The organism is Microcoleus sp. MON1_C1, from assembly GCF_036701945.1.
Classification (GTDB): domain Bacteria; phylum Cyanobacteriota; class Cyanobacteriia; order Cyanobacteriales; family Microcoleaceae; genus Microcoleus.
Genome location: NZ_JAUBRO010000019.1, coordinates 8257 through 65927, shown reverse-complemented (window position 1 = coordinate 65927; position 57671 = coordinate 8257). Strand labels below are relative to the sequence as shown.

The window sequence follows — 57671 nt, the reverse complement described above, 5'->3', positions numbered from 1 at the left end:
TGTTAATTTTTTTAGCGGTCTATATGTCGTTACAAGCTTGGGCTCTGTAAGTTTCAACATACAGCACTTTTTAGGTATAGCAACCGCGAAGATATTCGGGACGTTCTTAATCGCTGGAACGATTGCTATTATAGCTTTTTTTAGGTAAATGATGTGCGTCGCTATCTAAAATTGGCAAGTTCAATCTAACAGGTCGCAGCGACGCACCTACCAATTAAATGTTTTTAACCCCAGTCAAAAATGGCGCTTAGTGAGTCAGTTAGATCGACATTATCAACTCCTGATACTAATTTTTGGCTAATTCAGGTGGCCGCCCCATCAAGCCTGTCATCAAACGCAAGGCTAAAAACCTCACTGGCGGAATTGTCCGCAAACACCACAATCCAAAGCGGCGAAATGCTACAATTGGCAGCCAAGTATTGGAAAATAATCTGTCTAGAAAATCGGTAAATCCTAACACGATTAAATTCTCTTTTTTCCGCCAGTTGTGATACCGTTTCAATACTCGCAAATCGCCGATATCTTCGCCTTGTTGGTGCGCTTGCTGCAAGATTTGGGCGATCGCCCCAGCGTCTCGAATGCCCATATTTAATCCCTGGCCGCCGACGGGATGGCAGCAGTGGGCCGCGTCGCCAATTAGTGCTAATCGGGGCAAAACGTAGCGATCGCTCTGCATTAACTGCACGGGAAACAAAAAGCGATCGCTCTCCAATTCCAAACGCCCTAAAAGCCCGCCCGTGCGCTGTTCTAACAAAGTCAAAAACTCTGTTTCATCCATTTGTTGCAAAGCTTTTGCTTCCGCGTGGGGTGCTGTCCAAACTACTTGACAGCGGTTCCCAGGTAATGGTAAGACTCCCATCGGGCCGCTCGGCCAAAAGCGCTCAAAAGCGATATCATTGTGCGGTTTTTCTGCTTTAATAGTGATAGCAACGCAGGATTGCCAGTATTTCCAGCCGCGAGTGCTGATGTTGGCTTCGGTGCGGATGCGCGATCGCGAACCGTCGGCAGCGACTAATAATTTGGTGCGAATTGTGCGAGTTTCGCCGTTTTGTTTGACTTCTATTTCGGCGCAATCGGTTAAATATTTTACCTCGACTACTTCCGCCGGACAAACCCAACTAAAATTCGGATTTTTTGCCAAACATTCCTGCAAAGCTGACAGCATGACTCGGTGCTCCCCAACGTAACCTAAAGCTGTTTTTGGTACGGGCAATTTGCCAGTATTTCCCAAATCGGGGCGGTGGAATTCGACAACACCGGGATAGTCGCCGTCACAGAGACTAATTTGCTCGAAGGTGGTGATTTGCGGCAAGATTTGCTGCCACACGCCGATACCTTCTAAGATCATTCCTGATAGCAGGGTGATTGCATAGGCTTGTTTTTTGGCGGCGGCGGCGGCGGGGAGTTGGGTTTCAATTATAGCGATTTTTAATCCAGAATCTTTTAAGGCGCTGGCTAAGGTGGCCCCGACTATGCCACCTCCGACGATGGCTATGTCAAAGTCGAGTGTCGGTGTTTGCGTGGAGGCTGTGGTTGGAGAAAGTTGGTTTACAGGCATTTTCAAGGGATTTTGTCAAAGTTAATTGGATTGTTACTTTGTTATTGTAAAGAATTATTTCGATTTAGGGCGATCGAGAAAGGGAGAGTATCGGCATCCGTGAAAATCAAGGTTTTCAGACTACGAGATCTAAATGCAAGTCCTGGATGCACTCGCTACCTCAGAAACCCGGTTTCTATATTTCTCGTCACTAAACGCAAAACTCGTAGAAACCGGGTTTCTAGCCCCCCCCTGATGGGTCAGCCCTGAAACTAATGACTAATGACTCATGACTAATGACTCATGACTAATGAGCATTTCCTTAGTGTTTTCGGTAGCCAGCGCTGATAGTTTCTGGCAAATGGGAATTTCTATGACAAACTCTGCACCTTCCCCGGGCGCGGAAATACACTGTAATTTCCCTCGGTGTTTTTCAACTATAATTTGATAGCTGATAGACAGTCCCAAACCTGTGCCTTTGCCGACAGGTTTAGTAGTGAAAAAGGGGTCAAACAACTTGCTAATAACTTCTTGATTGATTCCCATGCCGTTGTCGGAAATCCGAATGGTTACTGTGTCTGAATTCGCACTTGTGCTAATCCGAATTCTGTTATGACGAGCATATATTTCTTTGGAAGAATGAGTGCTGTTGTACTCTTCGAGGGCGTCGATCGCATTTCCTAAAAGATTCATAAATACTTGATTGAGCTGACCTACATAGCACTCGACTTTTGGAAAATTTCCGTATTCTTTAATAATCTCAATAGCCGGACGAAGTACATTAGCTTTGATTCGGTGCTGCAAAATTAGCAAAGTGCTTTCGATTCCTTCGTGAATGTCTACTCGCTTCATCTGCGATTCGTCGAGTCTGGAAAAGTTACGCAAGGATACAACTAAGTCGCGGATGCGATCGGCTCCTACTTTCATTGATTCCAAAATCTTCGTAAAGTCTTCCATTAAGTAATCAACTTCAATATCTTCGGCTGCTTCTACAATTTCTGGGACGGGATTTGGGTATTTTTCCTGGTAAAGATGGAGCAAACCGAGCAAGTCTGTGGCGTATTGGCTGGCGTGGGTGATGTTGCCGTAAATGAAGTTAATCGGATTGTTAATTTCGTGGGCGACGCCGGCGACTAGCTGGCCGAGAGAAGAGATTTTTTCGGTTTGGATTAGTTGAGTTTGAGTTTGGTGCAACTCGTGGACAGCTTTTTCGAGCTCGGCTGCTTGCGCTCGATACTGTCCCTCGGACTGCTTGAGTGCTTCCAAAACTTGGACTCGATCGCTAATGTCGGTGTGAGTTCCCACCCATTCGCGAATGCTGCCGTCTGCTGCTAAAACAGGAACTCCGCGCACCCAGAAGTGTCTGTAGCTACCGTCTGCTGCCCGCAACCGGTGCTCGACTTCGTAGAGACTTTTGGTTTCTACTGCGCGCATCCAAGCTTGGGCGGTGATCGGGCGATCTTCTGGGTGAATTGCCGAAACCCAGTTGTCTGTAGCTTCCTCGAAACTTTGACCTGTATATGCCATCCAGTCGATCGGCGAGAGCGGCTTTCCCTGAGCGTCTGTCATCCATACCAGTTGCGCGGTGGCCATTGCCAGCGATCGGTATCTTTCCTCGCTCAGACGCACAAATTCATCGGCTTCTCGGCTGGCTGTCACGTCGCGCAAAATTGCTGTGAATATGATTTCGCCTGCCACTTCGAGTTTGGAAATAGAAGCTTCGGCGGGAAATGCCGTACCATCTCGGCGGCAGGCGAAAATTTCTTTGCGGTTGCCCATTTGTCGGGCTTGTTTAACGCCGCCGCCGAAATTGCTGACGAGGTGACTGTGAGGCGTGGCAAAAGCTTCGGGCAACAGGAGGCTCAAGGATTGCCCGATCGCCTCAGCAGCCGTCCACCCAAAAATCCTTTCTGCACCTTGGTTGAACAGGATAATTTTTTGCTCAGCATCCACCGAAATAATCGCATCGTCGGCAATTTCTACAATACCGGCGAAACGAGCTTGAGACAGTTGCAGCGCTTGTTCAGCTTGTTTGCGATCGCTGATGTCGCGGGCGATCGTCGAAATGTATGTGAGTTTGTCGTCTGGTGCGGAGTGGGAGATGATGACTTGGCTGACGGGAATTTCGAGTCCCGATGCTGACACGAAGGCTGTTTCTCCGCTCCAAACGCCCCCGGAAACAGCGGTGGCGATCGCTTGATTCAAATTGCTGCGGCCTGACGCTGGCGTGAATTCTGCAACTTGTCGGTGGGATATATCTTCGTTTTCGCCTATACCCACCATTTTTCTGCCTGCTTTGTTGATGTAAACGGGGCGTCCTTCGAGGTTGCAGATACCTACAAAATCCGGCGTTGCTTCCAGAATTGCTGCCAGAGTTCTGTTGGCGATTTCGGCTTGTTTGCTCTCAGTAATATCCCGCGCGATGCTAACTATACCGCTGATATTTCCTAGCCCGTCCCGGTAAGCACTTTTTGTAGAAAGAAATGTCCTCAAGTTGCCTTTAACTGGCAGCTCTTCTTCGATCGCTTGCGTTTTTCCCGCTGTCATAATTGGGCGATCGGTTTTCCTAATGTTACTTGCAATTTCCGGCGGAAATAACTCGCTGTCATCTCTGCCGATAATGTCGTCTACAGACTTGCCAATTATACTGGCTCCCGCAGCATTCAGCATCAGGTAACGGCCCTGAATATCTTTGACAAATAAGGCGGCAGGCGTACTGTTAATGACTGCAAACAACAGGTTGTAGTTTTTTTGAAGTGCCTGCTTTGTTGTTTGAGAGTCGAGAATTTCCTGCTGCAATTGATCGTTGGCGATTTGTAGTTGGATAGTTCGTTTCTCAACTTTAGTTTCTAAGTCTGATTTAGCTTTCCTAAGTCCCACTTCCGCTCGATACCGCTTCCGGTCAGCGCTGCAAAGAGTTTTGGCATTCTGCCAAATCAGAACTGTAAAAATAATCACGTTCAATACGCTTAACAGCGATATCCCTACCTCCGGCGTGTAGGCTTGTAACCGCTCTCCAGATAGGATGAAATAACCGACTAAAGGCGGGATAATGATTGCCCGTGGCAACAAGCGCCTCGCCATGATGCCGCCCGCGCGATCGCTGGTCATTACTGCGATCAATCCTCGCTCTGGACTGGCAAATAAAATGCCGAAGCTCAGCAACATAAATGCTGCCGACGTGTGCAAAGCCATTCCTGTATAATTGCCAATTTGGTAAAATAAAGCTTTGTCGTAGATGTAGCCTATCAAACCCATAAATGCAATTAAAAATGCACAACAGCTTAAGATTTGAATCCGCAGGTATTTAGGGCGACGTTCTGACAGCAGCAGCAGGGCTATTCCCACCAATAAAAAAGCACCGGCAGTATTCGGAGCCATGCGTCCTGGTATTCCGGCGCTTGTCAAGGTGTAACTTTCTTTAAATAGCAGTTTGTCGATGCCTAAGTCTACATTAAAACTATATTGAACTAGGGTTAATAGACTAATTAATATAATTAAAAATGAACAGCTATAAATTAAAAAATTAGTAATTTTTTGATACTTTCTTGCCCTTAATTCGGCGCGCCGCCGCTGTTGGATGAATAGAGAAAACCCGCCCAAAATAAAGCAGACCGCAGTATTGGCTTTCATGGTCACGAGTCCGGGCAGAATGCTTTTTAACATTTGCAGATCGAATATCCAACCCAAAATGACTGTACACCCGATCGCCATTACTGCAATACTCGCTTTTTTGGCAAAAGACTCGACAGCAGCCATTCGGGTTGAGGGCTTTGATAGTTGTTGTGCTCGTTCAAAAAGTTCCAATTTCTCGATTCCTCGAATTATTTGGTTTCTACGTATCCAAGGTAACAATAAACACTCTAGTGATATTGTTGTCCGCTATACAAAGCTGCTTAAAATTTCCTCACAGCTTTTAAGCATAAAATATTAATTATTTTATCTAACTTTAGATAGATAGTCAACCGAAGCTTGAAGGCTCTTATGTAGAAGGCATTCGGCAGAATTTAAGAATTTTTGTTGCTTGTAAGTTAAAACAAAAAATTCCTTGTTCCTTGTTCCTTGTTCCTTGTTGCTGAAGCCTTCAGCCTTGTTGCTTAAGGCTTCAGCCTTCTTCCTTGGCAATTAGGGCCCGATCGCGCGGCAAGACCGAGTGTTTTTACTCAGTACATCGAGGCGTAATAGTAGCGGATTAGTCGATAGGCAACAAGATCGCTCGCATTGTAAACCGGTTGCTGTGGCTGTGGGAAATGCGATCGGCAGAACAGATAAGACTCGGCGGTTGAAACCGCTACTAAACAAACAAAGTCCCAGCAGAGAGGGACTAAAGAGGGGATATTAAAGTCGGATTTGGTAACTGTCAACTGTCAACGGACAACAGTCAACTAACTCCTAAGTTTTGAAGTGCTTGCAAAGCTTCGGTTGCTGAGGGGTAACGCTGGGGGAAAGCGTAGAGCACCATCTTGTCTAAAACGCGAGCCAACTCCGGGGTGACAGTTGCATTTTTCTGCCAGATGAGATTGCCTAAATTATCAACTCTGAGTTGTTTCGGGCGCATCCCTGTCAAGGCTTGAATCCCGATGAGCCCGACAGCATAGATGTCGCTGCAAAATTTCGGTGAACCGATGGCTTGTTCGGGGGGAATGTAGTCTTGCTGAGTACCGCCGCGCGATTTCGTTTGACCGATGCTGTTTTGTGAAGTGTTGATTTCTTTAACGGCCCCAAAGTCAATTAATACAATCTTGCCATCTGATGTCCGCCTGATTAAGTTTTGAGGGTGAACGTCGCGGTGAATTACATCTTGTTTGTGAACAAAGACAAGCACTTCCAAGATATCTTTCAACAAAGCAATAACCTGATGTTCTTCCCAGGGTTGACCTTCGATTAGTTCTTGATACAAGGGTTGCCCTTCGATGAATTGATAGACTAAATAAAAATATCCATCTTCTTCAAAGCGAGCTAACAATTCTGGTATCCGATCGTGTTGGCCCAATCGATATAAAACGCGCGTTTCTCGATCGAATAGGTGGCTGCTTCTCTGAGACTGGTTTTTCAGGCGTTTGACGAGGCACAAAGGTCGATCGGGCAAATTTTCATCTTCAGCCAGATAGGTATCGCTGTACTCGGTGCTGACCAAATGTTCGGTGATGCGGTAGCGCATCCGCATCAGTTTTCCCAACATCGGATCGGTTGGTGGGCCGGGTTGTCTACCTTGTTGTAAAGCTCTCATGATGCAGTCCCAAAGATTTGCTCCGACTACTCTTTCTTCTTCGCCAAGAATTCCTGCTTGTCTCAGTACCTTTGTCAGATCTTTCCACAAATTGTAGCCGACATAGCGGCCTAGGTAGCACACTGTGTAGCCGCGGGCGATCGGATCGTTTTCCTGAATTTCTTTGTACGTCCAAGACTGTAAAACACCGCGAATTATCGATTGCTGCAAACGAGTCAGGTGTTTCTCAGTTTGCTTTTCTACCAAATTGTCCAGAAGATTGATGGCTTCTTCTACTGTCATAGCTTCATTTCTTAAGTTAGTTGTAAGCGCTCTGGACATCTTTTTTTCTAAAATAGCAACTTGCCAGGGATGAGGTACAGCTTTCCACTCACCAATTACCCAGTACCCATTGCGTTGCGATCGGGCAACAGAAAACTGCTGTATTTAGCTTATACATGATTTAACTTTACTTTTATAGCTTGTCTACTTATTGCAACATTTTTTTACAAATATGACTTTTATGACTTTAAGTTATGACTTTTATGAATTGACGTTATAAGTAGCTTTTGGTATTATCTCAATTACAACTTTTAACTAGGGAATACATTGCAAAATTAGCAGATACCTGATTTGAATGTACCCCATTTAAGCAAAATATTTAGAGGTGTATCATGCCAAACTCAATGACTCAAACAATTACAAAGTCGATCGCATTTATCGACAGTGCCGTACCCGAACTCCAAACCTTAGCCAACGGCATTAACCCAGAAATCGAAGTCATTCAACTAGATGCCAGTCGCAGCGGCATCGCACAAATTGCAGAAGCCTTGCAAAATCGCAGTGTCTCAGCAATTCACATAATTTCCCACGGATCGCCGGGCTGCTTGCAATTGGGCAGCAGCAACTTGAATGCAGACAGCATCGAGTGCGATCGCACTTCTTTACGGCAGTGGTTTTCGACACCAATGGGCGCGATCGCAAATTCGCAGCCTTCAAGCCCTGGGGAAGAACAGATTCTACCAGAAATTCTGCTTTATGGTTGCCAAGTAGCAGCAGGCGACACAGGTATAGCCTTTATCAAAAAGCTGAGCGAACTAACCGGAGCCAGCGTTGCCGCCTCCCAGAATTTCACAGGAAGTGCGGCCAAGGGCGGCGATTGGGAACTCGAAATCAAAACAGGAAAAATCAAAACACCTTTAGCCTTGAAACCAGAGGTATTGGCTGCTTACAGCCACGTTCTCTCACTCTTTAAAATTAATGACTACGATCCAGAAATCTACGTCACCAATATCACCACCGGAGACTTTAACAGTGACGGTAAGCCTGACGTAGCCACTATGGATCTTTCGTCAAACAACATTGGCATTCTCTTTGGAAATGGCAATGGCACATTTAACTTTGGCCCCAAAATTAATTTAGGAGTAGCTCCTTACGACTTTACCGCAGGAGACTTTAATGGTGACAGCAAGCTTGATTTAGGCATTACTAACTTGAGTTCTAAAGACTTTTCTGTCTTATTAGGAGACGGCAAAGGCAGCTTTAGTCCGGCCACCAACTTTGATTTGGGTTCGTCCTACACCTTCGTCTATTGGGGAGACTTTAACGGCGATGACAAGCTTGACCTAGTTACTCTTAACGCCGACTCTAACAACATATCTATACTCTTGGCAGATGGCAAGGGCGGCTATGGCAAACCCACTAACTTTAGTGTGGGAACATTTCCCGCCAATGGCATCGTTGTGGCAGACTTTAACCGCGATGGCAAGCTCGATTTAGCAACTGCGAACCAGAAATCTAATAATATTGCCGTACTGTTGGGAGATGGCAAAGGTAGTTTCGACAAAGCCACGAACTTTGATGTAGGAAAATCCCCCAATTCTATAGATGTGGGAGACGTGAACAACGACGGCAACCTTGACTTAGTAACTGCAAATAGCGGCTCAAACAGCGTTTCTATTTTATTTGGAGATGGCAAGGGCAGCTTTGGTTCTACCACCAGTGCTTATGGAGGAGTGAACCCCTCTTCAGTTGCCCTGGCAGACTTTAATGCTGATGCCAAACTTGATTTAGCAGTTTCTGATGTCATTTCGAACTTCATTTTGTGGGGAGACGGTACGGGCGGCTTCAACACTTACGACGAGGTTCCCTACACTGGTCTCAACCCTGTCATAGTAGACCTTAACGCAGATAAACAGGCCGATATAGTTGGCAACACCCTTGGAGATATCAGGGTTTTGCTCAACGATTTAGACGCTAATCAGGCCGTTTCTTACGCGATTACTATCAATGCTGCTAGCGATACTGAAGGCAACACGGGTGTAAAAAATCCCATTTTCACGGTGACTCGCAGTGGCAATCTTGAATTTAGCAGCAGTGTTGGTTATGACATTACTGGCAATGCTACTAACGGCAGCGATTACAACAATATTGGCGGGACTTCTGAGGCAACTGGTATCAAAGGCACGATCGATTTTGCTCCGGGTGAAACATCCAAAACCCTGATTATGGATGTCTTGGGCGATACATTACCAGAAAGCAATGAAGACATTATCGTTACTTTGTCAAATCCGATCGCACCAGGCCCCAAACCTACCATTACTACTGCTACCGCTAAGGGTACGATTATAGACGATGACACTCTTGGCAACACGCCAACTACACCAACACCAACACCAACACCAACTCCAACTCCAACTACATCCCCTACTCCTACTCCAACACCAACTCCAACACCAACTACGTCCGCTACTCCAACACCAACTCCAACACCAACTACGTCCGCTACGCCGACACCGACACCAACACCGACACCGACACCGACACCGACGCCAACGCCAGTGACGCCAACGCCAGTGACGCCGACACCGACGCCAACGCCAGTGACGCCAACGCCAGTGACGCCAGAGACGCCGACACCAGTGACGCCAGAGACGCCGACACCAGTGACACCAGTGACACCAGTGACGCCAACACTGATACTTGCAAGTCCAGAGATTATTATTAATCCAACATCGGGATTAGTCACTACAGAAACAGGTGGCACAGACCAATTCACTGTCAAACTCAACAGCCCACCTACTGCTGATGTGAGTATTAATTTTAGTAGCAATAGTGTGGGAGAAGGAGTAATTTCCAGACCAACTGTTACCTTCAATTCTACTAATTGGAATCTAGAGCAGAGGGTGACGGTAGAAGGCGTTGATGATATTGTATTTGATGGAAATCAAAATTACAGTATTATTGCCGACCCTGCTGTTAGCGCCGATCCCAATTACTCCGGGTTAAATACATCAATTGTTTTCGTTACCAATAATGACGATGACGAGCCTCTTCAGACCATTTCTAGTTTGAGCGAAGGCTTGGTTATTGATGGTTACATCTCCGGTGCAACCATCTTCCTAGATGCTAACAAAAATGGCATTAAAGATAGTAACGAACCCTCAACTACTACTGACTTTAACGGTGAATATCAGCTCGATATTCCCTTGGAGACTTTCGACAAAAATAAAAATGGGAAAATCGATGCAGATGAAGGCAATTTAGTTGCTTTTGGCGGGACGGATACTGCGACAGGTTTGCCACTGGAAACGCCTGTTTCTGCACCTGCAGATGCTAATGTTGTCACTCTGTTAACGAGTTTGGTAACTGATTTGATGGCTGGGGGAATGACGCAGAGTGAAGCCGAGTCAAAAGTTAAATCTACTTTGTCTATTCCTGCGGGAGTTGACTTATTAGACTTAGATCCGATCGCCTCTACAGCCAAAAATGAAGCGGGTGGCGTTGAAACTCTAGTCGCCATGACAAAAGTCCAAAACGTCATTACCCAAACCAGCAGCCTCATAGACGGTGCATCTACGGCTGATAATGGTGCGATCGTCAAAGCTGTTGTCGGGGCAATTAACAGTAAAATTCAATCCGGTGGTTCCCTGGATTTGAGCGATGCGGCACAGGTAGAAAGCATTATCCAGCAATCTGTTGCCAAGGTCAAAGAAATTGACACCAATCTCAACACTGAAAAACTTTCCCAAATTGCCCCGGAAGCGGCGAAGGTAATGGCTGAGGCAAATCAAAGCACGGATAAAGTTAAATCTAACTTTTTGCCTGAGTTTATTCCCTCGGAAATTGCCAAAGTCCAAAAGGTGACATTAGGTGAAAGTTCGATCGCCCTCGAAGAAGCGGCCGCTGGCACAAAACCAATCGCACAGGTAGTTTCCGAAAATACTGGCGAATTTTTAACTGCCAAAATTCAAGGAAATCCAGCACCGGCTCAACCCGCTGTTCCAGTTGTGCAAGGTGATGTGGAACTTGTCAATACTTCTCCTGAAATTCTCGGCGCTGAGGGCAAAAATCTTGTCGGTACTGATGATAGCGATACTTTAATCGGCGACAGCGGTAACGATTTTATCAGTGCCCGAAAAGCTAGCGATTCCCTCGATGGTGGCGGCGGCAATGACACGATTTACGGTGGGCGGGGACTCGATACGCTGACAGGTGGCAGTGGCGATGACATCCTATTTGGAGGCCGCGGTGCTGAGAGTTTGGACGGCGGTATCGGCAATGACAGTTTGTACGGTGGCAAGGGAGATGATACTTTGCTTGGCGGTTTGGGAGATGATTTTCTCAGCGGCGAAAATGGCAACGATTTTCTGATTGGAGGTAGCGGGAGCGATCGCTTTTTGTTAACTCCAAGTACCGGCTCGGATACGGTGGTTGATTTTGAGGTAGGTATCGATAAATTTGCGCTCGATAACGGTTTGACTTTCCAGCAGTTAGAAATTAGTCAAACTGCGGGAGGAACAGTGCTGAAAGTTATATCCACCGATCAAGTTTTGGCAACTGTGACTGGGTTGAATAGTTCGATTACTGCATCGGATTTTGTGTTGCTTTAGATTTAACTCCAGCGTAGGGGCAATCCTGTGGTTGCCCTTCTAAATCAGGTAGGCACTAAAAACGAATCATTTGTTAAATCACTTTTACCGGGAGGGGCATCATGTTTAAATTTGGAAAAGTGATCCTAGTATTCATCACCGCATCTGTTGCTGTTTTGCAGCCAGCTTTTCGAGTTCGCGCACAAGAAACCAGCAGCGAATTCAGGCAACTACAAACCTTATTAGAAGCTAAGAAATGGGACGACGCCGATCGCGAAACCGTCTCTCTACTCCGCAACAACCCCACGTCTTGTCCGAACCTCCGCGCGATCGACCAATTGTGGATGCAACACAGCAATAACAAATACGGTTTGACCCCGCAGTTAGAGATTTGGCAGAAGACGAGCAACGGTTTAAATTGTAAAACTTGCGAAGGTGAAATTAAAGAATTTAGCGAAAAGGTAGGATGGAAACTAGGCCCGCAAGCAACTCCTATGCTAGGGGATTTTCCAGCTCAGTACCCAACTGTTGCTGCATTAGGTTGGCAAAGCTACGTTGATGGAGATGCAACTATGCAGATTCTTTTTGGCACCCGGAATACATGGCAAGCGTGGAAAGTTCAAGGTTATAACTTGTTCTCTACTTTTGCTAATTGCGGCAAGTAAGTAGACCAGCATAAAAAAAACAGAACACCCAGATACCCGACTTCTTTAAGAAGTCGGGTATCTAAAGCGCGAGAGCGTTTTACGTTCTTTTGCTTTCATACTTCTGCTTCCTTTAAAAATCTATTATTGTTGAAAAAGCAGGCAATTTATATATGCTGAGAAATATATGAGCCAAGCAGACTATGAAAAGGCCTTAAAACAGATAGAAACTGGAGATTTAGCAGGATCTCTCCAAAGCCTCGATCGCATTATCAAAAAAAATCCTAAGTTCGCACAAGCTTATCGGCCCCGAGCACAAGTGCGCGCAAAACTCCAGGATTTTCCAGGTGCGATCGCCGATTACAAGGAAGCGATGCGCTTGCAGCCGACGGCGAGGTAATTTGGGGAACGGGTCTCAATTCAGTCGCAGATCGTTGACCTCGAAAATGCGATCGCAGACACGCGCTTGCTAAATTCGGCAAAACACTTGTCCTCCCCGCTTTTCTTCGAGGAAGCTCGCGAAGCGGTCGATCTGGGCGAATATTCAGAAGCTTTGTCCGACCTTAGCAGGCATGACGCTGATTACCCGCAGGATGGCTGATGCGCTGACAATCGTGCCGTCTGGCCGCTGCCAGGAGGCAGTTGCTGACGGTAGCGTTGTGGAATTTGATTTAGGTTCGGTGCCATCTTTAGCAGTGCAAACCGCTGTTGTGTACCACATCCAAGTGGCGCTCGGCGATCGAGCAGCCGAAGGACTTTTAGGGCAAAATTTCCTTGCTCGTTTTGACGTGCGGATTCTCGAAAACCAAGTAGAATTTCACCGTCGATAATTTATGGAAACCGGCAAGATTCCTGTTCCACACATATTAGCAACAGGCTTTCTGGCCTGTTCCACAAATATTAGCAACAGGCTTTCTGGCCTGTTCCACAAATATCAAATTTTCTTGTGGGGAGTAGGGGTTGGGTTCTTATAGCCCGCCCTCAAAGGCTTATTTACAAATGAATCCGCTTAATTTTTAATCTTATTCACATAGCCCCACAAACTATAATCTCGACTCAGCCAACCCCGGAAAAAAGCCATCTGAGTCGGATCTTCTTGCACCCTTTTGTAGCGGTAAATAATTCGTTCATTAATCATTTGCAGCGCGGTATTTCTGTTATTTGCCCCTTTCAGCGCTTCCTTGGTGCGGGCATCAAAAACTCCCGTTTGCGGCAATCCTAAGGCTTGCTGAAGAAAGGTAATTGAGTTATTAATACCGAAATTAACGGCGGTGTCAAACATGACGATCGCCAAAGCCGGCTGCATCGTGCCCGAGAGGCTCGAATCCCAGTAATATTTATAAATTTCTAGGAGCTCTGCTTCCGACATCTGCGTCACGTCGAGGGGCGGAAGCCCACGACTGTAGCGGTAGGCGTTGTATTCCGTTTGCAAAACGCCCCGATAAGTTCTGCCGCCCTTATCGGCAGGGTGATTGCTGAATCCACCCTCAAAATATAGGGTGAAATAAAGAGCAGTTTGAAATAATTTCTGCCGAAAGCTGGCTGTCTGCTGCTGTGCGAAAGTCTTTTGGGCAAAGGGTAAGGGGATTGCTAAGGTTAACAAGAGTATCCCCAGCAGGAGGTTTGGTTTCCACTTGATGTTATGTTGGCGCTGTGTCGCTTGCTTGTCGCTCATAAATTCTGTGTGACGATCGCCCGTAATTCCGCTAAAACTGCTACTCTTCAAAATAATATAGATTCAACCTTTAACTTGATAGCACAGATAGGCCGCCAAATGAAGTCCGATTTTCCCAACCAATCCGAAACACCCCAATTTGAAGATGCAGCATCGCTGACAGTCGTTGCAGAAACCTATTACTCTCAAGGCAATTTAGCAGCAGCCGTCGCTGCTTGTCGCCGAGCTCTGGAATTGCAACCGGATTGGGCGGCGGCTTACGTGACAATGGGCAATGTGCAGCAAGCAAGCGGCCAAATTGAGGAAGCGATGCGGTTTTATTCCGAGGCGATCGCTCTGAATCCCGATTTTGCTGAGGCTTATGCTAATTTGGGCAGTATGCTCTACAAACAAGGGCATTTGGTGGAGGCGGTTGTCAATTACGAAAAGGCGATCGAACTTAAACCTAATTTGGCTGCTGCTTACTGGAATTTGGCAGGGGCACTGAAACAGCAGGGGCAGCCGGATGCAGCGGTAGCATACGAGCAAAAAGCTCTCGAACTCAATCCCCAGCTTGCTGAGGTAGATTTTCACTTAAATTTAGGAGATAAATTAGCGCGGCAAGGGAAGTTAGATGAGGCGGTGGCTGCATGGCAGCAGGCGATCGCATTCAAACCCGATTTAGCCGAAGCATACTGTCAAATTGGCCGAGTTTTGCGCCACCAGGGTCAATTTAAAGACGCAATACCCAACCTTCAAAAAGCCCTAGAAATTAAACCAGATTTTATTTCTGCCCACCAACATTTGTGCGGCATCCTCAGAGATACTAGCAATTTAGCTGCCGCGCGGCAAGCCGTGCACCAATACAGCCAAATGTGTGGCGAGACAGATCCAATTATGACCGCGATTTACTTCATCAGCACCTATCAAGTGTCGGGATTAAATCAAATTGCGGGCGATCGATTTTTAGAGCTAGAGTCGTACTTGCAGCAAAACTTAGAAACCGCTAGCCCGGTGGAAATTAAATCGCTTTATGCAAACTTGTTATTCAGCACGCCCTATTTGCGAGATGACTTGGCAGCCAACTCACAACTTTACAGATTAATTGCCCAAAAGTATATCGACCAATGTATTAAACCTAATTTTTCTCAACCCGCCAATTACAGTTTCAAACCAAGTGTTCCATCCAGCAAGTTAAAAATCGGCTTTTTGTCCAATCACTTCAGCCGCCATTCTGTAGGTTGGTGCAGCGCTGACATCATTCGCGAATTGTCCGAAATCACACCCAATGTGTATTTGTACGCTTCCGAAAGAATTATTCCTGACGATCGCACTCAGCAATTTGAAACTTGGGGCAAACTGACTTTTCCGACAACCTACCCGAACGGACTTGCCAATTCCGCAGAAATTATCGACAAAATTCAGCAAGATGAATTGGACGTTTTAGTTGATTTAGATTCTCTCAGCGTACCAGTTCACGCTGACATTCTCTACCAAAAACCCGCACCAGTTTGTGTTTCTTGGCTGGGATTTGACGCCCCTTACCTATCGCCGGAAAATTACTTTCTTACAGACTGGCACTCGCACCCAGCCGGGCGGGAAAAATATTATGACGAGCAGCTAATTAGGATGCCGGATTCCTTTGTAGCGGTGTCCGGTTTTCAGAGGTATGGAGTCGATCCCGTTGCTTTGAGAAGGTCGAATCGGATCGGTTTGGATCAGATAGTTTACCTGTGCGTTGCACCAGGCAGAAAATTCAATCACGAGTTGGTACAAGCCCAAGTTGCGATTCTCAAACAAGTGCCAAACAGTATTTTAATTCACAAAGCTTTAGGCGATGCTGCGGTGTTTGAGGCTGCATATCACCAAGCTTGCGAAGCTGAGAAAGTGAGCAAGCACCGAATTAAGTTTTTGCCAAGGTTTGCTACTGAGGAAGAACACAGAACTATCTATTTGCTGGCCGATGTTTTGTTAGATTCTTATCCTTACAACGGAGGAACTCACACTTTAGAGGCTTTGTGGTTTAATTTGCCAGTGGTGACTCGCACAGGAGAGCAATTTTTGTCGAGAATGGGTTATTCGTTTTTGCAGGCTTTGGGAATTGAAACTGGTGTGGCTTGGTCTTGGTCGGAATACGTGGAAGTTGGTGTGAAATTGGGTAAAGAACGTGAATTGAGAAATGCAATTAAAGCACAGTTGCTGAAATCTAAACTTCCAGCCAATTTGTCCCCGCTGTGGAATCCGAAAAAGTTTGCTGGTGATATGTATGCGGTGTTTGAAAAATTAGGTAAAATAGGATAAATGCTGACTAATGACTAATGACTTCAACACAGCCAACTATTAAGTTTTTAAAACAGCCGACTTCGGAAGCTTGGGTAGAACAGGCGATCGCCCATTTGGATACAATCTTATTAGACCATTCTCACTGCGAACGGAAAGCGGCGGGAGTAGCGTTAAATTTAATGTTTCGCTACCCAGCAAGGGAAAAATTGGTGAGGATGCTAACGGCGATCGCCCGCGAAGAATTAGAGCATTTCGAGCAAGTCAACCAGCGGTTAGAAAAGCGCAGCATTGCTTTAGGCCCTTTGGCTGCACCTCCTTACGGTGCTGGTTTGTCCGCCCAAATTCGCAAGCAGGAACCCGAAAGACTTTTGGATTCTTTGTTGGTTTCTGGTTTGATAGAAGCGCGCAGTCACGAACGGTTGGGGCTGCTGGGCGATCGTTGTCCCGACGCGGAATTAGCTAAGTTTTACCGCAGTTTGATGGCTTCGGAGGCGCGCCATTACGGTGTATATTGGATTTTGGCAACAACTTATTTCGATCGGGATATTGTGATGCAGAGGTTGGAGGAATTATCATTAGTAGAGAGCGAGTTGCTGGCAATACTTCATCCTGAACCGAGAATTCACAGTTAAAAGCTAGGTGCATTTAAAGACTGTAAAACACAAAAAATCAATATTTTTACAGTTGCTAAAGTCAACAAATAAATATTAAGTTGCAACCACTAATGAAAACCCAACATCTCGATTTTTTAATTCGTTCCTGGGAAACCCGCGATCGCGCTGAGGCGTTCTATTTAATTAGGGATGTTTTAGCAGAATACGGTTTAAAATGCGAACCTCACGGGGCAGATCGAGATGTCTATGATGTAGAACTACATTATCACAATCAAGGCGGCGAATTTTGGGTAGTTGAACGGCAGGATAAAATAGTCGGTACGGCGGCTTACTATCCGATTGAGCGCGGAAATAATGCTGTGGAAATTCGCAAAATGTATATTTTGCCCCCAGCAAGAGGACAAGGTTTGGGGAAATTTTTACTGCAAGAATTGGAAAGTAAAATTATCGCTCGCGGTTTTGATGAAATCTGGATTGAAACTGCTAGCATTCTCAAAGAAGCTGTGAGAATGTACGAAAATAGCGGATATCTACCGACAACGGGTGTGGAGACGCCAAGGTGCGATCGGGTTTACGTAAAATCTTTAGGTAGAAAAAACCTACAATAAGGTTTGTGTAAACAATGATTAATTTACTCAGTTTCAATCAACAACAGCAAATAGTTTTTCGGGGAGTCATTTCTGCTTTTATCTTCTCCCTTACCTTTGTACTGATTGGTTATTTTGTGATAGCGCTGCCCCTACCGCCCTTCAATACCCCAGAGTCGCGCCTAATTTTTACCCTTCGCTGCCAAATCTTTCCGCTACTGATGTTGTTTGCTGGCATAGTTGCAGTTGGGAACGGTAGATTTAGCAGCGCAGCCATCAACCCTTTAGCAAATGCCGAATCAAAAGCAATGCGGATTCATTTGCGTTATCTGATCAACAGGAAGAGAGCAATTTGTGTTGTTTTTTGTAGGCAGTTTAATTCTTTCTACCTTTTTAGATGCTTACAGCATCAAGCTGATTCCAATTTTGGCAACTTTGTTTGTTTTCGGAAGGATAGCGTTTTGGATAGGCTATCTCAAAGATCGGCGCGATCGAGCTTTTGGCCTGGGAGTTACTCTGTATGCTACTATTGCCGTACTAATTTATGATGCTTACCGCGTAGTATTTTTTAATAGCTGAGGGATGTGAGAGTTGTTTGAAATAAGACTTATGCTTTCATTAGTCCTATGAAACCCTAAAACTAGGAGGAAAATAAATGACTATCCCCACAGAAAACTCTCAGTCTCAAAATCAGGCTACCAACAAATTGCTAGACGGCCCTAAAGGCGCTAGATTTGTTCAGACAGTGCGGGGAATTTTAAATCCTCTGTATTATTTAGATAATAATTATCAGCGCTACGGCGATTTTTTTACCAGCAAATTCAGCAACTTTCCGCCGCAAGTAATTATTAGCCATCCTTTAGCTATTCAAGAAATTTTTACAGCCGATTCCAAACTCTTTGAATCCGGTACGGGAAACCAGATAGCGCTACCTTTAGTAGGCTCCAATTCGTTATTGTTGTTAGATGGCGATCGACATTTGCAGCAGCGCAAACTTTTAATGCCACCTTTTCACGGTGAACGCATGAAAGCTTACGGACAAATCATCTGCAATACCACCGAAAAAGTAATTAATAATTGGACTCCTGGTAACTCGGTTATCGCGCAATCAACTATGCAGGAAATTTCCTTGGAAGTAATTTTGCACGCGGTTTTCGGGCTGAGCGAAGGAGAACGCTACCAGCAAATTCAGCAACTAATTACTAATATGTTCAGCCTGTTTAGCAATCCATTAAGCGCTACCTTTTTGTTTATCAAGTCGTTGCAAAAAGATTTAGGTGCTTGGAGTCCTTGGGGAGGATTTATTCGACAAAGACAGCGTTTAGATGAACTGCTTTATCAAGAAATCCGCGAACGCAAAACTCTATCTCAACCCTTGGGAGAAGACATCCTGAGCTTGTTAATTTCCGCTAGTGACGAAGCAGGACAGCCGATGAGCGACGTTGAATTGCGGGATGAATTAATGACAATCTTATTCGCAGGACACGAAACTACAGCCACAGCTTTAGCCTGGGCTTTGTATTGGATTCACTACATCCCAGAAGTCCGTAAAAACCTGCTCCAAGAACTCAATTCTATTAATGTCGAAAATTGCGAGCCTGCGGAAATAAGTAAACTCCCGTATTTGAATGCTGTTTGTTGCGAAACCCTGCGGATTTATCCGATCCTATTTTTTACATTTCCGCGCCTTCTGCAAGCTCCGATGCAGTTAATGGGTTATAATATTCCCCAAGGAATGATACTTTCTACCTGCATTTATTTGGTTCACCATCGACCGGATATTTACCCGGAACCAAAGCGTTTTAAACCAGAACGTTTTCTAGAAAGGCAATTTTCGCCTTACGAATATTTGCCGTTTGGGGGAGGGAACCGCCGCTGTATTGGCACGGCATTTGCAATGTTTGAAATGAAGTTAGTATTGGCGAAAGTGCTGTCACGATACTCTTTAGAACTTGCAGAAAATCGTCCGGTTTTGCCAGTACGCCGGGGTTTGACAATGGCACCCGCTGGTGGTGTGCGTTTGGTGGTAAAGAGTAGGATTTGAATCCTATCAAATCCGGTGGAGCGAGCGGAGATGATATGATATCAATGCAACGGGTTTTAATTTATTTTTTGCCGCATAGGAATTTCGATCGCAAATTCGGAACCTTCTCCCAATACAGAATTGCAAGAAAGTTTGCCGCCGTGTTTTTCTACTATAATAGAGTGCGAAATCGCCAATCCTAAGCCAGTTCCTTTGCCAATGGGTTTAGTAGTGAAAAACGGGTCAAACAAGCGCTTTTGCACATCTTCGCTCATCCCGGGGCCGCTGTCAGCTATCCATATGGCAACGCTGTTAGTGTCGGTTACTTGGGTGCGAATCGTAATTGCGAGATTTTTGGCGGTGCGATTGGATTCCTTTATCTCCATTTCCAAGGCGTCTAGCGCATTGCTCAACAAATTCATAAATACTTGATTTAACTGACCGGGATAACATTCCACTAAAGGCAAATTACCGTATTCTTTAATCACATTAATTGTCGGGTGCTCGGGTTTATGTTTCAGGCGGTTTTGCAAAATCAGCAGCGTGCTTTCCAGGCCTTCGTGAATGTCAACTTGTTTCATTTCGGCTTCGTCAAGTCTTGAGAAAGTCCGCAGGCTCAAAACTATGTCGCGGATGCGATCGGCTCCGACTTTCATAGATGCTAAAATTTTCGGTAAATCTTCAATAAGATAATCAATTTCAAAGTCTTCCCTTGCATTTACAATTCTTGCGCTAGGCTGCGGGTATTCCTTCTGGTAAAGTTGCAGCATTTTTAGCAAGTTTTGAGTGTATTCGCTGGTGTAGCTGAGATTGCCGTAAATAAAGTTAACCGGGTTGTTAATTTCGTGGGCGACACCTGCTACTAATTGTCCCAAACTCGACATTTTTTCACTTTGAATTAATTGAGTTTGGGTGCGTTGGAGTTCGTGTAAAGTTTGTTCTAGCTGTTGAGTTTGAGCTTGAGCTAATCGGGCCGCTGTGCGGGTTTGGGTGTAGAGTTCGGCGTGGTCGATCGCGATCGCAATTTGAGCGACCACCGCTTGCATCAGTTCGACTTCCGATTCGCTCCAATTTCGCATGGATAGGGTCTGATAGCAGGTAATCACCCCAATATCGCCGGAAGCAGTATGAATTGGCAGCGACAGCACGGATTGAAATTTTGAAGCCTGGAAAAGTTCGCGCAATTCTACATCTTCAAAAGTGCTGACATCATCTATTCGCAGAATTTCTCGCCGCAAAATCTGTCGCACTGCGAGCCGAGATTTGTCATCTACAGGATAAGTGCCGAGTATACTCGGCAAATCTGCATTCTTCGCTTCGTAAGTTACGTCCCAAACCGGAGGATTCGTGTTGGGGCGATACCAAGTGAAAATGCACCAATCTAAGCGCATCAAATTGCGAATTTCTTGAACGGCGGTTTCTACAATTGTATCTAAATCTAAAGAAGTGCGGATTTGGTTGGCAATTTGATTGAGCAGTAGTTCTCGCTGAGCTTGTTGTCTGAGCGCTTGTTCCGATCGCACTAAAGTTTCTTCCGCAAGTTTGCGATCTGTTAAATCTTGGATAACTGCTTGGATAATTTTTTCATTTCCAACCTCGATGATTGTCAGCACGACTTCTGCGGGAAAATCTGTACCGTCTAAGCGCTGATAAACCCAATCAAAACGGTGGTTTCCCCGCTCAAAGGCGAGATCCATCATTTCGTTAATAAAGCTCAAAGAATCTCTGCCGTTGGGTTGGAAAGGAGGCGACAGTTGGCCGGGGTTTTTGCCGTACAACTGTTGCGGCGTAGTACAGCCAAATAGTTTTAGGGTGGCTGTGTTGGCATCGGTGATGCCATTGTCGCATAACATCAAAACGGGCAAACTGGTTAATTCGTAGAGCGATCGAAACTTGGCTTCCGACTGCTGCAATGCGGCTTCTGTTTGCTTGCGATTGGTAATGTCGGCAACCATTGCCAAAGCGCCCACATAGTGTCCCTTTTTGTCTAACAAGGGATTAGTAGAAAGTATCGCCCACAAGTCGCTGCCGTCTCGGCGAAGGAACTTAAAATCGTGTTGTTCGCGAATTCCTTGATTGCGGCGGTTGAGATTGGCTTGTGCGAGTGCGATGCCTTCTGCATCCATGAAAGCAAATAGCGACTGCCCGATCATTTCCTGTGGAGTGCAGCCGAGCATATCGGCCATTTTTTGGTTGACAAAAGTAGTTTTACCATCCGTATCTATCATCCAAATTCCTTCGTCTGCTGTCTCGACAATGCACCTGTATTTTTCCTCGCTTTCTCTGAGTTTTTCTTCTGCTAATTGGCGAGCCGTAATGTTTTGAGTCATTAGCAATCCGCCGATAATTTCTTGCCGTTCGTTTCTGACTGGCAAAGTATAACCGAGGTAAACCCGATCCCTGTAAATAAATTCTGTAACAACTGTTTCTCCGGCCAGTGCCGCCCGATAATTTGGCTCGAGGGCACCGCAAAAATCTGGCTCGAATACTTCCCTTATTGTCTTGCCTTCCATCAATTTTTTGGAAAGCCCCACGGCTGCTAATTCTGTACCTTCTACGAGGGTGAAGCGCATTTCTCGATCGAACAACATCACCGCACCGTTAGGAAAATTGCTTGCCATAGTGCGGTAAAGCTGTTCGCTTTTTTGCAGCGCAGCTTCTGCTTGTTTGCGAGCGCTAATGTCAATTATGACTGCACCGATGCCGAGAGCCTCGCCATCTTTGTCTAGCAAGGGAAAATAAGAGCCTGTCAGGTGTCGGACAAACCCAGGCTTTCTGGGATTGTCACCACTCATCTCGATATTAATTAAGGGTTGTTTCGTCCTCAAAATTTGTTCGTACAAAGGCTCTACAATTGGAGCGATATTCGGCAATATTTCGCGTACAGCCTTGCCTATGTGCTCTTCAGGACTCAGGCAATTTATTTCTGCTAGAAATTGATTAATTTGCACGTACCGCAGTTGGGAGTCCAAAATGCAAAGTCCCGCCGGCGCCTCCTTCAAAAAGGCATCAAATAGTGCTTGTCTCTGTGCTAATTCTTGTTCTAAAGCTTTGCAAATGCTGAGATCTGTTAAAGAACCCATCATTCCCACAACTTCTCCCGTTTTGTCTTTCAAGAGCGAAAGCATCAGGTGCGAGGAAATTTTTTCTCCTGATTTATGGCGTGTTATAACTTCTATTTCATGCTCGCCTTTTTCTTGTAGCGGTTTGATGACTTGCTCTAACAAAAATTCGTGCTGTTCGGGCGGGTAAATTAGAGAAATGTGCTGTCCGATAGCCTCAGTTTTTTCATAGCCGTATAACTTTTGGCAGGCTTGATTCCAAAAGGTGATCGAGCCGTCCATATCTGTAGAAATCACCGCTTCGTGGATTTGGTCGATAATTTGACTTTGGAGACGCAATTTTTCTTGAGCCTGTTCCAGTTCGGCGATTTTTTCTTCGAGTAGTTTCTGAGTTTTTTCCACTTCGGCAGTCTGCTTTGTCAGCAATTTTCCCAGATGTGAATGGCTGTGCGGCGGCGCTGATTCCAGCGGCTCGCTATTTTCTGGCTCAGGATTAAAAATTTCTTCAGCGCTCAGCCAAATCGCACACTCTCCCCCTGTTTCAATAGCCCGCTCAGAAACTCGCACGGGTACGAGATGGTTGTTTTTATGTTTGTATGCTGCTTCGCAAAGACCCGTGCAGCTATCCGCGCACTGCGTTTGCTGAATTTCCCAGTAGTTGAGGTGAAGAGTTTCTGCCACTGTGCGGCCGATAATACTTGCAAAAGCTGGATTTACGTCGAGAAGAGTCCCGTCCGTCCGGCACAATGCCAGCCCTATCGGGCTGAGTTCTAACAATTGGCGGCGGGAGCGATCGCGCTTGGCTTTTCCTAACTGGCTTTGCATCTGACCTAGCTGGACTTGGTTTATTTAATTATATCTTTTCACGTTGTTTATTGCTGTAACTTTTATCCTTCATTAAGCAAGAGAGAAGAAGGAAGAAGGATGACTTCCTTCTTCCTTCTATTAATCGCGGGCAATACCTTCGGATCTGGCGGCCAACTGCACTGCACCGGCGACAGCAATGGCAACTCTTTCATCAAAAACAGACGGTATAATGTGCTCTTTGTCAAGCTGGGAAGGACTGACTAAAGAGGCGATCGCATAAGCTGCTTCCAAATACATACTGGTCGTAATCGTGGTTGCTTTGCAGTCCAAAGCACCTCGAAATATCCCCGGAAATGCCAAAACATTGTTAATTTGATTCGGGTAGTCGCTGCGTCCGGTTGCGATAATCGCCGCATCTTCCACAATTAATTCTGGCTGAATTTCGGGAATGGGATTTGCCATTGCAAAAACAATGGGATTCTCGGCCATGGAACGCACCATCGAACGGGTGACTACGCCGGGGGCGCTGACGCCTAAAAATACATCGGCACCGGCGATGGCATCTTCCAAAGTACCGCTCGAAGCCACAGCAAATTCTAGTTTTTCTGGGTTCATATCCGTGCGGTCTTGGGAGAGGACGCCTTTGGAGTCGCACATGATGATGTTTTGGGCACCTGCTTTACGCAGCAAGCGGGCGATCGCGACTCCTGCCGCACCGGCTCCGTTAATCACGATACACACTTCTTCTATTGTTTTTTTCACGAGTTTCAAGGCATTAATTAATGCTGCCAAACTAACAATCGCTGTGCCGTGCTGGTCGTCGTGAAAGATCGGAATATCTAAGCTTTCCCGCAATCTTGCTTCGATTTCAAAGCAGCGGGGAGAAGAAATATCTTCGAGGTTAACGCCACCAAAAACCGGGGCGATATTCTGCACTGTGCGAATAATTTCCTCGGTATCTTGGGTATTCAAACAGATAGGAAAGGCGTCAATACCTGCAAATTCTTTAAATAGCATGGCTTTGCCTTCCATGACTGGCAGTGCGGCGGCAGGGCCGAGGTTTCCCAGCCCCAAAACTGCGCTACCGTCGGTAACAATGGCAACAGTATTTTGTTTGATTGTGAGGTTGTAAACTTGTTGGGGGTCATTGGCGATCGCAGTGCAGATGCGGCCGACTCCAGGGGTGTAGGCCATTGCCAAATCTGACTGGCGTTTGAGGGAAATTTTGCTAACTACGCTGATTTTTCCGCCGCGGTGCAAGTTGAAAGTGCGATCGTACACATCGATCACTTTGATATCCGGCAGCGCTTTCACTGCTTGGAGTATTTCTTCGTTGTGCTCGGTGCTGTAAGCATCGACGGTGATATCGCGAATGGTAGTGGCGCGGGTTTGCTCGATCAAATCGATTTGGCCGAAGTTGCCGCCAACAGATGCGATCGCACTGGTGACTGTTGCCAGCATTCCCGGCCGGTTCGGCAGAGCAACCCGAATTGTTAAACTAAAGCTGGGGTTCGGTGTCAGTTTTACCATTATGTCTTGATTTCAGATTTGAGAATTTCAATCTTAGATTTTATCGCCAATGTTATGCATAAAATTTAATAATTCACATTTTCAACTGAAATTTTTAACAAATTCTATGAGCTTGTGATACGAGCGCTCTGCACTGCCAAGCGTGTCGCTGGGAAACTCATCTTTTTTTGAGTAGAGCTTTCCTCTGTGTATAGCTTGTGACTCGCTCACAAACAGCCTATTTTCTGTCAAGTTCGCCGCGAACCGCGAATATGAAGCGCGGGGCTAGAAATCCGGTTTCTAATGTCAACGTCCGCAAGTCTTATCTATTTTTGAGAATATTTCTGTTTATTCTGAACATCAGCAGATATTTCCCAAAAGTCTATTCTCCAGCGATACCGCCTAATTCCTGCTGCTGTCTTTTGAAGCGAGACACCCAGGAGAGTTGATGCGGCTTTTTGGTGGCCTTTATTGGGGAGTTAAAAAGTAGATGCACGGCTGCTTGAGCCTGCAGGTAAAAATCTGAGCGACTGACAAGCGGGCATTTGATATATATATGTTGCCTGCTTGTTTAACACTTGCCAAGGATTGCGAGTGCAACCTTGCAAACGATCTAATTACCTGCACGCTTTGCCCGATAATTCCAGCGACTGTAACTAACAGACAATCTATCCCGCGCCGGCACAGGCACAGCTTGGGCCGAACCGTGCACAGTTGCTGGTTGCTAACTGTCAATTTTATCGATCGGCCGCAGCATCGGCCCATATAATAGTAAAGAATTTGCAAGCCAGACAATCCGGGGGAACTTTTTCTAAGTTTTGCAGATCGACTGATTGCTCTGCCTCGCTGCCGGCGGGAAGTATGCACAGGGCAACCTGTCCGACTCCTGCCATGAGTTCGGCAACTCGCTCCAAAATACTGTCCATTTTGTCAATTAGTTGCTCTGCTGCATCCAGACTCGGCGCGATGATGAAAAAGGTTTTGACTCCATCGGGACAAGGGGCGAAGCCGAGGGTAGACTCTCGCAATAGTGCTTGGGTGGAGAGACTGAAACCGTCGTAGAAGCGATCGATTACTGCTTGATAAAAGACTTGGGTCAGAGAGCGATCGCCAAAAATAGGTTGAGATAACATAACTGCTTCCTTTCGTAGGATTTTTGGGTGCATTGAAAAAATTTTAACATACCTTAATGTAAGGGATTTAACTAAACGATCAAGCGATCGAGATCATGGACTTGATGTGACATTTTTAAATTTGTGTAGCGATCGCAACTGTGATAAAATGTACTGTGTGTTAGCGCTGCCAGTGATGTTTATCGCATCCGCAGCTCAAAGCTAAGTACAAAATTTCCTAGTAGGTGAGGAGAGGGGGAGAGGGCCAGAGGGAGAGAACCAGAGGGAAATTACCTACGTAGTAAAAGTATTATTGGCAAAAAGTGCTGAATCTAGAGTTTAAAATAAACATCCAATCAAAATATTCAAGATGAACTCGATCGCCCAACAGTTAAAAGCAAAATTTGAAAAAGCATTCACCGCTGCATTCGGCGACAGTTATGCAGGTGCAGATCCGATGCTAGCCGCCGCCAGCAATCCCAACTTTGGGGACTTTCAGTGCAACGCGGCGATGAGTTTGGGGAAAAAGTTAGGAAAGCCGCCGCGGGCGATCGCCTCGACAATTATCGAACACCTAGATATTACTGACATCTGCGAAACCCCAGAAATCGCCGGGCCGGGTTTTATCAATTTGAAGCTGAAACCGGCTTATTTGGAAGCGCAAATTAGTGCGATCGCCGGCGACTCGCGTTTGGGGGTTGAACCGGCGAAAACGCCTCAGACAATCGCGATCGACTTTTCGAGTCCGAATATAGCCAAGGAAATGCACGTCGGACATTTGCGATCGACAATCATCGGAGATGCGATCGCCCGCATCCTCGAATTTCAAGGCCACGACGTACTCAGAATCAACCACATCGGCGACTGGGGCACCCAATTCGGAATGCTGATCGCATACTTGCGCGAAGTTCACCCCGAAGCCCTCACAACCGCTGACGCCCTAGACTTAGGAGATTTAGTCGCATTTTACCGCCAAGCAAAACAGCGCTTTGACACAGACGAAACCTTCAAAGAAACCGCCCGCCAAGAAGTAGTAAAACTGCAAGCAGGCGCCGAAGACACCCGCCGCGCTTGGAAATTGCTGTGCGATCAATCGCGCCGCGAATTTCAAGTAATATACGACTTGCTCGATATCAAATTAACCGAACGCGGCGAATCGTTTTACAATCCTCTATTGCCCGCAGTAGTCGAAGATTTAACTAATCTAGGTTTGCTAGTAGAAAGTGACGGCGCGAAATGCGTTTTTGTAGACGGTTTCACCAACAAAGAAGGCGAACCACTGCCGCTAATTGTGCAGAAAACCGACGGCGGCTACAATTACGCCACAACAGATTTAGCAGCAGTGCGCTACCGCATCCACAAAGACAATGCAAAGCGCTTAATTTACGTCACCGATTCGGGACAAGCAAACCATTTTGCCCAAGTATTTGCAGTTGCGAGAAAAGCAGGTTGGATTCCTGAAGATGTCGAAATTGTCCACATTCCCTTCGGTTTGGTATTGGGAGAAGATGGCAAAAAATTAAAAACTCGTTCTGGGGAAACGGTGCGGTTGCAGGATTTGTTAGATGAGGCGATCGTCCGCACGCGCCAAGATTTGGAAGACAGATTAAAAGCCGAGGAAAGACAGGAAACTGAGGAATTTATTGCTAACGTATCTCGAACAATTGGTTTGAGTGCCGTTAAGTATGCAGATTTAAGTCAAAATCGCGCCAGTAACTATATTTTCAGTTACGACAAAATGCTCGCATTGCAAGGAAATACCGCTCCTTATATGCTGTATGCTTACGTGCGCGTGCAGGGAATTCGCCGCAAAGGTGAGATTAATTTTGATAACTTAGATGCTGGTGCGAAAGTAATTTTGCAATCCGACCCCGAGTTGGTATTGGCAAAGCATTTATTGCAGTTGAATGAAGTTGTAAATGCTGTGGGCGGGGACTTGTTGCCGAATCGAATTTGTCAGTATTTGTTTGAATTGAGTCAAAAGTTCAATCAATTTTTTGAGCAATGTCCGGTTTTGAAAGCTGAGGAACCCTTGCGGACTTCGCGGTTGATTTTGTGCGATTTGACGGCGAGGACTTTGAAGTTGGGTTTGGAGTTGTTGGGGATTAAGGTCTTGGAAAGAATGTAATTTTTTAACCCCTTTGCACTCACGAACCGCCTCAAGTCTTGAACTATACCGCTGCAACCAGAAATCATATTACCCGAAATCTGGACACGGCAGTGCCGTTTCCCTACAATTAATCAGGCGATGGTTATATGTCTCATCGAGTGCTCATGATTATTTTGGGGTAGGGAAACGGCATTGCCGTGTCCAGAGTTGCCGTGTTTTCGATGATTATATCCGATCGCTGAAATTCATCGGCAAAGTAAACCTTAATTGAAGGAGAATATTCTGTAAGCGCGATCGCGCTTAACTTAGTGCCCTTCAATCATGGATTTATGGGTTTATGGCAACTTTTATCACACCATCTCGTTGATTGCCGAATAATTCATACGCTTCTTTTATTTGATCTAGCTTAAACCTGTGTGTGATCATAGGTCTCAGGTCGGCACGAGCGGACTGTATGATATTTATCAGCCGCCGCATACGTTCTTTTCCACCGGGGCAGAGACTGGTAACAATTTTCTTATCTCCGATACCGGCGGCAAAGGCATCTACAGGAATGGTAAGTTTTCCAGAATACACTCCTAGACTCGATACAATTCCGCCGGGTTTAACCACACGCAAACACGCTTCAAAGGTTTCCTGAATACCGAGTGCTTCAATCGCTACATCTACACCACGACCATTGGTCAAATCCAGGATCGCTTCGACTGGATTGCACTCTTTATAATTTAAAACAATGTCGGAGCCAAGCATTTGGGACATTTTCAGGCGTGTCGGATTGCTGCTCACGGCAATGATTTTGGAAGCACCTCTGAGTCTGGCACCGACAGTTGCGCTCATACCAATTGGTCCTTGGGCAAATATGGCGACTGTATCACCAATCTTGATATTTCCGCTTTCGGCACCACTGAAACCTGTACTCATAACATCTGGACACATAAGCACCTGTTCGTCGGTTAATTCGTCAGGTATGGGAGTCAAATTGGCGATTGCGTTCGGCACTAGCATATATTCCGCCTGAGAACCATCAATGGTATTGCCGAAGCGCCAACCACCCAGTGGCTTACCGCCGCACTGCGCTTGGTATCCGTCAAGACAGAAATTGCACTGACCACAAGGAGTTATAGCACCAGCAAGAATACGCTGTCCTATTTCATAGCCGTGAACTCCTGCGCCGAGTTCTGCAATGACGCCAACTGGTTCATGTCCTAGTGTCCGTCCAGGCTGGACGGGTACTTCACCTTTGAGTATATGAACATCTGTGCCACAGATTGTCGTCGTGGTGATTTTAATCAGTGCATCAGTAGGCCCAATCTCAGGAATTGGTTTTTCTTGAATTTCGATTCGCCCTTTTTCTACAAAAACGGCGGCTTTCATCTTTCGCATAAATTTTTTACACAATTTTTAAGATGATACTATGTAACATCAATACAGCGCTTTTCTTTCTGCGCGTCTCCTTGCTCCCCTATTTGTGACTGCCATTCGGCTTATATCCCTCTTTTGTCACTTTCGGGTGAAACCTTGAATCTTCATGGACTGTATCCTCGAAAAATCGTCAATTTATCCGAGAGTGATGAAGGATCGCTGCGTCCTAACCGCCGGGGCGGTTGCTCTAACGCTTACACAGTCGGAGGAGCAAGCGTTTCAGGAGGAACTTGGTAGGATTGAGCCAGAGGCACAGGAGCAGGTTATGCAGATTGTTACCAGTTGGATGCAGACAGGGATTGAGCAAGGGAGACGCGAAGGGATTCAGGAAGGGATTCGCCTTGGCAAAGTTTCTCTGGTGATGCGTTTGCTGCATCGTCGTCGGAGAAAGGAAAAACAACCGTAAACGATAATTGCGCTGAAATTAATCAGCAAAGTAAACCTTAATTGAAAAAGACTCACTCTCCATCAATACCTTCCCACAGTTCCGATACAGGTCTAGTTTTTCCTGTCTTTATTTCCAGCCATGCTTGCCGAAAGCTTTCTTCTGGAGATGGGAGTGCTTCTTCGTCTTCGTTAGCAAGAACAATAACGCCAACTCTGCGTCCAGCAAATTTTTCGGATAGGGCGAGAATCTCTTCCCAAGTTCCCTCTAGTTCTCACAGTTGTGATGTCATTACTTTTACTTATTTGGAAATTTAAATTTAGTTAATTGTAGCGCATCTCTAAAATCGAGCCTTTACGGCTTTTTGTTAACAATTAAGGTTTCCAAGATGCCTTTAAACATTGTTACGACAATTGGGCGATCGTTATCTCTGACAAAAATATCGTAATTGGGACTTGAGTTAATTTCAATCAACCAATATGCTCCGTTTTTATCGAGTGCTATGTCAAGCCCCGCATAATTAATCGCAATTTCAGCAAAAACAGGTTTAACAAAATCTTCAATCTCAGACATGAGATTGGGATTAATTATATGTTTGGCTTTTGCACCTTCCCAGTGCAGCGGGCTTAAATTCCCCGCAAATTTAGCCTGAGATTTGTCTTTCTCGTACAGCAAAACTAGCTTTTCTTTGCAGAATACAGCCCGATATTCGTGGGCAATTTCGATATATTCTTGAGCTAGGGCCACATAGTCATAATCTTTACTGTTGACGTTAAATATAATTTCTAGGGCTTCTTTAATTTGCTCTCTACTTTCACACAAAAAAACATTGTTGCCACCAGCACCGCGATTTCTTTTGAGAATCACCGGGAAAGCGAATTTTTTGTTTACTTCTAAAACTATTGATTCAATATCTGGGGAACTCAAATACTTTTTATACTTCTCCTCGCAGTAAGGCGAGACAAAACCGAGAGTTCTGGGAGTATTTATTTTGCCGTTTAATAGTTGATAGGTATATTCTTTGTCTTTAAAAATCTCTGCTACTGAGGCGCTGTTAAATGGCGTCATGTAATTGACAAAATAATATTCTTCGCCGCCCTGTTTGAGTCTAATCAAGTTTTGGGAAGGATGCAGGATTTCGTAAGGGATATTTAATTCCTCACAAGCTGCCAGCAGGATTTCAATATTGGTTAGCATAAAATGTAACTTAATTAGAAATTAATTTTAAAGATTTGAGATTAGAGAATCGCTTCCCAATCTCAAACCTCAAATTCGTTAGCGCAGCCCTCGAAGAGGATCGCACTTTTATCCAAACAACCGCTGCTGTCCGTTTGCGGCATCTTTCCCGGCATAAATCTCGCGCGTTCCCTTGGGAATGTAAATCCAATCGAATTCTTGCAAGCGGTTTGTCAAATTGGAAATGCTCACTCCCAACTCATCTCTCATTTTGTATAAATGCGACCACTTTGTTAAATCGCGTCCCTGTCTTTTTTCCTCCAAAATACACCGAGGCATCAACAAACAGCTTGCAAAATATTGCGCTTGCCATTCGATCGACAAAACCTTATTATCAGCACTCGCACCCCGACAAACAAACGGTTCCTCGACATCCTGGGCTGCTTTTCCTTCATTCCCTAAGTTTAATTCCAACTGTTCCACAGTGCCGTCTGCTTCGTCTTGATTGACGTGTAGCACCCAGTGGCCGATTTCGTGGGCGATCGTCGATTCGATGAAACCCGGCGGTTTTTCGAGAATCTGTTCGTTGATTTCGATTAACCGCTGCTGCGGCAAAATCCTCGCCGCGATCGCACCTTCTTCATCCGGCTCAATGCACTCCCAAACTACGCCTAAATCCAGAAAATCAGCAACCGTTGTCGCATCAAAAGGCCATCTCGGAGCAAAATTTTGCGTTTTCTGCATCTGCATCAAGATGTCATTTGCAAAACGCTCGATCGTTTCTTTGGGATAGAAGCAATACGGCTTAAAGATACTCACTATGAGGGGCCTCTCTTACGCTTCAAAAGACTGTTTGAGCCAATCTGGATTTTCTTGCATTCGCCGGAAAAGAGCCTGCATTTCCTTCGGATTCTGCTTCAGCAGCGCTTCGTACTGCTGCGGTAGTCTCCCCGCCAAGAAAATCAATTCCTCTTCGTTTATGTCTAGATTTCGCGCTAATGCTCGGATTACGTCCTCTTTTGGCGCATAATCCGCTCGATCGTTCTCCAACTTAGACAAATAAGTAAAATCCACACTTAGCATAGCAGCTAGCTCACGTTGTGAGTAAGCTTTGTCCTTGCGAGCTTGACGGATCAGTCTTCCAAATGTTTGTTCCACGGTTTTTCGCCTCCTGACAAGCATTCTAGCCTGTTTTGATGAAAAGTTCAACAAAATACTTGACGGGAAAATCAACCCGCGCTACTATGAGGTTAGTTGACGGTTTAATCAACCTACTAAGCCTGACTGGTAGGGTTAAGGGTGGAAATTAGCCTAGCTCACACGCTACATATAGCGTCGTCAACTTCAGAGGAGTGAGAAGCGCTGGGCGTCAAAACGCTTGTACGCAGCAAATAAGGAGGAGCAGATAGCAAATGCTGAGAACCTGGACAGACACGCATTACAAGCTCGAAGACGATGACTGGCTATACATCGCCACCCACGAAGAACAAAGCTCAGCCTCACTGGTTTGTCCCGGCTACGCGCGGGATGGCGAAGGGTTCAGCATCCACTTCACCCCAGCGCACTTAGAAACGTTAGAGCATTTGCTCGCCGCGCTGCGGATTATCAAAGCTCAACAAGAGGCGGTGCTTGAGTATACCTATCCAGAACCAAAAGCGACAACACATCTGATTAGGTAATGGAAGTTCGGCCACGAGCAATGTACGAGATTTAACGGATTACCAATTACCAATTCCCCGTAAAGCAATAAAAAACTAAGGAAAAACGAACAATGACTAAAACACAAGAAAGACCTACATTTTCAGTATTTGGTGCCAAACCGAGCAATGCTTTGCTAGTACCAGAAATCCCGATCGCAGTACGTAACAATTGCCAGGCCGGCCAGTGGACAATTGGCGACACCGACTACGGTTCCAAGTGTTCCATGACAATCCTCAAATTTTCCAAATTCTTCGGTTCCCTAGGTCAAACTTCCCACACACTGTGGGGTCAACTGTGGTTTGTCGCAGAAAGTGGCGAATTGCCGCAAGGAGTTGTCATGGTGACATACATAAAAAACCGCAGCTTGAACGATTTTAACCGCTTGGTAGCATCAGTTCAATCTCGCGGCGTAGAACCTGCCACCGGGATTTTTATTCCCGAATTTGTCAAGCATTCCGGTCAGAAACCAGACGACAGCGGAGTAGTAAAACCGATCAACTACTACAGCTTGAAATGGTCTTGGAACGAGCGGAAAGATTGGGCGGTTATCGACCAAGCCGCAGCAGTTTTGTCAGATTCTAGCAATCAATCGCGGATGATTGACTTAGAAGGAACAAGGGCGATGGTGTGTTTAGATAACCTGCCGGCGCAGCAAGTTGCCTGCTTGATGGCCGCTCACGCTGGCGGTGAAAGCGATGCTATTGCTTTGAATTCCAACGGCGGTATGTCGCTACCGCCAGCGGAAGACAAATCAACTGCTGACTTGTTCTAATTCTGTTGTAAAGGCGCGATTTAATCGCGCCTTTACCATAACTGTTACAACAGAGTGAAATGAAGAAATTAACAAACCTGAAAACCCAACCCAACCTGCAAGAAAGCCCTTTGAGAGAGAATCTTGAGCTGCTCGACCAAATTCGGGCAGACGCAGTTAACGACATCGAAAGTCTCACCGAAGACTTCCAACACATGACTTTAGTTGCCGAATCTGTCCAGCGGAATTACCGAGCTTTGTTAGCCGAAAATCAATTGCTAAAAGGCACACTTTTAAGTATAATTGATGAGTGCGGCTGCGGGCAAGGAAATCGGTGCGATCGCTGCTGGAAACTTCTCAAAATTCTAGCCAGCGCCAATCCCGAAGAAAAACCCGACGCCGCCAGAAAGTACCGAGCCATTCTCAGCCAACTCCGCAACTTAGTATAACTGAAAACGTCTCAGTAAAAAGTCTCGCCAAGTTAGAATTAGGAGAAGCAAACATTATGACAATAGCAACTGCCAAGGATAGCAAAGCCAAAATTTTGCAAAACTTTCAGCAGATTTTAGCAGACAACAAAAAGATCGAATCCAAAGTAGAAACCAAAGAAGAGTCAGCCGAAAAAGCCAAAAACAAACAACTCCTCGAAGTCGCTTCCACCTACACAATTGACAGCATTGTCAAAGGCTTGGCTGACTTGCAATTAGATTTCGGCAGCATCACCAGCGGACTTTCCGAAAAACTGAAGGCGGAATCTTCAAAATTAGACGAATTAAAACGCGCGATCGAAATAGAAGCCCAACAATTGCAAGAGTTGCAGCAAATCAGAGTTGTAGCAGACTCCCTCCACATTTTAACTCAAGAGCACCGAGAAAAACTGACCCTGCTCGAACAAAACAGCGCCAACCAGCGCGAACTTATCCAAAAAGACACCACCCAAAAACGCAAACTTTGGGAAAAAGAACAACAAGAGTTTGACATAGCAATTCAAGAAGAGATTGCACTAACAACAAAAGAACGCCAGCGGGAAGCAGCAGATTATCACTACGAATTAGAACGCACCCGCAAAGTCGAAACTGACGAATACGAAGAAACAAAACGCAAACTAGAACGGGAATTGCAGCAATCTACTCGCGAAAAAGAGAAAAACTGGGTAGAACGCGAACAAGTCCTGAGTGACAATCAAGCGGAGTTTGAAGAGAATCAAAAGAAAGCGGCTGGATTTGAAGAAGAACTCAAACAGGCTTATGTCAAAGCGAAAGAAGAAGCAATTCAAGAAGTTTCTCGCGAAGCTAAAGTCAAGGCAGATTTAGTCGAGAAAGAATGGGAAGGAAGCAAGCAGGGATATGAATTGAAAGTGCAATCTCTACAGCAGACAATTGGGCGACAAACCGAACAAATCGCCGAAATCTCTGCACAATTGCAAGCGACGATGAAGCAAGCGCAAGACTTGGCAATGAAAGCTTTTGCTACCAAAGCTTAAGGTTTGTAGCTCAATTTGTGATAATAATCGGCGGTTTCAACCGCTCCTTGTCAAACAAAGTCCGCCGATGCGGACTAACAAAGTTAGGAGATGAAAGCGATGGCGAGAATGAATGACAAAAATACGAAGGCTGAAATATTAGAAGCTTATAAACAGTTGGAACAGGAAAAAAATGCACTGGATTCGCAACTGAAGCAGCTTAATAACGATAAATCGACCAAAATTTCTCAACCAGAAATCGCAGTCCAAGAACTAGCAATAGCGGAAGCAAGAAAAGCAATGGCTTTAACTGAAAGCAAACAGAAAATGCAGGGGACGATCGACAATTTAATCTTACTGCAATTTGGCTTCGGTGCCGCTGTCAGCGAACTGTCGGAAAAACTGACAACAGAAGCGTCTAAACTGGGGGAATTGCAGCGAACTGTCGGCGACGAAATCCAACAACTGCAAGAGTTGCATAGTTTAGAAGATGTTGCAGAAGATACGCTGGACAATTTAATCCAACAATACGAAGAAAGCGCCAAAACATTTAGTGCGGAACTCAGCGAACAACGCGAAACTGTTGAACAGGAATTGTTGGAACGCCGGCAAGCCTGGGAAAAAGAGCAGGACCTGCAAAAGTTGGCCGTTAAAGAACGCAATGAGAACCACCAAAAAGCTCGCCAGCGGGATGAAGAGTTGTATGCTTACGATTTGAATCTTCAGCGAAATCTGGACATCGAGGAATACCAACAGCGCCAGAAAAGGCTGTATCAAGAAATGGAAGAGTTTCAGCAAGAACAGGAGAAACAGTGGGCGGAACGCGAAAAATCTATTTCGGAACGCGAAAAACTTTATGCTGAGGTGAAAGCGAAGGTAGAAGCTTTCCCGAAAGAACTGGAAGCTAATATCAAGAACGGGAAAGATAACGGTCGCAATATTGGCAATTATCAAGCTAAAGTTAAGGCTGATTTGTCTGCTAAAGATATTGAAGGGCAAAAGCAAAATTATGAACTGCAAATTCAAGGGATGTTGCAGACAATTCAAAATCAAGATGCGCGCCTTGCTAGCTTGTCGAAACAACTGGATTCTGCTTTGAAACAGGTTCAAGATTTGGCGGTGAAGGCGATTGAGGGAGCATCGAATTTGAGTTCTTTGCAAGCAGTCCGGGAAATTGCGATCGAACAAGCGAAGACTCAGCAGAAAAATAAGTAGATCGGACTCGGCGGTTGAAACTGGGGCTACACCAACGAAGTAGATAAGAGTCGGCGGTTGAAACCGCTGCATAGAGTCAAACTCTCGTTAGCGGAGGTGGACTGGGAGAAGTAGGGTGCGCCTCGGCGCACCTTACGCTATTTTGAGAAAAAACAAGCTTTCGTTAGTGGAGTTTTCAAACTGTCCACTCGCTGCGCGCCTTCCTTGAGGCTCAAACCCTATCTACAGCGTTGAAATATTTAGTAAAAAGCCCGATCGCACTGTTCACTTACCGAAACTGTCCCTTCCTCTCCTGACCGCTTCACTCACGCTCTCTATTCTTTAAGTTAATGAACCAAAAGATATATTTGACTTAGAGGCACTATGCAGAAACAAATCATCCGCCAAAAAGATACTAATGCTTGGATACTTCAGTGCTGGCTTTCTTTTATTCTTGCCATTTCCGCCACTACAGTAGGTATCATTTATTTACAGGTAGATCCCTGGCAAAAAGCTTTTATGGGTATGGGTTTAACTTTTTCAGTCGGCTCGTCTTTTACTTTAGCAAAAACCATTCGGGATAACAACGAGGCAACAACATTAACTGCCAGAATTGACGAAGCTAGAGTTGAGAAAATTCTTGCTGAACACCATCCTCTCAAATAAATTTGACTATACAATGTATACAAAAAACAGCCCGCGCGGGCTGTTTTTGTTCTTTGAGCCACAGGTTTCAAGCTGCGGATGGGAATTGGGGATTTCAATGCCTACCTTTGAACTTACGATCGCGCAACTTATTCTTTTGTCGCTGGCGAATACCGGCCTTAACTGTCGCCATATCCACCGGAAAACCAACGACAGGCATCACCTGATCCTTGCGTTCTTCTTCCAGATTCTTGAGTTCGGTATAATCAACCCAGTGAATGCAATTCACCGGACAAGTGTCGATCGCCTCAGCAATCAACTCTTCAGAATCCCCGTCTTGTCGAACTACGCGCGATCGACCGTAATCCGGTTCAATATAAAAAGTATTGCGAGCAACGTGAGCGCAGTGCTTGCAGCCAATGCAGGTAATCTCATCAACATAGACACCTTTTTGGCGCAACACGCCGCCCAATTCCGGTTCCAAACCAGAGCGATCTGGCGCATCCCGCAAAAATCCTCCCAACTCCGGCTCTAAACCAGAGCGATCGCTTGCTGTATCTATTCCGAGTCCAGAAAGCTCAGACATTTAGACCCCCACAAGAGTAAATAAGTCCGCGAAAGCGGACTTTGATGAGACAAGATTGCAAAAATCTCGAAAAATTATTAAGCGCACCAGCGTTGCACCACCAAGCGGATCGAACCGTCTTGATTTTGCTTTTGCTCAGAAATTTGGAAACCCTGCTTAGCGCTTTCATTCACCACAGTATGGTAAGCGTAGCGCTGAGTCACCTTATTCAGAAAACGGTCTACAGACCAAGCTTGCTGCCAAAACTGCAAGTCAGCCACTAATTCATACTCAGTCCCGTTCCAGCTAAAACCTACGTCGTAGCCGTTTTTTTGCTCAATCACGATCTCAGCGGTGCTGGTGAGGCCGCGATAGCCCCGCACCTCAGTGGGGCCCGACTTCCAGTCGATACCCAAGTCAGTTAAAGCAGCTTCCAAAGAATTCAAATTGCGGATCTGGGTCTTAATTTGGCTAAAATGTGACATGGTGGTTCCAAAAAAACTTAAGTGAACTCAACAAAAAAAATTACCAATCGCTAAAAGCCACTTGGGCCGTCGCTTCGGCTGACTGATGCAGCGCTTGCGTGAAATATTCAGATGTTGACTCTTGGTGAAGCACCACGCCGAGCTGAGCTTCAATTGCAGCCGTTACCTCAGCACAGGAAGCACCGACAATGCCGGTGACCGTTTCCTGTACGCGGCCATCTGGATAGATCACAAACTCTAGTGTTTCCATAATGCGGGCTGACTGAATAGGAATATTGAGAACAGACACCGACACCAGCAAGCCAGGGACGATGCCTCCTGAAGTAGCTTCTTGAGAGTTGGCTGACTGACAAAGCGCTATATCAATTTTGACGAATTGATAGGTTTTGAGTCACAACTTAACAGAACTTATTAATATGTAGAAGCAATACATCAGTTGTATGTAAAGTTTCGCGTAGATCGTGACAGCAGTCAAGTCATACATGAGTGGTGAATATTCGCAAGGGCTATTTGGGAGGGATCGGGAGGGAAGAGCGATCGCGGAGGGTGGGTATGTAAGTTAAGTGCGGTGGGAACCGAGGTACTTAACTTACATAAAGCTAAGGTGATTGAGATTTGTCTGCATGATTGTGGGGATCGCCCAACAGCGAGAGGCAAATGCGGCTCAAATCAAGTCTTTGACGGAAGGGTTGCGATCGCGCTAATATCAGAAGTCGATCAGAAGCGCCTTCAGTAACTTCTGGTCGTGGTGAAGCATCGTCTGTTGGCTTTTTAACCTGAAGTTCCCAGCAGGAGGGAATTTCAGGTTAAAGTTTCTTAGCAGTGATACAAACCATTCCATTAATCATCTCGTTCTGAAGTACCTGTAAACCTATTTCAGATAGCCGATCGCACAACCAATTTTTATTGAGCCGCAGTTTTTGGTAAGAACTGGCACTGAATGACCAGCGATCCCCCTGTTTTTGATAGAGTAAGTCATGGACTGCTACGCTATTTTCCTGATACTCCAAGAAACAAGTGAGGATTGTAAATTCATCACTTTGTACAGGAATAAAACGCTGAGTTCCATGAAGCTCTGCTGAAACATAATCGCGGAAAGTTAAAATCAACATCCCATTCTCAATCAGCCAGCGCTCAATGTCCAAAAGTAATGAATCGACAGCACTCAATGATTCTAGGTGTGTAAGTGTGTCGCCCATGCAAACAATGAGCTGCGCCTGTTCCTGAATATGTTGCGAGAAATTAAGCAGATCTTCGTGAATGGTACGGATGGAAAGATGTTTAGCGCGATCGCGTAACTCTGAAAGTAGGGCCTCACAGAAATCTATAGCTACTACCGAAAAGCCTAATTTCGCTAAAGGAATAGATTGAAATCCTGAGCCTGCACCTAAATCAATGGCTAATCCTCGCGGTGCGGAGTCGAGCGCCAATTGACAAAAAAGAGCGTGATTTCGTTCGATCGCTGTTTCAGGATTTCCTGACATCCAACTGTAAACGGCAGCAAGTTGCTGGTTATAGTGGTCTTGTGCTGTGTTCATTATTATGCTAATAAGTTCGATGACTCGTTGAAAAGGAGCAAAATCATTCAACCCGATGGAAACTAAACCACCACTGCCACCTTTTACGCGGGAAACTGCTAAAACTAAAGTTCAAATCGCAGAAGATGACGGCAATAGTCGCGCTCCAAAACGAGTAGCTTTAGCTTACACCGAAGATTCGCCGTGGCGTAACCCTGTCTAATTTTTCAGTGGAAGGTAACAAACCAAAGCTTTCTTAAAACGAAAGTGGGCAAAAGAACTAGACTACTGTTTGAAAAATGAACTGTGGAGTTTTACAAAGAAGCTGATTTCTGTGCGCTTTGAATAGCAGTGGCACGAGGGTCAGAGTGCGGATTTGTTCCTTGAAATAATCCCAAAATATCGAAGGAAGAGGGAAATGGGAAGAGCTGAAAGGGTGGCCAAAATGGCTACAATACAGTTCAGATGAGCTTTACCGCCCTTTTACCTCGTTGATAATTTGACAGTTTTTTGGGGTGTAAACTAATATATTTTCTAACTTATTCTTGACAAAAATCTATAAAAATTACCCTATTTTTTGCCCACCTACCCACGGGAAATTTACTGTGCAAACGATAAATATGTTTGGGTTGTTTTGGACGAGCTACATATTTTTGCCCTCCCACTTTTTTGACTAATTTTCCTGCAATAATTCTCGCTGTATAAGCGATGCTTACTAACAACATTAAGGTCTATATCCTGGGTTATGATACTTGGGCATCTTCAAGGTTATAGCTACCGCTTTTATAATTTTTCAACATTTCTTCTATATCAAATCTTTGTTTATAAGCGCTTATAGCAGCTTTTAAGGTTTTTAAGTTAGTTAATATAAACCATCCTTCTTTGCCTGTGACTCCGCGATATTTTCCTTTCCATTTACAAGCGACATTAGCTTTAAATCCTTTAAATTTTGCTGGCGGGGTGAGAACCCCGCCCAAAAGCCAGACAGGGCAAAGATTTGACTCACCTGTGTTAAAAAAAGATAGGTCAAGCTAAAGTTACACTCGACCTATGCCAAAAATATGTTACCTAGATTCTATCAGACTCACTTCCAAAGAGAACTAACCCCCTCTCAATTTTTAGTTCTAGAAATAGTGCTCAATCTCTTAACCTCAGAAAAACAGGTGAGATTAGAACGACTTGCTCGCGTATTTCCGTACCCAATTACCACGCTCAAGTCGTCGCCGCAAGTTACAAAGATTTTTAGATTTACCCCAGCTTACCTTAACCTGTCTGTGGTTTCCGCTAATTACCTATTGGTGGACAAATTATTGCCAACCCGGACAGAAATTATGGATCGCGCTCGATCGCAGCCAATGGGGATGTATCAATCTGTTTATGGTTAGTCTGATATGTCCGCGAAGAGCAATCCCTTTATCTTGGTCCCTGTTACCAAAACGAGGTAGCAGTAATATCAATGAGCAGATCGCCGTCATCTCAAGTATTTTACCCTTATTTAAAGATTATCAGCTCGTGGTACTAGGCGATGTGAATTCTGTTCAGTAGATTTGGCCAACTGGCTGAGAGAGCAAGATGTGTATTTTTGCTTACGACTCAAACGAAATCATTGTATCGAAACCGAAAATATGCTGCAGGCTACGGTTAGATGAGTTAGGGATCACGCCCGGAACATCTCTATACTTTCAAGGTGTAAAAGTTAGAAAGACTAAGCCACTTGCAGGATTTGATGTTGCCGGCAAATAGAAAAGGAATTATCAAGTATGGACAGTTAACGAGGCGTGGTTTATTCTAACTAACTTAGGTAGTTTACCGGAAGCTATCGCTGCTTATAAGCAACGGATGGGAATTGAGAAAATGTTCCGTGATTGTAAAACAGGAGGCTATCATTTAGAGGGTACAGGGTTAATATAAAACCGATTAATTAAAATGATTATCTTGATTACAATTGCCTATAGTCGTGACATTATTAAAGATACTATAGTCAAAACGAAGTATTGACTATAGTATCTTTTTCGCATCAAGTAACCCCAAACAACTTATCGCAGACGCAGTACATTCGGGAGTGGCAATGATAGCCAACAGTGGGTTAATTATCTTGAAAAGTATGCTGAACCTGTGGAAGAGTTAATGAAGTTAACTCGTAATAAGCGTCACTTTTATCAAAAAGGTCTCAGGACTAGAACCTTGCTCAGGCAAGGTTTCTAGCTATATTTGTCACCCCCAGGATCGCAGCACTTGCCCTTAATTTGATGAATCCTAACCGTTTAAGACATTGGTTCGCTCATTGCTGCTACTGTACCTCATAGCATGGTAAAGTGCTGTAAATTCCGTGAGATCGCGGATGGCAGCGCTGCAGAAATAGGGGAAACTGATAGATAGGTTAAATAAAAATGAGCGAAATAAACAAGGTCGCTCGCAGTTTCAGAAGCTCTGAATCCAAGGCTGTATCTACCCCTAAACTCGCTTTTGGAGGGCGCAATATGTTGGCTTCTTTAAGGGAAACGGCTCGATCCTCGGAATACGCAAATTCCCCATCCAAAAGCTTTGTATTCAAGGACTCCCGCATCAATGAAGGTAGATATTTTGTTTCCAGAATTTGGGCTGGGCAATCTGACTGCATCGAGAAAATTACCTCGGCACTTCAAAAATATGCCTCTATCCTTATAAAGGTTGACAAAGTTCGCACAATTTCTGACAGCCGCTCGGGCCAACGTCAATTAGGCTCTGTTATCCTCAGTTCAGATTACCTCGATCCATAAAAAACTTAAGTGCCAAAATCGCACAGTTATCAAATAAGCTTGATGAGATAGCTCCGGGGCGTATCTACCAATAATGCCCTTAATGGAGTCTCCAATATGAGTTCTACATTCGCTCAGCTTAACTCGCAATCTTCTTTTAAAGAACGACCGCGGCGCTCCTTAGTCTTCATTGACTCCGGCGTGGAAGATTACGAGTCAATTGCCGCGGGAGTGCTGCCCCGACAGCAGGTAGTAATACTCGATCGCACCAAAAACGGCATCGAACAAATCAGCTCTGAAATCGAACAATACGCCTCTACTAACGGGGCTATTGACTCGGTTCACATTATTTCTCACGGCAGTTCCGGCAGCCTGCAACTTGGCAATACTGCTCTGGGTTCACATAACATAGAGCAATACAAAAGCCAGTTGGAAAAGTGGCAAACTTCACTAGCCCCACAAGCAGACATCATGCTGTACGGCTGCGATGTAGCCGCCGGTACAGGTGCTAATTTCGTCGATCGCTTCAGTCAATTAACCGGCGCTGACGTTGCCGCTTCCACCAACACAACCGGCAGCGGCGGCGACTGGAATTTAGAATTTGCTAGGGGCCAAGTTGAATCTCCCTTAGCCTTACAGCCAGAGGCTATGGCAAGTTACCGAGGTGATTTAGCTACAATCGTAGTAGCCAACAATAGCGATAGCGGGCCCGGTTCATTAAGGGCTGCGATCGCCACCGCTGTTGCAGGGGATATCATTACCTTTGCTCCAGGTTTAGCCGGCCAAACTATTACCCTCACCAGCGGTCAACTCGATATTCCCGCTGGCAAAAACATCACCGTTGACGGCAGCGCAGCACCCGGTTTAACCATCAGCGGCAACAATACTTCGCGGGTAATCGGCACAGGAGGTTCGACCAATGTTACTCTAAAAAACCTGATTGTTGCCAACGGCAAAGTTTCTGGAACCGATCCGAATAATGAGGCAACTAGCGCCGGTGGTGGCATTCAAACGGGAGGTAGCAGCACTTTAACTTTAGAAAATTGCCAAGTCAATAATAATGTTGCCGGTTTTGGTGGCGGCATTCACACGGGTTTTCGCAGTACGACAAATGTAATTAACAGCAAGTTTAGCGGCAATGACGGTTCTTTAGCTAACAATACCGAACGCGGTGGCGGTGCGATCGCAACCAAAAGCGGGGGTGTTCTGACTATCAGAGATAGCGAATTTACCAACAACAAAGGCAGCTACGGCGGTGCTGTTAATAACCTGTTGGGCAGCATGACGATCGAAAACTCTAAATTTACAGGCAACCGCACAGATAAAGGCGTTGGTGGGGCAGTTTACGTCGATGGCGCTAATGCTTCCGGGCCCAATGCAACCCCCGGCCCTGTTGCCGGAAATATTGCTATCCGCAACAGCGTTTTTGACGGCAATATCGGGACAGGAGAAGGAGGCGCAGCCTTTTTGTTTGGTTATCTCCAAGATAAAGTGGTTTTGGAAAATAGCACTTTTATTAATAACCAAGCCGTAAAGAATTCATCAGGTACTGGAGGTTCTGGAGGCGGAGTCCGCCACGGCAATGTCGATTTGACCGTGACAAACTGCACGTTCGCTAACAATAAAGCTGAAGATAACGGAGGCGGTTTGTGGTTCGGAGAAAATGGAAATGTCAGCATTGTCAACAGTACCTTTTCCGGCAACAGTGCTGCTAAGCAGGGCGGGGGGATGGTTGCTGGCAACAGAGATTTTTTTTCGACTAATATCGTCAATTCGACTTTTGCTAAAAATACCGCTGGGGAATATTCGGGAGGTATTGCTACTTTTAACGATGCTGTGAAATCGCCAATTACTGTCAAGAATTCGATTTTTGATAGGAATACGGCAAGTAATCCTTTTAAAAATAGGCAGCACACTGGACGGGAGCTCATCGATGGGGGAAACAACCTTCAATTTCCCGCTAAACTGACCGTAGGAGATCCTAATGATAGTAATGTTACGGCAAGTATTACGATCGCAGACCCCTTACTCGGCTCTTTGCAAAATATTAACGGCGCTTTTGTGCTGCCGCTGCTAGCAGGAAGTCCGGCAATTGATACCGGTACTGGTGTGGGCGCGCCGGCTGCGGATCAGCGCGGTATGAGCCGCCCTCAAGATGGTGATAATAACGGAAGTGCGATCGTTGATATTGGCGCTTACGAATTTAACCCTACAGTTACGCCGCCTCTTACTGGTTCTTTGGGTCAAACCAATAATTACAGCAGCGTCAGCGACCTGATCGCACAATGGCCGAATGCCGCCCAGAATCAAGGCATCAAACTGTCTGGGATAGCTTTTGATGGCGTGGAAACTGACTACCTTAACCCGAATGTCATCAGCAACCTCACCTTAGCAACCAACGAAAACCCTAAAAGCTGGTTGAGCTACGGCAGTACCGGTGGTATTGGTGTCCCCTCCTCTTATGATGGTTGGTTCACCGACGCCAATAAAATTCGGGCGGAAATCAACCATAACCCCAACACCAATCAATCTCAGGCGCTGAAGGTGAAATGGGCAGATAACCAAGACATCACTAGCACAACGATCGACCTCAGTGGATTGACTCCCAAAACAAGTCCTGGTTTGGGCGATCAAGGCAATGAAGTTGGTTTCCTGCAAATCTTTAATAATGGGGTTCGGGTACCGGCCACCAATTTTAAGATCGCTCGCCTCAACGCTCCGAGCGCTCCAAAACCCATTACTGTGTCTTCAGATGGAGTGACTTTCATTGGCGATCGCACCGATGGCAGTTTCAAATTCCAAATAGTAGGAGACTCTCTGGTCGGCGCTACTTTTGATGAACTGCGGTTCTCCACCAAAGCCTACGATAGCCCTACCGCTGCCTACGCCGCCACCTCCTTCAAAAGCGATGGTTCCGATTACCTAGTGCGGCACATTGAATATCAAGGGATTTCTAATGCTGTGTCTCCGACTTTCTTCTCTTACGGTTCGTCTCCCGATCCTATTATTGATGGTGGTTCTGGAGTTGTTACGATTAATCGGACTGGCGATATTTCGGTTTCGGCTTCGGTGGACTATTTGATTGTTGCCCCTGGTGGTGGTCAACCTGTGAACAACGTAGACTACAACATTAGTCCATTTTCTGTGAATCCTTCGTCCGGCACGGTGAACTTTAATCCGGGTCAAACTAGCGTTAGTCTGACGATTAACAATCTTCCTGGTTTGACTGGTGGGGTGGTGAATTTGGGCTTTGGCCCAGGTTCGATCGGCGCTCCGGCATCGACTGCAATTACTCTGCTTTAAGGCTGTTAGTAGGGCGAGGAATCCTTGCTCTACTAATATGTCCCGCAAGCAATTAGATGCTTTGGTAGCGAGGCACAGTAATGGTTTAATATTAAATCAACCTAACTTTTCGAGTGGAAAGTATGGACTGTCTTAACTGTCAAAGCGATTTTTTTAAATGGAAAGAGTTCTTACGGTAAACATCGATTTAAGTGTAAAAATTGTAGTCGTCAGTAAGATTGAAAATTCTCAATATAAGCAGATTTTACTTCTAAACTAAATCCTTATCTGAGCGGCTGATTTTAGAAAAAACTTATTGAGCCGGAATTGCTATAGCTACGGGGGTATCCATTCGATAGCTTAAGAATTATGTAAATAAAAAGTATGCCGAAAATTCTGGGAAAATTTTGGTAATGAAAAAACCGAAAGTTCATTGACTTTACAGGTAGATGAAATGTGGTCACTTGTCAAAAACAAGCGAAAAAAGCAATGGCTCTGGATAGCTTTCGATCGAAATACCCGTAAAATTGTTGGACTTTATATTGAAGAGCGCTCAAAAAAATCTGCATCCATGCTCTGGCAATCTCTACCTCGTGTCTATAGACAATGTGCTGTTTGTTATACGGATTTTTGGGAATATTCTTCAGAAGTGCTACCTTTTAAAAGACATCGACCTGTAGTAAAGAATCGGAAAAAACCAGTCATATTGAAAGACTTAATAATAGTTTACGGCAGCGAATTTCTCGTTTGGTTCGTAAAACCTTGTCTTTGTCAAAAAAACTGCTTTCACCATATTGGGGCAATTTTTAACTGTGAACATCACTATAATTTTTGCATAAGAAAACGATATTTTTACTGTGCATGACTACCAACGCTAGTTTATGTAGAGAGCAAAAAGCTTGATTATCATTACTATGCAGGACTACCAAAATACTATTGACTATTTTGCCAAACTATAACTGAAAAAAGCTACAACATGGTTCAGACATTCGCGGTATCGCCCTCGAAGGCGTTCCAGACGAACAGGTTAACCCCACCCCGGAAATGGCGACAATTTTGGGTCAAGCCTTTGTGAGTTGGCTGGTGCAAAAAGTCAATAAATCAGTCGCAGAATTAACGATCGCGATCGGGCGCGACAGCCGCCTATCCGGGCCAATCTTAATGCAGCCAGTCATAGCGGGTATCACCTCAGTCGGCAGCCCAGGCTACGACTTTGAAATGGCTTCAACTCCCGCCAAAAGTTTGAGCATACCTGAACAATTTTTAGAGGAGCCACAGTATGGCTCAAATACTGTGCTTGCTGCGTCAGTCCTGAATATTGCTATTTCCTTGCCGCAGCATTGGATCTGGGGTCTAAAGCGTCTCGCAGCCCGTCGCCCAAAAGATTGAAACCCAGAACAGTCAAGGTAATCAGCAAACCGGGAAACAAAATAGTCCAAGGAGACGAAAGAGCGTATCCGCCCTTAAAAGCATCAGAAAGCATCGTCCCCAACTCAGGAACCGGCGGCTGTGCGCCCAAACCCAAAAAACCCAAACCCGCAGCTTCTAGTGTCGCCGTACCAGTCGAAAGAGTTGCTTGTACAACTAGAGGCGCGAGACTTCCCGGCAAAATGTGGCGAAAAATAATCCGCAAGTCGCTAGCGCCCAAGGCCTTGACAGCCAAAACAAATTCTTGTTCCCGCAGAGACAGCACCATACTGCGAGTTAAGCGGATGTAAATCGGAATTTGCACGAGGCTGACAGCGATAATTACGCTTTGCAGGCTCGGCCCGGTGACGGTAACAACGCCGATCGCCAGTAAAATCGAAGGAAAAGCTAGCAAAATATCCGCCAAAGTGCCGATCGCAATTTCCAGCAACCCCCGAAAATACCCGGCCACCAGCCCCAAAACCGCTCCCACAATTAAACCCGCACCCACAGAAAGCAGGCTGACGAGTAAAGATATCCCCAATCCGTGCCACACCCGCACCAACAAATCTCGCCCCAAACCGTCGGTGCCAAACCAATGTTTAGCGCTAGGAGCCACCAAGCGCGACAAATAATCTCGATCGACCGCCGGATCGTAAGGAGAAAGTAGGGGGGCCAACAGTGCCGAGATCATCAGCGCTACAGTCAAAATTAAGCCGATTTTCCCCGAAGTCGATCGCCAAAATCGTTGAAAAGCTGCTTGTGGAAATACTAAGTTTTTATTCACTCTTCGATTTTCCATCGAATGCTGTCACCAAAAAACAGAGGACTTGGGCAACTATTAGGATAAATTAACGATCGCGATCGCAGAAATACGTTAACAAGACTTCTTCCGGGAGACCAAAAACTCGGTGCGTGTATTACCGTCCACATCCAATTGCATTTTTCGCGCCAAATGGCGAATGCCTGAGTCCTTCCTTAAAGACGCTTTAAGATATAGAGAACAAGATAAATTTAAAAGCGCAATGACATCCACCCTACTCAAATCCTCCTCCCGATCGCCCCTCAACGCCCCAACAATCCGCCATTTCCCCAACGGCCTCACCGTTATAGCCGAACACTTGCCGGTCGATGCTGTTAACCTCAGCGTGTGGCTCAATTTAGGCTCAGCCGTCGAACCAGACGACATTAACGGTATGGCTCACTTTTTAGAACACATGATTTTTAAGGGAACTCCCAGCATTCCCAGTGGCGAATTTGAGCGCGCGATCGAGCAACGCGGCGCTGTCACCAATGCTGCCACCAGCCAAGACTACACTAACTACTACATCACCACAGCCCCTAAAGATTTTGCCGAACTAGCTCCCCTGCAAGTCGATGTGTTGCTCAACGCCAGCATTCCCGACGACGCCTTCGATCGAGAACGGCTGGTAGTGTTAGAAGAAATTAGACGATCGGAAGACAATCCCCGCCGCCGTACCTATCAGCGATCGATGGAATTAGCCTTTGAAGTCCTGCCCTACAAGCGACCGGTACTCGGCCCGACTGCGGTAATCGAACAGTTGACAGCCCAACAAATGCGGGATTTCCACAGCAGCAGATATCAGCCAGGGGCGATGACAGCCGTAGCTGTAGGCAATTTGCCAGTCGAGCAACTAATAGAAATTGTCGCAGACAGTTTTGCAGCAAAAAGTACAGCACAACACAACAAAATAAATGTGCCTGCTGTCGGCAACTTTCACCCAGAACCCCAAATCCTGAACTACGGCCAAGAATCGCCGTTTACAGAAACAGTCCGCCGCGAATTTGTAGACTCTGCCCTTCAGCAAGCCCGACTGATCGTGATGTGGCGAGTGCCAGGTTTCATGGAAATGTCGGAAACTTATGCCCTGGACGTTTTGGCGACAATATTGGGTCACGGCCGCACAACTCGCTTGGTTCAGGATTTGCGCGAAGAAAAAGGGCTAGTTTCGTCAATTTCGGTCAGCAACATGACTCAGCGACTTGGCGGTGTATTCTCGATTTCCGCTCAACTAGCGACAGAAAACTTGGCAGCAGTGGAAGCTGCGATCGTCCAACACATCCGCACTCTCCAAACCGAACTGGTGACAGATGCCGAAATTTCCCGCATCCGCACCCAAGTAGCAAATCGGTTTATCTTTGGTAACGAAACTCCGAGCGATCGAGCAAGTTTGTACGGTTACTATCAGTCGATGGTAGGAGATATCGCTCCCGCCCTCAACTATGCCGCCTGCATCCAAGCTCAGACTGCCGAGGATCTCCGAGAAGCCGCCGTCAAATATCTGTCTCCCGACGCGATGGGTGTTGTGGTAATTCGCCCCGACGAAGCATAAATCTGACTTCGCCTCAACAGGGCAATTCTCCCATCCCTCTGCTTTTGAGCCATCCAACGGCATTCGGCATTCGGCAGAAACAATGTCAACGCGCACGAGGGATTTTTAGTCAATAGTGCGTGAAATTCGATCGACCCGCGCCTTGAAGGTTTTGTGTCAAATAATTAATATGAAGCCTTTAAGGTATGGGCGATCGGCAAAATTACCGTAATTTTATGAGACGAGAAACTGGGAATTATTGACGAGTCAGCAATTTAGTCTAGGGAAGCCGGATCGATCGGCGATCGTAATTCTAAAATCTAAAATCTAAAATCAAAAATCTAAAATCTATTGCTCGGCAAAATTACCGTAATTTTATGAGACGATAAATTGGGAATTATGCACGAGCAAGCAATTGAGTCTAGGGAAACCAGATTTATCGGCGATCGTAATTCTAAAATCTAAAATCTAAAATCTAGAATCTAAAATCGATTGACAGGGGCACGCAAGCATGAAATTACAAAACTTTCTCAACTCAAAAATTAGGTACGATGCCAAAGCAATTGCTGCAGACGACGAACTCAGTGGTCAAATTCAAAGCCGCCTCATTGACCTGGGTTTACTGAAGCCTCCCGTAGACGGAATTTTTGGCCCTCTCTCTACCGCCACCCTCCACCGATTTCAAACTCTGATGAAGTGCGGCGAACCGGGTTTTTTGGGAGCAGTCACAGCCAAAAAGCTGATTGAAACCAAACCAGAGGAGATTCCCACACATCCCCTGATCCTGAAAACGCTCAGAGACACCATTTTTAAATCAAAACCGCTGGCGTCTTCTCAACTTCACGACTCGGAAAAACAAGTAATACCAGCCGGAAAAGAGTTTGAGATTCTGGCTTTTGCTCCGGCTCGCGGTCACATCAGAGTTGCTCTCCGCAACGAGTCTTTCAAAGGTTCAGGAATTTGGTATGTTTTTGGAGCACACGCTCAAATTACTCAAGACAGCGTTCTGTTTTATCCCAAACCGAATCCCCCAACTGTCAGGCTGGGCATTCCTTACCGATCGCAACTGGATAACTTGAATAATCCTACAGGTTCTTGCAATGTAACTTCATTAGCGATGTGTATGGACTTTTTGAGGGTGCCACGGCGCAAACAAACCGGGCAATATGAAGACGAACTCTACGAATATGCGATCGCCAAAGGTTACAGTCGCTGGGACCCCTACGATTTAGCAAAGATTGTTAAAGATTACGGCGCTCAAGATTTCTTTACCGAGAATGCAACTATTGATGACGTTCAAGATTGGCTAGCCAGTGGAAATCCCGCTGTCATCCACGGATACTTCACGTCTTTCGGTCACATTATAGTTGCATCAGGCTACGACAGCGAGGGATTCTTCGTTCACGATCCCTATGGCGAGTGGTTCCGAAGTGGCTACGATACAAGTGTCAGCGGTGCTTACTTGCACTATACTTACCGCTTAATCCGCAGCCTCTGTATGCCTGACGGGAATTTTTGGGTTCATTTTATCTCTAAGTAATTGGGAATTGGGAATCGGGAATTGGTAATTGGGAATTGGCATTGTTACTACTGACTAATGATACTAAACCCGGGGTTATTAACTTCTTTATCACTAAGCGCTTGAAACGGCTAGCAACGCGAGAACACAAACGAAGTTCCTCTCTAAAAGACTAAGAGATAAAGAAAGTATTTAACCCGCATTTGATATAACAACAGTCAACAGTCAACAGTCAACAGTCAACAGTCAACTAACTATTAATTTTCATGCTTAAATCGAGCCAAGTCGAGCGCGTAATCGGAGCACTGGTAGAAATATAGTCAACTCCGGTTTCGGCTACACTTCTAATTGTTTCTAAAGTAACATTGCCGGAAGCTTCAATTTTTACCCGCTCGCTCTTTTCGCGAATTATTGCCACAGCCTGCCGCATCAAATCCAAGGACATATTATCTAACATGATAATATCGGCTTTGTGCTGCAAAGCTGTCTCTACTTCAGGCATAGTTTCGGTTTCGACTTCGATCGTCAGCGGATAGGGGATAGAATTGCGAATTAGGGCGATCGCCTCTGCAATTCCCCCAGCCGCCGCAATGTGATTGTCTTTAATCATCACCGCGTCATCTAATCCCATCCGGTGATTGCAAGCACCGCCGACTTGAGTTGCGTATTTTTCCAACAATCTCAATCCAGGCGTCGTCTTGCGCGTATCCACTAATTGCACGGGTAAATCGGCAATTTTGTCAACATATTTCTGAGTTAATGTAGCGATGCCGCTCAAACGCATTGCCAAGTTTAATGCTACTCTTTCTCCGGTTAGCAGCGCATCGAAATTGCCGGAAATCTCGGCGATTACTTCTCCTTTTTGGCACAGTTTCCCTTCCGGTACTTGGGGGATGAAACTGAGGCTGCTGTCTAAAAGTTTAAATGTGCGATCGGCAATTGGCAATCCGGCTATGACTCCAGCTTCTTTGACAATCCATTTAGCAGTACCCTGGATGCTGTTTGCGGGAAATAAGGCCGATGTTGTGCGATCGCCCCTACCGATATCTTCTAGTAGCCAGTTGTGCAATAGGGATTCTAAAACTATCCAAGGCGGTAATATTGCTGTCATGTTTTCTTTGTTGTTATATCAAGATGATATCTACTAGGAAGAATAGTCGATCGGGCGATTTTAGGCAAGTTGCAAAATAATCTGGCCACGCGGATGTTTTTGTTGGCTTAATTATAGTTTGCTCAACAGACGCAGTTTTGTAGTCAATCACCTGTTGACAAAGTTGGGTGTCGCTGATTTAATAGAGTGAGTTTGCTTTGTCGCAAGGAAAATTGGCGCCAAAGAAACAAGCTCATCTGATTTATGAGCAAGCACAGGCTTTGGGGTGGGCCACTAGGGCTAAGGGTAAGTTTGCTAGTAAATTTGGAAGTAACGAACTTGATAAATTAGAGTTCGGATTTGATTATTTCGCCTAAAAACTACATTCAACCTACAAATACTTAGTTATGACTCACCTAAATATTTCTCCTCTCAACCGTCGCTCTTTTCTTAGTTATGTTGCTTTAGGTACTTTGGTTTTATTGACAAAAGACTTGCTTGATCCAGCTAGCGCTATGGCTGATAGCGAGGTATCAGATAAAAATCTTTCTAGGTTGGAGACATATCATATTTTTGTTCCTTATACCACAGCCCGCAACGGAGGAAAAGAAACATTTACTTTGCGATCGGGAGAACCTTGTCAGGTAGCCATTCCCTCCAAAACCCAAGATAGCCAAGAGATTACCATCAAAGGGCGCGGTCAAGAAGGTAAAGATATTACTGTAGTTTTGCATACCTTATACGATAGACAACTCGGAATAAAAGAGGAAATTTACCAAGAAATTGACAAAAATACGCAATTTATCAAAGAAGCAAGCAAAGCTAAATGCAAATTTGTTTATGAGCAAATCGAGGATGGGGAGTATATTAACGATGTGAGTGCCTTGGATTTTCTTGATTATGTGATATCGTCCTCAAAGCTAGACAGCACAATTAAAGAGCGTTACCAAATCGCAAGTAACAATTCGCGCTTACTCGGAACTGAGCAAGCCATTGAAATGGCATTAAGTCAATCTAAACTAACTGAGGCAGAAAAGAAACTAATTAGAGGAACTTTTGCCTCCGTCCGTGCCAGCGAACCGGTTCCTGACTTTAAGGCTCTCACAGAGATTGACTCAATTGTTGCCGCGTCGGCACTGCCTTTAGAAATCAAACAATACTACCTTTCAGCCAGTACCAAGATAGCAGCCTTAACAGTGGACTTTATTGTTGTAAAACTGATCAAGGACAACCAAAAATTAACTCCCGCTCAACAGGAAAAGTACCTGTCAACTTATCAGCAGGTACGTGCTGGGAAAAGAGTAGAAGATGCCGCAGCTTTAAAATCCCTAGACTCATTCATCAGTAATGCTGAAATTCCCGAAAATGCTAAAGTTGTTTACTCAATGGCAAGCAAACACAATTTAGATAATCAAGTTGCTTCTGGTGAAAAAGCCGATGCTTTTGTCCCAACTGCTCAAGAATTCCAAAAACTGATGAACGATGCTAAAAAAAGAGGAGAAGCAATTGTTCCAGTTGCTCAGAAAATACTGAGTATGATCGGAGTAAAAACAGCAACAGGTGTCACTATTAGTAGTTTATCAGGAGGGGCTGCAACCAACGCGACTTTAGCTTTTCTAGGTGGTGGTTCTGTCGCGGCTGGTGGTTTAGGAATGCTGGGTGGTTTAGCCTTCGTAACAGGAGGCTCCGCGCTAATAGGAGCAGCAGGAATACTTTCTATTGCGTTAGTTTCAGAAATGGATAGCGCAGACCAAAAAAATCTGGGAATTGCAATTGGTACAGGAACAATCGCCGGTACTGCAACTGTTTTAGCTGCTTGGACTGCTGCGACTGCTTTGGAAGTAGCCGGTACATTGTCTGGTGCTGCTGCTCTTACTGCAACTATTTCGGCTCTTGGTGGACTCAGTTTAATCACGGGCGGTTCTGCTCTTGTTGCATGGGGTACTGCATATATGATTTGGTTATTGCTCAAATCTGAAAAGACTCACGATTCATCTGAAAAGACTCGCGATTCATCCGTGCTGCACCAGTTAGAAACTCGAACCTACACCTATACTGAAGATATAATTCCCGGTTATTGGGGAGAAATTTTTCAAAAGAATGTAATTCCAAAATCTGGCATTAAAGAGGGATTTTCTGCTCCTAATATCCCCTTAGATAAACTGTCAAACGCCCTGTCTTCATGGCTATCTATTGACTCTGGAGAAAAAGTAATTGCGTTGATAAACAATAGTGTTTTTAATGATGCCAAAGAGGGGGTTGTATTTACCAACGAAAAAATGGCTTGGAAAGTATTTCTAGTTTCAGAAGCTGATTCAATTAACTATGAAAACTTAGCAACATTTGTAAATAAGGGAAGCAAATTAACTTCACTGCTCTCTGACGCCAAGCAGAAACAGGAATTGTCTAAGTTGAAAAAAGTAGTAGATATTTTGTCAGACGAGAAATACTCTACCAATTTATCTAAGTTGCAAGAGTTAGTAACTATAGTGGGTAGTGACAAAAACTTATCGGATCTGGTTTCTAATGAGAAGTATAAAAACAAGTTGCCACAATTAAAAAGTGCTGTAGCTATTTTATCCGACGAAAACTACAGTCAGAACTTGTCTAAGTTGAAAGATGTTGTAGATGTCTTATCTAATGAACCTGATTTAGTAAAATTTTTCTCGTCGCAATTGGTGTCACAGCTATCTGACAAGAACTATACCAATGACTTGTCTAGGTTAAAAAAGGTAGTAGATACGTTTCAAAACGAATCTGACAAGGACAATTTCACTAAATTGCTTCGACAAATCGGTCAAAAATATAGCACAGTTTAGGCAGCAACTTTTGCCCGCGATTCTAGCTATGAGGAAGGCGGAAGGCGATCGCCCACTATTGACAGCTAAAATAAGGGCGATCGCTTGTTATGATTGTATTAAAATAAAAACGACTGGAATGGGCAATTATTATGACTATTCGTGATATTGCGATAGCCAAATTGCTGCAATTTTCCGAATCATTCTTGCCATAAGTTAGCAACTTTATCGACTTTGGGATGCACAATCACCCAAATAGAATAGCTGAGCCCAAACTCCCAGAGGATATTGCCAAAGCTTGGGCAAAATGGTTCGAGGAAGTCGATCGCTACTTACAACAAAATTGTGTGTACCGCATATAAATGGAATATGCTGGATCTACTTCAATCTTATCCAAAGCTGGTTGAAGATATTTCCGATTCCGCAATAATCTTTGGAATTTCCTAGGCTGATTTCTTTGATGAATCTCTTTCCCATTCTTATTGCTAAAACGAATTTTACCCCTGATTACCTATTTTCCTCTGCTTAGAGTCACAGAAGAGCGTTAATCGGCCTATCTTGTATATTCCTAAAAATTGCGGTGTTTGAAAGGTTTAGGCTCAGTTTCTCTCTCGAAAGCGTACTGGCATTCGATCTGACGGATAAATTAACAGGTTTTGCTGTAATTGTTCCAGAGAAGAACGACCGTTGACTAACTCCCAATCGAAGTGGCGCACCAATAATGCTAACATCATCGTTCCTTCCAGCATTGATAGATGCTCTCCTAAACAACGATGCGACCCTGAGCCAAAGTCTATCATTGGCAGTGAACTTGTTTCCTTATTCTTGTCTAACCAACGTTCCGGCAGAAATTCCTCTGGATGAGCATAAACTTCTGGATCTCTTCCGGCTGCAAGCATTGACCAGGATACTCTCGTCCCACGCGGAATCACTGTACCGTCAATTACAGTATCCCGTTGAGCCTCTAATGTAGTTGAGCCGGAGGCAACTGAATAAAGCCGCAGTGTTTCTTTGATAATGGCACGAATATAAGCCAATTCTTTGAGATTTTCTAGGTTAATCCCGCTTTGTTTTTGCCAAACTTGGTCAACGATGTCCCGTGCTTGTTGAAACACTCTTGGATTTAAGCTCAACTCTCCAAGTGCAAAGGATAAAGTATGGGCTGTGGTGTCAGTCCCAGCTATTAATAGTTCAATGGATTCTGAAATTAAGGTTTCCCGATCGTATTTTGGCTCTTTAGCCGCGATTTTGACTAACATTGATTCCCTAAACAAACTACTGACTTGTGGGAAATCATTTTGATTTTGTTCTCTCATCTGTAAAGCTAAGTCTACGCGGGGAGTAAGGAATTCCGTTAAATATCGCCTTGCTGCCCAATAATCCCGTGAATTCTGAGTTGGCAAATATTTCATCCATCTTTTCTCGCCCGTAGCTTGTCGCAGGAATCGATAACCTACAACAGACATCGCTTCGTATACCTTGCTAACTTCCAGGGGGGAACCTTCCTGACTGGTACTATTTCTATCTACAGGAATACCTAGTACAAGAGAGGATATCACCCGCATTGTTAGTTCCACAAACAGAGGATCTACCTCCACTTCTTTTGGGGGTGCAACTTGTTTGAGCGTCTCAATGACTTGTTCGCAAGCTTGGCTAATTATTTCCAGATATTTGGAAAGATTGCTCGAACTAAATTCCGGATTCCAAGCCTTGCGTCGCCACTGCCACTCGGTTCCAGTTTCTCCAAGCATAATAGAACCGCTGATATCGTTCCATGCTTCGCGTAATTGCTTGGGTCTAATTAAGCTACCATCTCTCATTCCATTGATAATGGTATCTTCAATTACTTTTGGTTTACTTAAAATCACAACTGGAGTCCTGCCATTCCAGATGACGTACATCGGGCCTAGCTGCTGGCTCCAATCAAAAAATTGCTGAAATAATTTCTTCTGTTTTACTGCTGCTAATATTTGTGGCAGATTTCCTAACACCCAATATTGGGGAGGCGAAGGGAGTGATTGTAGCGATTTATACGTTTCCTTTCCTTTCCACCATCGCCAACTCACTATAGACGCTATGCTAGTAAAGCCTAATACTATTACTAAATATGACAAGAAGGAAGAAGAACCATTTATTTGAGAAGTAATGCTTTGAAACATAAATCTGCCCAAGTCCATAGTTTTTTATTACCCATATACTACCTTGAAAGGGAGATTAAGTAAGTCAACCTAATTAAATATAAAACGTTCGACTTGGTAATTGCCTGATGTGGCTCTAGCATTAACTCCTTTAATGATGGCCTGGGATAATTCCTACTCGTCTTTAAATACGCAACAAGCTCTGGACTTACGCACTTGTCATATTATAAACATCTGTAACTCACCAAAAAACTAAAGCCCTTTTCCGTTGTTGCGGGAAAAGAGCTTTAATTTATTATTAACCTGGCACTGAGCTATTTTACCGGGCAGTGACCCGCCGAGTATCTTCGCCATAGCAACGTTTAACAACCGAGTTCGGGATGGATCGGAGTGGTTCCATTACATCATAAGCACCAGGAAAGCTTTGAAAACTTTTAATCCTGTGTCTGCGTTCGGCTTAATGTTAAGCTTGATGCGCTGCATCTCTTTCGCTCGACTTAATTACTGTATCAAGTTTCCCCTAGTCTGTCAACCCCAAAGTCAAAAGTTTTTTTCGAGCGCCCGAAACCGCTGGAATTATCGGGGTTTGAGGCCGGGTTTGAGGGTGCGAGCGATCGACCTTTAACTCACAAATCTAAAAACGTCGCATGACACCCTGTTCTCTGCGAATCTTCCCATCCTTCACAAACCACGCTACGACCTGCTTAACTGTTAATTGTTCGATCGCCCTTTCGGCTTCTGTGACAATTTGCCTCTCATGCCACAAAGACGCCGCCACCAAATTCGTAAAAAACTTTTCAAAACTCGCATCAAGTTCGAGCGACCCAACATCTGTTCCTGGCCCAGAATATTGAGATTTCTACAAAACTCGCACCAAAGACCTCTCTAACAATTCTTGTGGGGAGTAGGGGTTAGGCATCCTGCCGACCCTAGACGAGCTTTTGTGTAGATGACTAATAATTCACCAAAAAACTAAAGCCCTTTTCCGTTGTTGCGGGAAAAGAGCTTTAATTTATTATTAACCTGGCACTGAGCTATTTT

45 protein-coding genes, 1 rRNA gene and 2 pseudogenes (1 of these 48 running past the window's edge) are annotated in these 57671 nt (G+C 45.1%); 27 read left to right on the top strand and 21 right to left on the bottom strand.

Translation table 11 applies throughout. From position 1 onward, the window contains the following. Positions 1 to 50: the end of a sulfite exporter TauE/SafE family protein gene (locus QUA62_RS12995; protein ID WP_333404465.1), read on the top strand. 766 nt of this gene lie to the left of the window's left edge; the window shows 50 of its 816 coding nt (coding positions 767-816); its start codon lies off the left edge, out of view; it ends in the stop codon at positions 48 to 50. Positions 51 to 286: 236 nt separating this feature from the next. Here QUA62_RS12995 and QUA62_RS12990 read toward each other — a convergent pair whose 3' ends face one another. The 3 genes from QUA62_RS12990 to QUA62_RS12980 form a co-directional block, all read right to left on the bottom strand. Next, positions 287 to 1558 (bottom strand): FAD-dependent hydroxylase, encoded by a 1272-nt coding sequence (locus tag QUA62_RS12990; protein WP_333404464.1) that lies wholly within the window; start codon positions 1556 to 1558, stop codon positions 287 to 289. Between the two features lie 258 nt (positions 1559 to 1816). Continuing rightward, positions 1817 to 5296: a PAS domain S-box protein gene (locus tag QUA62_RS12985; protein ID WP_333404463.1), complete on the bottom strand. Its 3480-nt coding sequence runs from the start codon at positions 5294 to 5296 to the stop codon at positions 1817 to 1819. A gap of 622 nt (positions 5297 to 5918) precedes the next feature. Beyond that, on the bottom strand, positions 5919 to 7049 hold the full coding sequence (locus QUA62_RS12980; RefSeq protein ID WP_333404462.1) for a serine/threonine-protein kinase: 1131 nt from the start codon (positions 7047 to 7049) through the stop codon (positions 5919 to 5921). A gap of 383 nt (positions 7050 to 7432) precedes the next feature. Here QUA62_RS12980 and QUA62_RS12975 point away from each other — a divergent pair, with 383 nt between their 5' ends. The 4 genes from QUA62_RS12975 to QUA62_RS12960 all read left to right on the top strand — a co-directional run bounded on the left by QUA62_RS12975 (position 7433) and on the right by QUA62_RS12960 (position 13091). Further along, on the top strand, positions 7433 to 11638 hold the full coding sequence (locus tag QUA62_RS12975) for a DUF4347 domain-containing protein (protein WP_333404461.1): 4206 nt from the start codon (positions 7433 to 7435) through the stop codon (positions 11636 to 11638). Between the two features lie 101 nt (positions 11639 to 11739). Continuing rightward, the gene (locus tag QUA62_RS12970) at positions 11740 to 12282 is read left to right on the top strand and encodes a GUN4 domain-containing protein (RefSeq protein ID WP_333404460.1); all 543 of its coding nucleotides are present in this window, start codon (positions 11740 to 11742) and stop codon (positions 12280 to 12282) included. Positions 12283 to 12448: 166 nt separating this feature from the next. Next, entirely contained in the window at positions 12449 to 12661 is a 213-nt protein-coding gene (locus tag QUA62_RS12965; RefSeq protein WP_333404459.1) for a hypothetical protein, read from the top strand. A gap of 172 nt (positions 12662 to 12833) precedes the next feature. Then, positions 12834 to 13091: a hypothetical protein gene (locus tag QUA62_RS12960; RefSeq protein WP_333404458.1), complete on the top strand. Its 258-nt coding sequence runs from the start codon at positions 12834 to 12836 to the stop codon at positions 13089 to 13091. A 179-nt stretch (positions 13092 to 13270) separates the two neighbouring features. Here the strand turns inward: QUA62_RS12960 and QUA62_RS12955 are convergent, their stop codons facing one another. Continuing rightward, positions 13271 to 13936 carry a glycosyl hydrolase 108 family protein gene (locus tag QUA62_RS12955; protein ID WP_333404457.1) on the bottom strand — a complete coding sequence of 222 codons (666 nt, stop codon included), beginning with the start codon at positions 13934 to 13936 and terminating at the stop codon, positions 13271 to 13273. Between the two features lie 99 nt (positions 13937 to 14035). On the opposite strand from QUA62_RS12955, the gene QUA62_RS12950 reads away from it, so the two are divergent. From QUA62_RS12950 to QUA62_RS12930, 5 genes are all read left to right on the top strand, one after another. Continuing rightward, positions 14036 to 16216, top strand: coding sequence for a tetratricopeptide repeat protein (locus tag QUA62_RS12950; RefSeq protein WP_333404456.1), 2181 nt, complete (start codon positions 14036 to 14038; stop codon positions 16214 to 16216). A 17-nt stretch (positions 16217 to 16233) separates the two neighbouring features. Next, entirely contained in the window at positions 16234 to 16830 is a 597-nt protein-coding gene (locus QUA62_RS12945) for a tRNA isopentenyl-2-thiomethyl-A-37 hydroxylase MiaE (RefSeq protein WP_190662242.1), read from the top strand. 92 nt (positions 16831 to 16922) lie between these two features. Next, positions 16923 to 17420 carry a GNAT family N-acetyltransferase gene (locus QUA62_RS12940; RefSeq protein WP_333404455.1) on the top strand — a complete coding sequence of 166 codons (498 nt, stop codon included), beginning with the start codon at positions 16923 to 16925 and terminating at the stop codon, positions 17418 to 17420. 333 nt (positions 17421 to 17753) lie between these two features. Continuing rightward, on the top strand, positions 17754 to 17978 hold the full coding sequence (locus QUA62_RS12935; RefSeq protein ID WP_333404454.1) for an MAPEG family protein: 225 nt from the start codon (positions 17754 to 17756) through the stop codon (positions 17976 to 17978). A 76-nt stretch (positions 17979 to 18054) separates the two neighbouring features. After that, the gene (locus tag QUA62_RS12930) at positions 18055 to 19443 is read left to right on the top strand and encodes a cytochrome P450 (RefSeq protein ID WP_333404453.1); all 1389 of its coding nucleotides are present in this window, start codon (positions 18055 to 18057) and stop codon (positions 19441 to 19443) included. A 56-nt stretch (positions 19444 to 19499) separates the two neighbouring features. Here the strand turns inward: QUA62_RS12930 and QUA62_RS12925 are convergent, their stop codons facing one another. From QUA62_RS12925 to QUA62_RS12915, 3 genes are all read right to left on the bottom strand, one after another. After that, positions 19500 to 23309, bottom strand: coding sequence for a PAS domain S-box protein (locus QUA62_RS12925; protein WP_333404452.1), 3810 nt, complete (start codon positions 23307 to 23309; stop codon positions 19500 to 19502). A gap of 120 nt (positions 23310 to 23429) precedes the next feature. Next, positions 23430 to 24821 (bottom strand): malic enzyme-like NAD(P)-binding protein, encoded by a 1392-nt coding sequence (locus tag QUA62_RS12920; RefSeq protein WP_333404451.1) that lies wholly within the window; start codon positions 24819 to 24821, stop codon positions 23430 to 23432. 716 nt (positions 24822 to 25537) lie between these two features. Further along, positions 25538 to 25933, bottom strand: coding sequence for a hypothetical protein (locus tag QUA62_RS12915; RefSeq protein ID WP_333404450.1), 396 nt, complete (start codon positions 25931 to 25933; stop codon positions 25538 to 25540). Between the two features lie 349 nt (positions 25934 to 26282). On the opposite strand from QUA62_RS12915, the gene argS reads away from it, so the two are divergent. Then, positions 26283 to 28040, top strand: coding sequence for an arginine--tRNA ligase (gene argS, locus QUA62_RS12910; protein WP_333404449.1), 1758 nt, complete (start codon positions 26283 to 26285; stop codon positions 28038 to 28040). A gap of 309 nt (positions 28041 to 28349) precedes the next feature. On the opposite strand, the gene QUA62_RS12905 is transcribed toward argS, so the two are convergent. Continuing rightward, a complete protein-coding gene (locus tag QUA62_RS12905; RefSeq protein ID WP_333404448.1) occupies positions 28350 to 29396 on the bottom strand; it encodes an NAD(P)-dependent alcohol dehydrogenase in 1047 nt (348 codons plus the stop codon). A gap of 154 nt (positions 29397 to 29550) precedes the next feature. On the opposite strand from QUA62_RS12905, the gene QUA62_RS12900 reads away from it, so the two are divergent. After that, on the top strand, positions 29551 to 29850 hold the full coding sequence (locus tag QUA62_RS12900) for a hypothetical protein (protein WP_333404447.1): 300 nt from the start codon (positions 29551 to 29553) through the stop codon (positions 29848 to 29850). Positions 29851 to 30183: 333 nt separating this feature from the next. On the opposite strand, the gene QUA62_RS12895 is transcribed toward QUA62_RS12900, so the two are convergent. From QUA62_RS12895 to QUA62_RS12885, 3 genes are all read right to left on the bottom strand, one after another. After that, on the bottom strand, positions 30184 to 31026 hold the full coding sequence (locus tag QUA62_RS12895) for a YheC/YheD family protein (RefSeq protein ID WP_333404446.1): 843 nt from the start codon (positions 31024 to 31026) through the stop codon (positions 30184 to 30186). Positions 31027 to 31134: 108 nt separating this feature from the next. Further along, positions 31135 to 31824, bottom strand: coding sequence for an ImmA/IrrE family metallo-endopeptidase (locus tag QUA62_RS12890; protein ID WP_333404445.1), 690 nt, complete (start codon positions 31822 to 31824; stop codon positions 31135 to 31137). A gap of 15 nt (positions 31825 to 31839) precedes the next feature. Continuing rightward, positions 31840 to 32163, bottom strand: a complete 324-nt coding sequence (locus tag QUA62_RS12885) for a helix-turn-helix domain-containing protein (RefSeq protein ID WP_172189318.1) — start codon at positions 32161 to 32163, stop codon at positions 31840 to 31842. A gap of 254 nt (positions 32164 to 32417) precedes the next feature. Here QUA62_RS12885 and QUA62_RS12880 point away from each other — a divergent pair, with 254 nt between their 5' ends. From QUA62_RS12880 to QUA62_RS12855, 6 genes are all read left to right on the top strand, one after another. Continuing rightward, positions 32418 to 32684: a hypothetical protein gene (locus QUA62_RS12880; protein ID WP_190662273.1), complete on the top strand. Its 267-nt coding sequence runs from the start codon at positions 32418 to 32420 to the stop codon at positions 32682 to 32684. 92 nt (positions 32685 to 32776) lie between these two features. Continuing rightward, complete coding sequence (locus QUA62_RS12875) at positions 32777 to 33478, top strand: hypothetical protein (RefSeq protein ID WP_333404444.1); 702 nt, start codon at positions 32777 to 32779, stop codon at positions 33476 to 33478. A 59-nt stretch (positions 33479 to 33537) separates the two neighbouring features. Then, positions 33538 to 33906, top strand: a complete 369-nt coding sequence (locus QUA62_RS12870; RefSeq protein ID WP_333404443.1) for a hypothetical protein — start codon at positions 33538 to 33540, stop codon at positions 33904 to 33906. Positions 33907 to 33962: 56 nt separating this feature from the next. Beyond that, on the top strand, positions 33963 to 34940 hold the full coding sequence (locus tag QUA62_RS12865) for a hypothetical protein (RefSeq protein ID WP_333404442.1): 978 nt from the start codon (positions 33963 to 33965) through the stop codon (positions 34938 to 34940). Between the two features lie 99 nt (positions 34941 to 35039). Further along, on the top strand, positions 35040 to 36134 hold the full coding sequence (locus QUA62_RS12860) for a hypothetical protein (protein ID WP_333404441.1): 1095 nt from the start codon (positions 35040 to 35042) through the stop codon (positions 36132 to 36134). 363 nt (positions 36135 to 36497) lie between these two features. After that, on the top strand, positions 36498 to 36779 hold the full coding sequence (locus tag QUA62_RS12855; RefSeq protein WP_190662287.1) for a YiaA/YiaB family inner membrane protein: 282 nt from the start codon (positions 36498 to 36500) through the stop codon (positions 36777 to 36779). Between the two features lie 94 nt (positions 36780 to 36873). Here QUA62_RS12855 and QUA62_RS12850 read toward each other — a convergent pair whose 3' ends face one another. The 4 genes from QUA62_RS12850 to QUA62_RS12835 form a co-directional block, all read right to left on the bottom strand. Then, positions 36874 to 37344: a ferredoxin gene (locus QUA62_RS12850; protein ID WP_333404440.1), complete on the bottom strand. Its 471-nt coding sequence runs from the start codon at positions 37342 to 37344 to the stop codon at positions 36874 to 36876. A 77-nt stretch (positions 37345 to 37421) separates the two neighbouring features. Further along, positions 37422 to 37808 carry a DUF1257 domain-containing protein gene (locus QUA62_RS12845; protein WP_190662290.1) on the bottom strand — a complete coding sequence of 129 codons (387 nt, stop codon included), beginning with the start codon at positions 37806 to 37808 and terminating at the stop codon, positions 37422 to 37424. A 40-nt stretch (positions 37809 to 37848) separates the two neighbouring features. Continuing rightward, positions 37849 to 38058, bottom strand: a complete 210-nt coding sequence (locus QUA62_RS12840; RefSeq protein ID WP_015176940.1) for a DUF2997 domain-containing protein — start codon at positions 38056 to 38058, stop codon at positions 37849 to 37851. A 556-nt stretch (positions 38059 to 38614) separates the two neighbouring features. After that, on the bottom strand, positions 38615 to 39397 hold the full coding sequence (locus QUA62_RS12835; RefSeq protein ID WP_333404439.1) for a methyltransferase domain-containing protein: 783 nt from the start codon (positions 39395 to 39397) through the stop codon (positions 38615 to 38617). A gap of 4 nt (positions 39398 to 39401) precedes the next feature. Here QUA62_RS12835 and QUA62_RS12830 point away from each other — a divergent pair. Next, positions 39402 to 39674: pseudogene (locus tag QUA62_RS12830) on the top strand (DUF1348 family protein). A gap of 394 nt (positions 39675 to 40068) precedes the next feature. Here the strand turns inward: QUA62_RS12830 and QUA62_RS12825 are convergent. Next, positions 40069 to 40302, bottom strand: a complete 234-nt coding sequence (locus QUA62_RS12825; protein ID WP_333404438.1) for a hypothetical protein — start codon at positions 40300 to 40302, stop codon at positions 40069 to 40071. 84 nt (positions 40303 to 40386) lie between these two features. On the opposite strand from QUA62_RS12825, the gene QUA62_RS12820 reads away from it, so the two are divergent. The 5 genes and pseudogenes from QUA62_RS12820 to QUA62_RS12800 all read left to right on the top strand — a co-directional run bounded on the left by QUA62_RS12820 (position 40387) and on the right by QUA62_RS12800 (position 46734). Continuing rightward, positions 40387 to 40710, top strand: coding sequence for a hypothetical protein (locus QUA62_RS12820; RefSeq protein WP_333404437.1), 324 nt, complete (start codon positions 40387 to 40389; stop codon positions 40708 to 40710). A gap of 1005 nt (positions 40711 to 41715) precedes the next feature. Further along, positions 41716 to 42084 carry a hypothetical protein gene (locus QUA62_RS12815; protein ID WP_333404436.1) on the top strand — a complete coding sequence of 123 codons (369 nt, stop codon included), beginning with the start codon at positions 41716 to 41718 and terminating at the stop codon, positions 42082 to 42084. Positions 42085 to 42180: 96 nt separating this feature from the next. After that, entirely contained in the window at positions 42181 to 45366 is a 3186-nt protein-coding gene (locus tag QUA62_RS12810; protein ID WP_333404435.1) for a DUF4347 domain-containing protein, read from the top strand. A gap of 122 nt (positions 45367 to 45488) precedes the next feature. Beyond that, positions 45489 to 46210, top strand: a pseudogene (locus QUA62_RS12805) (IS1 family transposase). Between the two features lie 122 nt (positions 46211 to 46332). Continuing rightward, on the top strand, positions 46333 to 46734 hold the full coding sequence (locus QUA62_RS12800; RefSeq protein ID WP_445301660.1) for a hypothetical protein: 402 nt from the start codon (positions 46333 to 46335) through the stop codon (positions 46732 to 46734). Here QUA62_RS12800 and QUA62_RS12795 read toward each other — a convergent pair. Further along, the gene (locus QUA62_RS12795) at positions 46667 to 47539 is read right to left on the bottom strand and encodes an ABC transporter permease (protein WP_333404434.1); all 873 of its coding nucleotides are present in this window, start codon (positions 47537 to 47539) and stop codon (positions 46667 to 46669) included. The two genes, QUA62_RS12800 and QUA62_RS12795, sit on opposite strands and share 68 nt — an antisense overlap. A 238-nt stretch (positions 47540 to 47777) precedes the next feature. On the opposite strand from QUA62_RS12795, the gene QUA62_RS12790 reads away from it, so the two are divergent. Together QUA62_RS12790 and QUA62_RS12785 are read left to right on the top strand one after the other, a co-directional pair. Beyond that, complete coding sequence (locus QUA62_RS12790) at positions 47778 to 49106, top strand: pitrilysin family protein (RefSeq protein ID WP_333404432.1); 1329 nt, start codon at positions 47778 to 47780, stop codon at positions 49104 to 49106. 490 nt (positions 49107 to 49596) lie between these two features. Further along, positions 49597 to 50625, top strand: a complete 1029-nt coding sequence (locus QUA62_RS12785) for a C39 family peptidase (protein WP_333404430.1) — start codon at positions 49597 to 49599, stop codon at positions 50623 to 50625. A 229-nt stretch (positions 50626 to 50854) separates the two neighbouring features. Here the strand turns inward: QUA62_RS12785 and nadC are convergent, their stop codons facing one another. Continuing rightward, complete coding sequence (nadC, locus tag QUA62_RS12780) at positions 50855 to 51715, bottom strand: carboxylating nicotinate-nucleotide diphosphorylase (protein WP_333404428.1); 861 nt, start codon at positions 51713 to 51715, stop codon at positions 50855 to 50857. A 386-nt stretch (positions 51716 to 52101) separates the two neighbouring features. Here nadC and QUA62_RS12775 point away from each other — a divergent pair, with 386 nt between their 5' ends. Then, on the top strand, positions 52102 to 54513 hold the full coding sequence (locus tag QUA62_RS12775) for a hypothetical protein (protein WP_333404426.1): 2412 nt from the start codon (positions 52102 to 52104) through the stop codon (positions 54511 to 54513). A 578-nt stretch (positions 54514 to 55091) separates the two neighbouring features. Here the strand turns inward: QUA62_RS12775 and QUA62_RS12770 are convergent. From QUA62_RS12770 to QUA62_RS12760, 3 genes are all read right to left on the bottom strand, one after another. After that, complete coding sequence (locus QUA62_RS12770; RefSeq protein WP_333404425.1) at positions 55092 to 56651, bottom strand: cytochrome P450; 1560 nt, start codon at positions 56649 to 56651, stop codon at positions 55092 to 55094. 280 nt (positions 56652 to 56931) lie between these two features. Further along, positions 56932 to 57048 (bottom strand): 5S ribosomal RNA (gene rrf / locus QUA62_RS12765). Positions 57049 to 57264: 216 nt separating this feature from the next. Then, positions 57265 to 57408 carry a hypothetical protein gene (locus QUA62_RS12760; RefSeq protein ID WP_333220725.1) on the bottom strand — a complete coding sequence of 48 codons (144 nt, stop codon included), beginning with the start codon at positions 57406 to 57408 and terminating at the stop codon, positions 57265 to 57267. Positions 57409 to 57671: the final 263 nt, after the last annotated feature.

Excerpts from the sequence above, each read along its gene's own strand:
- QUA62_RS12925 (WP_333404452.1), bottom strand. The coding sequence starts at position 23,309 with ATGCAAAGCCAGTTAGGAAAAGCCAAGCGCGATCGCTCCCGCCGCCAA.
- QUA62_RS12990 (WP_333404464.1), bottom strand. The coding sequence starts at position 1,558 with ATGCCTGTAAACCAACTTTCTCCAACCACAGCCTCCACGCAAACACCG.
- QUA62_RS12915 (WP_333404450.1), bottom strand. The coding sequence starts at position 25,933 with ATGTTATCTCAACCTATTTTTGGCGATCGCTCTCTGACCCAAGTCTTT.
- QUA62_RS12965 (WP_333404459.1), top strand. The coding sequence starts at position 12,449 with ATGAGCCAAGCAGACTATGAAAAGGCCTTAAAACAGATAGAAACTGGA.
- QUA62_RS12970 (WP_333404460.1), top strand. The coding sequence starts at position 11,740 with ATGTTTAAATTTGGAAAAGTGATCCTAGTATTCATCACCGCATCTGTT.
- QUA62_RS12985 (WP_333404463.1), bottom strand. The coding sequence starts at position 5,296 with ATGGCTGCTGTCGAGTCTTTTGCCAAAAAAGCGAGTATTGCAGTAATG.
- QUA62_RS12960 (WP_333404458.1), top strand. The coding sequence starts at position 12,834 with ATGACGCTGATTACCCGCAGGATGGCTGATGCGCTGACAATCGTGCCG.
- QUA62_RS12950 (WP_333404456.1), top strand. The coding sequence starts at position 14,036 with ATGAAGTCCGATTTTCCCAACCAATCCGAAACACCCCAATTTGAAGAT.
- QUA62_RS12820 (WP_333404437.1), top strand. The coding sequence starts at position 40,387 with ATGTTACCTAGATTCTATCAGACTCACTTCCAAAGAGAACTAACCCCC.
- QUA62_RS12895 (WP_333404446.1), bottom strand. The coding sequence starts at position 31,026 with ATGCTAACCAATATTGAAATCCTGCTGGCAGCTTGTGAGGAATTAAAT.
- QUA62_RS12980 (WP_333404462.1), bottom strand. The coding sequence starts at position 7,049 with ATGACAGTAGAAGAAGCCATCAATCTTCTGGACAATTTGGTAGAAAAG.
- QUA62_RS12955 (WP_333404457.1), bottom strand. The coding sequence starts at position 13,936 with ATGAGCGACAAGCAAGCGACACAGCGCCAACATAACATCAAGTGGAAA.
- QUA62_RS12845 (WP_190662290.1), bottom strand. The coding sequence starts at position 37,808 with ATGTCACATTTTAGCCAAATTAAGACCCAGATCCGCAATTTGAATTCT.
- nadC (WP_333404428.1), bottom strand. The coding sequence starts at position 51,715 with ATGACAGCAATATTACCGCCTTGGATAGTTTTAGAATCCCTATTGCAC.
- QUA62_RS12850 (WP_333404440.1), bottom strand. The coding sequence starts at position 37,344 with ATGTCTGAGCTTTCTGGACTCGGAATAGATACAGCAAGCGATCGCTCT.
- QUA62_RS12770 (WP_333404425.1), bottom strand. The coding sequence starts at position 56,651 with ATGTTTCAAAGCATTACTTCTCAAATAAATGGTTCTTCTTCCTTCTTG.
- QUA62_RS12900 (WP_333404447.1), top strand. The coding sequence starts at position 29,551 with ATGGACTGTATCCTCGAAAAATCGTCAATTTATCCGAGAGTGATGAAG.
- QUA62_RS12860 (WP_333404441.1), top strand. The coding sequence starts at position 35,040 with ATGGCGAGAATGAATGACAAAAATACGAAGGCTGAAATATTAGAAGCT.
- QUA62_RS12840 (WP_015176940.1), bottom strand. The coding sequence starts at position 38,058 with ATGGAAACACTAGAGTTTGTGATCTATCCAGATGGCCGCGTACAGGAA.
- QUA62_RS12875 (WP_333404444.1), top strand. The coding sequence starts at position 32,777 with ATGACTAAAACACAAGAAAGACCTACATTTTCAGTATTTGGTGCCAAA.
- QUA62_RS12775 (WP_333404426.1), top strand. The coding sequence starts at position 52,102 with ATGACTCACCTAAATATTTCTCCTCTCAACCGTCGCTCTTTTCTTAGT.
- QUA62_RS12940 (WP_333404455.1), top strand. The coding sequence starts at position 16,923 with ATGAAAACCCAACATCTCGATTTTTTAATTCGTTCCTGGGAAACCCGC.
- QUA62_RS12945 (WP_190662242.1), top strand. The coding sequence starts at position 16,234 with ATGACTTCAACACAGCCAACTATTAAGTTTTTAAAACAGCCGACTTCG.
- QUA62_RS12815 (WP_333404436.1), top strand. The coding sequence starts at position 41,716 with ATGAGCGAAATAAACAAGGTCGCTCGCAGTTTCAGAAGCTCTGAATCC.
- QUA62_RS12920 (WP_333404451.1), bottom strand. The coding sequence starts at position 24,821 with ATGGTAAAACTGACACCGAACCCCAGCTTTAGTTTAACAATTCGGGTT.
- QUA62_RS12810 (WP_333404435.1), top strand. The coding sequence starts at position 42,181 with ATGAGTTCTACATTCGCTCAGCTTAACTCGCAATCTTCTTTTAAAGAA.
- QUA62_RS12930 (WP_333404453.1), top strand. The coding sequence starts at position 18,055 with ATGACTATCCCCACAGAAAACTCTCAGTCTCAAAATCAGGCTACCAAC.
- QUA62_RS12880 (WP_190662273.1), top strand. The coding sequence starts at position 32,418 with ATGCTGAGAACCTGGACAGACACGCATTACAAGCTCGAAGACGATGAC.
- QUA62_RS12785 (WP_333404430.1), top strand. The coding sequence starts at position 49,597 with ATGAAATTACAAAACTTTCTCAACTCAAAAATTAGGTACGATGCCAAA.
- QUA62_RS12865 (WP_333404442.1), top strand. The coding sequence starts at position 33,963 with ATGACAATAGCAACTGCCAAGGATAGCAAAGCCAAAATTTTGCAAAAC.
- argS (WP_333404449.1), top strand. The coding sequence starts at position 26,283 with ATGAACTCGATCGCCCAACAGTTAAAAGCAAAATTTGAAAAAGCATTC.
- QUA62_RS12870 (WP_333404443.1), top strand. The coding sequence starts at position 33,538 with ATGAAGAAATTAACAAACCTGAAAACCCAACCCAACCTGCAAGAAAGC.
- QUA62_RS12905 (WP_333404448.1), bottom strand. The coding sequence starts at position 29,396 with ATGAAAGCCGCCGTTTTTGTAGAAAAAGGGCGAATCGAAATTCAAGAA.
- QUA62_RS12855 (WP_190662287.1), top strand. The coding sequence starts at position 36,498 with ATGCAGAAACAAATCATCCGCCAAAAAGATACTAATGCTTGGATACTT.
- QUA62_RS12790 (WP_333404432.1), top strand. The coding sequence starts at position 47,778 with ATGACATCCACCCTACTCAAATCCTCCTCCCGATCGCCCCTCAACGCC.
- QUA62_RS12975 (WP_333404461.1), top strand. The coding sequence starts at position 7,433 with ATGACTCAAACAATTACAAAGTCGATCGCATTTATCGACAGTGCCGTA.